The 57,671-nt window shown below is 52.6% G+C and carries 52 protein-coding genes and 1 tRNA gene (2 of these 53 cut by a window edge); 26 read left to right on the forward strand and 27 right to left on the reverse strand.

Annotation, left to right across the window (positions count from 1 at the left end; translation table 11 throughout):
- The 9 genes from ACO0LK_RS15020 to ACO0LK_RS15060 all read right to left on the reverse strand — a co-directional run.
- Nucleotides 1-44, reverse strand: partial view of a DUF969 domain-containing protein gene (locus ACO0LK_RS15020; RefSeq protein WP_422976583.1) — the start only. Its footprint begins 691 nt before the window's first position; 44 of the gene's 735 nt are visible here — the first part of the coding sequence; its start codon is at nt 42-44; the stop codon falls past the left edge of the window.
- A gap of 134 nt (nt 45-178) precedes the next feature.
- Complete coding sequence (gene pssA / locus ACO0LK_RS15025; RefSeq protein WP_422976356.1) at nt 179-1,528, reverse strand: CDP-diacylglycerol--serine O-phosphatidyltransferase; 1,350 nt, start codon at nt 1,526-1,528, stop codon at nt 179-181.
- Nucleotides 1,529-1,599: 71 nt separating this feature from the next.
- Nucleotides 1,600-2,625 carry a patatin-like phospholipase family protein gene (locus tag ACO0LK_RS15030; protein ID WP_422976360.1) on the reverse strand — a complete coding sequence of 342 codons (1,026 nt, stop codon included), beginning with the start codon at nt 2,623-2,625 and terminating at the stop codon, nt 1,600-1,602.
- 88 nt (nt 2,626-2,713) lie between these two features.
- Complete coding sequence (locus ACO0LK_RS15035) at nt 2,714-3,325, reverse strand: methyltransferase domain-containing protein (protein WP_422976362.1); 612 nt, start codon at nt 3,323-3,325, stop codon at nt 2,714-2,716.
- Nucleotides 3,326-3,338: 13 nt separating this feature from the next.
- On the reverse strand, nt 3,339-4,904 hold the full coding sequence (gene ubiB / locus ACO0LK_RS15040) for a ubiquinone biosynthesis regulatory protein kinase UbiB (RefSeq protein WP_422976364.1): 1,566 nt from the start codon (nt 4,902-4,904) through the stop codon (nt 3,339-3,341).
- Nucleotides 4,901-5,473, reverse strand: a complete 573-nt coding sequence (locus ACO0LK_RS15045; protein ID WP_422976585.1) for a ubiquinone biosynthesis accessory factor UbiJ — start codon at nt 5,471-5,473, stop codon at nt 4,901-4,903. Before ACO0LK_RS15045 ends, ubiB begins: the two co-directional genes overlap by 4 nt.
- Before the next feature lie 306 nt (nt 5,474-5,779).
- The gene (locus tag ACO0LK_RS15050) at nt 5,780-6,706 is read right to left on the reverse strand and encodes a Tim44 domain-containing protein (RefSeq protein WP_422976366.1); all 927 of its coding nucleotides are present in this window, start codon (nt 6,704-6,706) and stop codon (nt 5,780-5,782) included.
- A gap of 34 nt (nt 6,707-6,740) precedes the next feature.
- On the reverse strand, nt 6,741-7,475 hold the full coding sequence (gene ubiE / locus ACO0LK_RS15055; protein WP_422976368.1) for a bifunctional demethylmenaquinone methyltransferase/2-methoxy-6-polyprenyl-1,4-benzoquinol methylase UbiE: 735 nt from the start codon (nt 7,473-7,475) through the stop codon (nt 6,741-6,743).
- Nucleotides 7,476-7,629: 154 nt separating this feature from the next.
- Nucleotides 7,630-8,574, reverse strand: a complete 945-nt coding sequence (locus ACO0LK_RS15060) for a LysR family transcriptional regulator (RefSeq protein WP_422976370.1) — start codon at nt 8,572-8,574, stop codon at nt 7,630-7,632.
- Between the two features lie 106 nt (nt 8,575-8,680).
- On the opposite strand from ACO0LK_RS15060, the gene ACO0LK_RS15065 reads away from it, so the two are divergent.
- Together ACO0LK_RS15065 and ACO0LK_RS15070 are read left to right on the forward strand one after the other, a co-directional pair.
- Nucleotides 8,681-9,715 (forward strand): NADP-dependent oxidoreductase, encoded by a 1,035-nt coding sequence (locus ACO0LK_RS15065; RefSeq protein WP_422976372.1) that lies wholly within the window; start codon nt 8,681-8,683, stop codon nt 9,713-9,715.
- A gap of 4 nt (nt 9,716-9,719) precedes the next feature.
- Nucleotides 9,720-10,415 (forward strand): hypothetical protein, encoded by a 696-nt coding sequence (locus tag ACO0LK_RS15070; protein ID WP_422976374.1) that lies wholly within the window; start codon nt 9,720-9,722, stop codon nt 10,413-10,415.
- Nucleotides 10,416-11,151: 736 nt separating this feature from the next.
- Here ACO0LK_RS15070 and ACO0LK_RS15075 read toward each other — a convergent pair.
- From ACO0LK_RS15075 to ACO0LK_RS15100, 6 genes are all read right to left on the reverse strand, one after another.
- Complete coding sequence (locus ACO0LK_RS15075; protein WP_186950286.1) at nt 11,152-11,571, reverse strand: gamma-butyrobetaine hydroxylase-like domain-containing protein; 420 nt, start codon at nt 11,569-11,571, stop codon at nt 11,152-11,154.
- Nucleotides 11,568-11,996 carry an HIT family protein gene (locus ACO0LK_RS15080; protein WP_422976376.1) on the reverse strand — a complete coding sequence of 143 codons (429 nt, stop codon included), beginning with the start codon at nt 11,994-11,996 and terminating at the stop codon, nt 11,568-11,570. The genes ACO0LK_RS15075 and ACO0LK_RS15080 overlap by 4 nt, the downstream gene beginning before the upstream one ends.
- Nucleotides 11,996-15,970: a DUF3683 domain-containing protein gene (locus ACO0LK_RS15085; RefSeq protein ID WP_422976378.1), complete on the reverse strand. Its 3,975-nt coding sequence runs from the start codon at nt 15,968-15,970 to the stop codon at nt 11,996-11,998. Before ACO0LK_RS15085 ends, ACO0LK_RS15080 begins: the two co-directional genes overlap by 1 nt.
- Before the next feature lie 458 nt (nt 15,971-16,428).
- Nucleotides 16,429-17,730: an HAD family hydrolase gene (locus tag ACO0LK_RS15090; protein ID WP_422976380.1), complete on the reverse strand. Its 1,302-nt coding sequence runs from the start codon at nt 17,728-17,730 to the stop codon at nt 16,429-16,431.
- Between the two features lie 208 nt (nt 17,731-17,938).
- Nucleotides 17,939-18,805 (reverse strand): metallophosphoesterase, encoded by an 867-nt coding sequence (locus tag ACO0LK_RS15095; RefSeq protein WP_422976382.1) that lies wholly within the window; start codon nt 18,803-18,805, stop codon nt 17,939-17,941.
- 58 nt (nt 18,806-18,863) lie between these two features.
- A complete protein-coding gene (locus ACO0LK_RS15100) occupies nt 18,864-19,355 on the reverse strand; it encodes a YqaA family protein (RefSeq protein ID WP_422976384.1) in 492 nt (163 codons plus the stop codon).
- 113 nt (nt 19,356-19,468) lie between these two features.
- Here ACO0LK_RS15100 and ilvA point away from each other — a divergent pair, with 113 nt between their 5' ends.
- From ilvA to rapZ, 7 genes are all read left to right on the forward strand, one after another.
- Nucleotides 19,469-21,004, forward strand: coding sequence for a threonine ammonia-lyase, biosynthetic (gene ilvA / locus ACO0LK_RS15105; RefSeq protein WP_422976386.1), 1,536 nt, complete (start codon nt 19,469-19,471; stop codon nt 21,002-21,004).
- A 66-nt stretch (nt 21,005-21,070) separates the two neighbouring features.
- Nucleotides 21,071-21,916: an NADPH-dependent 7-cyano-7-deazaguanine reductase QueF gene (gene queF, locus ACO0LK_RS15110; RefSeq protein WP_422976388.1), complete on the forward strand. Its 846-nt coding sequence runs from the start codon at nt 21,071-21,073 to the stop codon at nt 21,914-21,916.
- 119 nt (nt 21,917-22,035) lie between these two features.
- Complete coding sequence (locus ACO0LK_RS15115) at nt 22,036-22,620, forward strand: hypothetical protein (RefSeq protein WP_422976390.1); 585 nt, start codon at nt 22,036-22,038, stop codon at nt 22,618-22,620.
- A 142-nt stretch (nt 22,621-22,762) separates the two neighbouring features.
- On the forward strand, nt 22,763-25,429 hold the full coding sequence (locus ACO0LK_RS15120) for an EAL domain-containing protein (protein ID WP_422976392.1): 2,667 nt from the start codon (nt 22,763-22,765) through the stop codon (nt 25,427-25,429).
- Nucleotides 25,430-25,532: 103 nt separating this feature from the next.
- On the forward strand, nt 25,533-26,006 hold the full coding sequence (locus ACO0LK_RS15125) for a PTS sugar transporter subunit IIA (protein WP_422976394.1): 474 nt from the start codon (nt 25,533-25,535) through the stop codon (nt 26,004-26,006).
- A gap of 91 nt (nt 26,007-26,097) precedes the next feature.
- On the forward strand, nt 26,098-27,039 hold the full coding sequence (gene hprK / locus ACO0LK_RS15130; RefSeq protein WP_422976587.1) for an HPr(Ser) kinase/phosphatase: 942 nt from the start codon (nt 26,098-26,100) through the stop codon (nt 27,037-27,039).
- Nucleotides 27,040-27,059: 20 nt separating this feature from the next.
- Nucleotides 27,060-27,923: an RNase adapter RapZ gene (gene rapZ / locus ACO0LK_RS15135; RefSeq protein WP_422976395.1), complete on the forward strand. Its 864-nt coding sequence runs from the start codon at nt 27,060-27,062 to the stop codon at nt 27,921-27,923.
- A 32-nt stretch (nt 27,924-27,955) separates the two neighbouring features.
- On the opposite strand, the gene ACO0LK_RS15140 is transcribed toward rapZ, so the two are convergent.
- The 7 genes from ACO0LK_RS15140 to ACO0LK_RS15170 all read right to left on the reverse strand — a co-directional run bounded on the left by ACO0LK_RS15140 (nt 27,956) and on the right by ACO0LK_RS15170 (nt 35,794).
- On the reverse strand, nt 27,956-29,119 hold the full coding sequence (locus ACO0LK_RS15140; RefSeq protein ID WP_422976397.1) for an ABC transporter permease: 1,164 nt from the start codon (nt 29,117-29,119) through the stop codon (nt 27,956-27,958).
- Entirely contained in the window at nt 29,119-29,949 is an 831-nt protein-coding gene (locus ACO0LK_RS15145; RefSeq protein ID WP_422976399.1) for an ATP-binding cassette domain-containing protein, read from the reverse strand. The genes ACO0LK_RS15140 and ACO0LK_RS15145 overlap by 1 nt, the downstream gene beginning before the upstream one ends.
- Nucleotides 29,946-31,457, reverse strand: coding sequence for an alpha/beta hydrolase (locus ACO0LK_RS15150; RefSeq protein ID WP_422976401.1), 1,512 nt, complete (start codon nt 31,455-31,457; stop codon nt 29,946-29,948). Before ACO0LK_RS15150 ends, ACO0LK_RS15145 begins: the two co-directional genes overlap by 4 nt.
- 85 nt (nt 31,458-31,542) lie before the next feature.
- Complete coding sequence (gene mutY / locus ACO0LK_RS15155) at nt 31,543-32,688, reverse strand: A/G-specific adenine glycosylase (protein ID WP_422976403.1); 1,146 nt, start codon at nt 32,686-32,688, stop codon at nt 31,543-31,545.
- 30 nt (nt 32,689-32,718) lie between these two features.
- On the reverse strand, nt 32,719-34,656 hold the full coding sequence (locus ACO0LK_RS15160; RefSeq protein WP_422976405.1) for a dynamin family protein: 1,938 nt from the start codon (nt 34,654-34,656) through the stop codon (nt 32,719-32,721).
- 102 nt (nt 34,657-34,758) lie between these two features.
- A complete protein-coding gene (gene mutM / locus ACO0LK_RS15165; protein WP_422976407.1) occupies nt 34,759-35,580 on the reverse strand; it encodes a bifunctional DNA-formamidopyrimidine glycosylase/DNA-(apurinic or apyrimidinic site) lyase in 822 nt (273 codons plus the stop codon).
- Nucleotides 35,564-35,794, reverse strand: a complete 231-nt coding sequence (locus ACO0LK_RS15170) for a hypothetical protein (RefSeq protein WP_186950318.1) — start codon at nt 35,792-35,794, stop codon at nt 35,564-35,566. The genes mutM and ACO0LK_RS15170 overlap by 17 nt, the downstream gene beginning before the upstream one ends.
- Between ACO0LK_RS15170 and ACO0LK_RS15175 the strand changes: the two genes are divergently transcribed.
- The 7 genes from ACO0LK_RS15175 (at nt 35,793) to ggt (ending at nt 42,989) form a co-directional block, all read left to right on the forward strand.
- Nucleotides 35,793-37,544 (forward strand): tetratricopeptide repeat protein, encoded by a 1,752-nt coding sequence (locus ACO0LK_RS15175; RefSeq protein WP_422976410.1) that lies wholly within the window; start codon nt 35,793-35,795, stop codon nt 37,542-37,544. The genes ACO0LK_RS15170 and ACO0LK_RS15175 overlap by 2 nt on opposite strands.
- Before the next feature lie 147 nt (nt 37,545-37,691).
- A complete protein-coding gene (gene lolB / locus ACO0LK_RS15180) occupies nt 37,692-38,333 on the forward strand; it encodes a lipoprotein insertase outer membrane protein LolB (RefSeq protein ID WP_422976412.1) in 642 nt (213 codons plus the stop codon).
- Complete coding sequence (gene ispE, locus ACO0LK_RS15185) at nt 38,330-39,220, forward strand: 4-(cytidine 5'-diphospho)-2-C-methyl-D-erythritol kinase (protein ID WP_422976414.1); 891 nt, start codon at nt 38,330-38,332, stop codon at nt 39,218-39,220. The genes lolB and ispE overlap by 4 nt, the downstream gene beginning before the upstream one ends.
- 32 nt (nt 39,221-39,252) lie before the next feature.
- Nucleotides 39,253-39,329, forward strand: a tRNA-Gln gene (locus ACO0LK_RS15190).
- A 120-nt stretch (nt 39,330-39,449) separates the two neighbouring features.
- A complete protein-coding gene (locus ACO0LK_RS15195) occupies nt 39,450-40,412 on the forward strand; it encodes a ribose-phosphate pyrophosphokinase (RefSeq protein WP_186950326.1) in 963 nt (320 codons plus the stop codon).
- 113 nt (nt 40,413-40,525) lie between these two features.
- Entirely contained in the window at nt 40,526-41,113 is a 588-nt protein-coding gene (locus ACO0LK_RS15200) for a 50S ribosomal protein L25/general stress protein Ctc (protein ID WP_186950328.1), read from the forward strand.
- A gap of 130 nt (nt 41,114-41,243) precedes the next feature.
- A complete protein-coding gene (ggt, locus tag ACO0LK_RS15205; protein WP_422976417.1) occupies nt 41,244-42,989 on the forward strand; it encodes a gamma-glutamyltransferase in 1,746 nt (581 codons plus the stop codon).
- A 19-nt stretch (nt 42,990-43,008) separates the two neighbouring features.
- On the opposite strand, the gene ACO0LK_RS15210 is transcribed toward ggt, so the two are convergent.
- Entirely contained in the window at nt 43,009-43,590 is a 582-nt protein-coding gene (locus tag ACO0LK_RS15210) for a 5-formyltetrahydrofolate cyclo-ligase (protein WP_422976419.1), read from the reverse strand.
- A 69-nt stretch (nt 43,591-43,659) separates the two neighbouring features.
- On the opposite strand from ACO0LK_RS15210, the gene ACO0LK_RS15215 reads away from it, so the two are divergent.
- From ACO0LK_RS15215 to ACO0LK_RS15230, 4 genes are all read left to right on the forward strand, one after another.
- Entirely contained in the window at nt 43,660-45,579 is a 1,920-nt protein-coding gene (locus ACO0LK_RS15215; protein ID WP_422976421.1) for a transglycosylase SLT domain-containing protein, read from the forward strand.
- 23 nt (nt 45,580-45,602) lie between these two features.
- Nucleotides 45,603-46,304 carry a glutathione S-transferase family protein gene (locus tag ACO0LK_RS15220; RefSeq protein ID WP_422976423.1) on the forward strand — a complete coding sequence of 234 codons (702 nt, stop codon included), beginning with the start codon at nt 45,603-45,605 and terminating at the stop codon, nt 46,302-46,304.
- Between the two features lie 21 nt (nt 46,305-46,325).
- Nucleotides 46,326-47,537: a multifunctional CCA addition/repair protein gene (locus ACO0LK_RS15225; protein WP_422976425.1), complete on the forward strand. Its 1,212-nt coding sequence runs from the start codon at nt 46,326-46,328 to the stop codon at nt 47,535-47,537.
- A 98-nt stretch (nt 47,538-47,635) separates the two neighbouring features.
- Entirely contained in the window at nt 47,636-48,322 is a 687-nt protein-coding gene (locus ACO0LK_RS15230; RefSeq protein WP_422976427.1) for a GNAT family N-acetyltransferase, read from the forward strand.
- A gap of 640 nt (nt 48,323-48,962) precedes the next feature.
- Here the strand turns inward: ACO0LK_RS15230 and ACO0LK_RS15235 are convergent.
- Nucleotides 48,963-49,466 carry an Lrp/AsnC family transcriptional regulator gene (locus ACO0LK_RS15235; RefSeq protein WP_422976429.1) on the reverse strand — a complete coding sequence of 168 codons (504 nt, stop codon included), beginning with the start codon at nt 49,464-49,466 and terminating at the stop codon, nt 48,963-48,965.
- 179 nt (nt 49,467-49,645) lie between these two features.
- Between ACO0LK_RS15235 and hppD the strand changes: the two genes are divergently transcribed.
- Both hppD and phhA read left to right on the forward strand, forming a co-directional pair.
- Nucleotides 49,646-50,758, forward strand: coding sequence for a 4-hydroxyphenylpyruvate dioxygenase (gene hppD / locus ACO0LK_RS15240; RefSeq protein ID WP_186950344.1), 1,113 nt, complete (start codon nt 49,646-49,648; stop codon nt 50,756-50,758).
- An 84-nt stretch (nt 50,759-50,842) separates the two neighbouring features.
- A complete protein-coding gene (gene phhA, locus ACO0LK_RS15245; RefSeq protein WP_422976431.1) occupies nt 50,843-51,730 on the forward strand; it encodes a phenylalanine 4-monooxygenase in 888 nt (295 codons plus the stop codon).
- A 55-nt stretch (nt 51,731-51,785) separates the two neighbouring features.
- Here phhA and ACO0LK_RS15250 read toward each other — a convergent pair whose 3' ends face one another.
- The gene (locus tag ACO0LK_RS15250; protein ID WP_422976433.1) at nt 51,786-52,337 is read right to left on the reverse strand and encodes a DUF2147 domain-containing protein; all 552 of its coding nucleotides are present in this window, start codon (nt 52,335-52,337) and stop codon (nt 51,786-51,788) included.
- A 257-nt stretch (nt 52,338-52,594) separates the two neighbouring features.
- On the opposite strand from ACO0LK_RS15250, the gene ACO0LK_RS15255 reads away from it, so the two are divergent.
- The 3 genes from ACO0LK_RS15255 to ACO0LK_RS15265 are packed head-to-tail and all read left to right on the forward strand — an operon-like array spanning nt 52,595 to nt 55,091.
- On the forward strand, nt 52,595-53,341 hold the full coding sequence (locus ACO0LK_RS15255; RefSeq protein ID WP_422976435.1) for a response regulator: 747 nt from the start codon (nt 52,595-52,597) through the stop codon (nt 53,339-53,341).
- Nucleotides 53,341-54,681, forward strand: a complete 1,341-nt coding sequence (locus ACO0LK_RS15260; protein ID WP_422976437.1) for an ATP-binding protein — start codon at nt 53,341-53,343, stop codon at nt 54,679-54,681. The genes ACO0LK_RS15255 and ACO0LK_RS15260 overlap by 1 nt, the downstream gene beginning before the upstream one ends.
- Before the next feature lie 41 nt (nt 54,682-54,722).
- The gene (locus tag ACO0LK_RS15265; RefSeq protein ID WP_422976439.1) at nt 54,723-55,091 is read left to right on the forward strand and encodes a hypothetical protein; all 369 of its coding nucleotides are present in this window, start codon (nt 54,723-54,725) and stop codon (nt 55,089-55,091) included.
- A 310-nt stretch (nt 55,092-55,401) separates the two neighbouring features.
- Here ACO0LK_RS15265 and ACO0LK_RS15270 read toward each other — a convergent pair whose 3' ends face one another.
- Both ACO0LK_RS15270 and ACO0LK_RS15275 read right to left on the reverse strand, forming a co-directional pair.
- Complete coding sequence (locus tag ACO0LK_RS15270) at nt 55,402-56,223, reverse strand: DUF2087 domain-containing protein (protein WP_422976441.1); 822 nt, start codon at nt 56,221-56,223, stop codon at nt 55,402-55,404.
- Nucleotides 56,224-56,574: 351 nt separating this feature from the next.
- On the reverse strand, nt 56,575-57,195 hold the full coding sequence (locus ACO0LK_RS15275) for a LysE family translocator (RefSeq protein WP_422976443.1): 621 nt from the start codon (nt 57,193-57,195) through the stop codon (nt 56,575-56,577).
- A gap of 123 nt (nt 57,196-57,318) precedes the next feature.
- Here ACO0LK_RS15275 and ACO0LK_RS15280 point away from each other — a divergent pair, with 123 nt between their 5' ends.
- Nucleotides 57,319-57,671: the 5' portion of a LysR substrate-binding domain-containing protein gene (locus tag ACO0LK_RS15280; protein ID WP_422976445.1), read on the forward strand. 544 nt of this gene lie beyond the right edge of the window; the window shows 353 of its 897 coding nt (coding positions 1-353); its start codon is at nt 57,319-57,321; the stop codon falls past the right edge of the window.

A 57,671-nucleotide genomic window follows, 5' to 3' on the forward strand; every position in this document is an offset into this window, starting at 1 on the left:
GCAAATCCCAGAACCACCACTGGTATGCCTATCAACGGCAACATCAGCGACGACAATAACGCCAGATCCATGCTTGCCCCTTTATGCAACTGATATGGAATATGCTTTTAGGACTTACGCAAAATTGTCCCAACAAGGCACTGCAACGCTTTGGGGCGGTTTTGCGTAAGTCCTGATTTTATAAGACCCGGTATGCCAGCCTGTCCAGACGAGTGCGGCTGAGACGACTTAGCAATTTACGTACCGGATCGGGATAGTCCGTCAACTTTTCCAGCTCGCGGTAATGCCGGATCTGGCTGGTGTTTTCCATGATGCTGTGCAGTTCCTGCTGTCTTTGTGCCAGCAACTGCAATTGCGGATCATGAATCAGCAAGGCATTTTCCAGGTCCAGACGAAACGCCCTGGGGTTCAGGTTATTGCCCGTCATCAGCGCATAATGCTGGTCTATCCACAAACCCTTGAGATGGAAACTGTTGTCGGCATCTTTCCACAAATGCAGTTGCAACTGCTGGCTGGCAATTTCGGCCTGATGGGCTTTGGCAAAGCGTCGCAGATTGACTTCATACAGATAAGGCAAGGCAGCAATCGCCTTGAAAGCTTGGTCAGGCGGGATGAAAAAATCATTGGCAGTTTTATCACCAACGATAATGCTGATACGCACACCACGTTTCAACGCACGATTGATTTCACGTGTCACCGCCAGCGGGAAATTGAAATATGGGGTACAGATGATGATCTGTTTGCTGCTGGCTGCCAGCAACTGACATATCACTTTATTAAGGGGATTATTTTTCCCAACACCTACCAGCGGGGTCACGCTCAATTGCTGCGGGCCAATTTCGGCATCAGCAACATGGCAGTCATAACGTGCTCGCTTCAGCTTTTCACGGAATTGCTTTATTTCGCGCCGTATGCCACGCGTTGCTGGAATCTCTGGCATATCCAATCTGTGCACTGCCGCTGATGACAGCAAATGCTCACGGATAAACTGCACCATACAGTTGGCCAATGTCCTGTTATGTATCAGCAGATAGCGGTCATGACGGTATTTATCCTGTTTGTGCAGGTAGACATTATTCAGGCTTGCGCCGCTATAGATGACTTCATCATCGATGACAAAGCCTTTCAGGTGCAGGACACCAAATAACTCTCTCGTCTGTACCGGGATACCGTACAGCGCCACCGCATAATGATTGGCCTTGCTGATAGTCTGGTACCAGGCCGCATTGCCACCACTTTTGCCGGCACCGATCAAACCTCTTTGCGCCCGGTGCCAGTCAACCAGCACGGCAATATCCAGCGCTGGCCGGGCGGCCTTGGCTGCATATAGCGCCTCCAAGATTTCCGCCCCGGCTTCATCATCTTGCAGATACAGGCTGCACAGATAAATCCTGTGTTTGGCACTGGCGATTTTTGCCAGCAATTCGCTACGGTATTCTGCCGCTGTATGCAGGGTACGTACAGATTCTGGCTGTAAAGGAATACCAGTCAGGTAAGTGAAATCAGAAGCGGATTTTAATAAGCGCATGGGTATCAATTGCTGCCAGTGAAAAACCTGATGATGGTAACACCAGGGCCTGCTAACAACAATTAAGGGGTTTAACGAAACAGATGCGCCATCCTGAAGGTAGAGCCTCGTCCCAGTTGTTCAAAGCTTTCTGCCAGCCATGCGTCAGCACGCAAGCGACCTTCTGCATGCAGGCTATGCAAGAAGGCCGGGCTCGCATTCATTTTGCTGTGAGAGCTCAACTGGCTCATCAGTTCTGGCGCGGCAATCATGTGCATGTTCAGGTGGCGCAAACGCCGTTCCAGTTTGCCCAGCGCCAGCCAGCCGCGTTCAGCCTGGCGCTTGGCCAGCATCAGACCCTGCAACTCGGTATGGAAGGTGGAACTGAAACCCATTTCTGTCAGGCGTTGCCAGATCTCTGAAGCCGATGTCGGTGTATGCGATTGCGCCTGCGCATGCAACAAAATAGCCACGATGTCGCGCGCCATGCATTGGTGCACCAGTGGAAACAGGGGTGGATTAGAAGTCAGACCACCATCCCAGTATGCTTCACCGTCAATTTCTACCGCCCGGTGCACCATGGGCAGGCAGGCCGATGCCAGCAGTACATCCAGGCTTAGCTGACGGTTACGGAACAGTTTCAGGCTACCGGTGCTGACCTGGGTTGTGGCGATAAACAGTTTGATGCCGTCCTGTCTGCGCAGTGCATCAAAATCGATCTGGGCGGCCAGAATATCGCGCAGGGGATTGATATCAAAGGGATTCAGTTGTGAAGGCGAAAAGAAGCGCGTCAACCCAAACAAATGCTTCATGCCGGCCGAGATATCGGATTGCGCGACAATATCCTGCATGAAGCCGTATTCTTCATAAGACCGGCTGAAAGGCGAACTGCTAGCCACACTTTCCCAGAAAGTTTTCAGGGCCTGTCTGGCACCTTCGCGCCCACCCTGCAAATAGCCGTGCGCCAGTACCACGGCATTCATGGCCCCGGCGCTGGCACCGCTAATGGCTTCTATGCTGATGCGTTCATCTTCCAGCAGGCGATCAAGCACACCCCAGGTCAAGGCACCATGTGAGCCGCCGCCTTGTAGCGCCAGTGAAACCAGTTTCTTTGTCAAAGTAACTCCCGTCAAGGTCGTAACATAGAACAAGATTAAAACAGCGAATTGACTACACTATGACGGATGAAGAAGTTGCCAGCAAGGTTTAAGAACGCCGACGCCAGATTTGCCAGCGTTCCCTGCCCTCAAAGACAGAAATCGAGTCACTGACTTCACTGTCTTCCAGTAATTCAAAAAACGGCTCCATCAATAGACGAAATTCACTGCTATTGATGGTGAAAGGTGGTCCCTTGGTCGATGCATTCTGTGCATCGTCATGAAAGAAATACCCTGCCAACAAGGCACCGGCCGGTAACAGTGCCGCCCAGCGCTTGACGATGTCGGGGCGCATTTCTGGCGGCAAGGCACAAAAGAAAGCGCGTTCATAAATCAGCCCCAACGGCTGCGCAGGCGTATAGCTAAAAAAATCAGCTTCGATGACATGCTTGCCCCACACACCTATGGCAGCCCTGGCGCTTTGTACGGCAGCAGGAGAAAAATCGATGGCGGTGACATCCCACCCGTTCTGGGCCAGATATGCTGCTTCATACCCGTTGCCACATCCTGGGATCAGGGTATGTAGCGGCTGCGGTGCAGCCTGCACGAACGCCTGTAGCGCGGCAGGTACGTTGCCCTTATCCCATGGGATGAAATTTTTTTCAAAACGTTCATCCCAGAAATCCGGATTACGTGGGTCGCGGGTCAGAAATGTCGCCATTCTAAAAAACTACTCAGCCACTGAAATAAAAATGCAATAACAGTTGCGCGACGATGATGCCGGAAAACAGGCATGCACCCAAATACACAATAATACGCAACATACGGTTGGTACGCCGCTGTTCGCTCAACAGCGCCATCAGCATATCGTCACTGCGGGAAGGTTCACCGGCACGCGTCAGGGCCTGATGGGCAAGACGTGGCAACTGCGGGAAGATATGGCTGTAACGCGGCGCCTCTGCCTTGAGCTTGTCCAGCAGGCCGCGCCAGCCTATCTGTTCGCTCATCCAGCGCTCCAGATACGGTTTCGCGGTTTTCCACAAATCCAGGTCCGGGTCCAGTTGACGCCCCAGGCCTTCGATATTCAACAGGGTTTTTTGCAACAGCACCAGTTGCGGCTGCACTTCTACATTGAAACGGCGTGAAGTCTGGAACAGGCGCAGCAAGACCTGACCGAAAGAAATATCTTTCAGGGGGCGGTCAAAGATGGGTTCACAACAGGCACGTACTGCTGCTTCCAGTTCATCGACACGGGTTTCTTTGGGGGCCCAGCCGGATTCGATATGGGCTTCTGCCACGCGCTTGTAATCACGCTGGAAGAAAGCCAAAAAGTTTTGCGACAGATAATCCTTATCGAAATCATTCAGGGTACCGACGATGCCAAAATCGAGCGCGATATACCGGCCCAGTGTGGCTGGCGCAGTCGATACCAGGATATTACCCGGATGCATATCGGCATGAAAAAACCCGTCCCGGAACACCTGGGTAAAAAAGATGGTCACACCATCACGCGACAGCTTTTGCAGATCAACACCGGCTTCGCGCAACTTGTCCAGTTGCGAAATCGGTATACCCTGCATACGCTCCATCACGATGACCGACGACGAGCAATAATCCCAGTACATCTCGGGTACCAGCAGCAAATCAGAATCTGCAAAATTGCGGCGCAACTGGCTGCCATTGGCCGCTTCGCGCATGAGGTCAAGCTCGTCATGCAGATACTTGTCAAATTCGGCCACGACTTCTTTGGCCTTCAGGCGTTTGCCGTCAGCCCACAGGGCTTCCAGCCAGCCGGCGGCAATCTGCATCAGGGCGACGTCATCATCAATGGCTTCTTTCATACCGGGACGCAGCACCTTGACGGCGACTTCGCGGCCATCCTTCAATGTCGCAAAATGCACCTGGGCGATGGATGCCGATGCCACCGGCACACGCTCGAAACTGGCAAACAGCTGGTCGGGATGTGAACCCAGGGATTTCTTGATTTGCGCTATCGCCAGATCCGGGTCGAAGGAAGGCACACGATCCTGCAAATGCGCCAATTCATCGGCAATATCCGGCGGCATGAGATCACGCCGGGTAGACAGCACCTGTCCAAACTTGACGAAGATGGGTCCGAGTTCTTCCAGTGCCTTGCGCAGGCGCTCACCACGCGGTGCCGACAGATCGCGCCAAAACAGCAAGAGGTCAATAAAACGAGCGGTACGCGGAACGGACAGGCCGGAAATCGCGATTTCATCAATGCCATATTTAATGGCAATACGAATAATCTTTGCCAGTCTGAGAAACTTCAATATCATCCGCGCATCCTTTCCAGTTTTTCGATGCGCTTGATCAGACGCTCGACATCATCCCGCGTCTTGCTGACTTCGGTACTCATACCCTGCACGGCAACAGGCCTGACCAGCATGGGGTTTTCTTCCAAAAAATATTCTGCCAGGTTTTCCTGGATTTTCTGATGGGTTTCCAGCGCCGTCTGGTGTATGGCTTTGGCCAGACCGACCATGCGCACGGCAGCGATATCACCAAACAGCTTGCTCAAATCTTCTTCTGCTTCCCAGCGTAAGTTCTGGCTCACGCTGGAAATGGTATTGGCAAACTCGGCATCGCCTTCTATGCGGACATAAGAAAATGCGCGTTCGCGGTTTTGTGCAATCAACGGCAAATCACTGAGCTTGATATGGATGGTGACCTGGGGCACAGCGTCTGCCCCGGCAGCTTCCAGCAAGCCATCGGCACCAACTTTCAGGCGCACCTGCATGGTCTGCAAGTCTATACAGGCGATATGGCCGGCATGCGGCAAAAGCTTGTCTCTGGCCCAGCTTTCCTGTGCCAGCAAATGATTGATAAAGGGGGCGATGGGGATCATGTTCAAATCAGGGCTGTCACAAAATAATCCTGCAATGGCATGGCTTGATTGACCAATCAGCTTACCAGCTAAGGTGCCAATGAAAAAGCCGTCCAGCAAATGCGGACGGCTTCCAGTTTAACAGCTTATCGCAGCGAGCATGGCTGCGCACCATCAAACTTACTTAACCTGCTTACGATCTGTAGCGAGCGAGCGTCAGCGGGAGTGAAGAGCAGCGCAAAAGGCGGAATGTACTCTAGTACATGAGCATTTTGAGCAGCACATGAGCCCCGATCACGTTCGCGCAGTAAGATCGTAAGCAGGTTCTTACATTTGTTGAATACCTGCCAGCACCCAACCACCCTGACCATTGACTGGTTTGGACAGATTCCACACTTCCGTAAAGGCTTCTGCCGGTGCAGTCTGAGATTCCTTGATCATGCCGGTAAACTTGATGCTGGCCAGATGATCTGCACCAACGGTCTCTACACCCAGCAAATCTGCATTCAGGGTCACGACATCAGTCACATTGGACGATGCACCACGCTCCTGAATCTGCAACTTCAGTTCAGCATACATTTCTGCCGTTGTGAATTCACGCAGGTCATTGATGTCGGCTTTGTCCCATGCGGCTTGCAAACGGATGAAATAGCCTTTTGCATTGCGCAGGAAGCCAGGTACATCAAAGTCGGCAGGCACAGTCCAGTTGGCATTCACGTCATTGGCATTCGTGTCAGCAGCAGGCGCAGCATTACCCTGGAAAGCCATAGGTTGCTGGCGTGAGCCGATTTCCGGTGTGCTATTCGATGGCATACCGGCATACGCAGTCTGGTTAAAACCAGGTGCTGCACCCTGACTATTCTTGTTACGGAACAGACGGATCACAAAGAAAATCGCAAAACCTATCAAGGCAAACGTCAGCAAACTACCCAGCATGCTGGCGACTGCACCACCCAGGCCAAAGTGCGACAAGGCTGCGCCCAGCAAGGCACCGCCGATAAGGCCACCGACTATGCCCTTCCATGGGGAAGCCGGTTTAGGCGGGATAGCCGCAGCCGGTGCTGCCGCAGGGGCAGCCGGTTTTGCCTGGTTAAAGTTGCCTGTATTCGCTGGCGGTGTGGTTGCCTGACGCGAAACATTATTCGACTGACGCCCGATAGAACCACCGCCACCCAGGCGTTTGGCTTCTGCGTCAGAGACGGTCATTGCCATCGTACTTGCTACGACCAGCATTGCGATCAGAAATTTTTTCATCATCCGACTCCTGTTGTTTCAAGTTTTATTTGCATCAAAGTTTGATGCCGGTGTGTAATGCGGCCACACCTGCCGTCAAATTAAAATACTGCACTCTGTCCAGTCCTGCCGTTTCCATCATCGTTTTCAGGGTTTCCTGATCCGGATGCATGCGTATCGATTCAGCCAGATACTTATAACTCTCGGCATCGCCGGCAATTTTTTGCCCCATCCACGGCAATACCTTGAATGAATACAGGTCATACGGTTTTTGCAAGATTTCCGGTACCTTGGAAAATTCCAGCACCAGCAATTTGCCACCCGGCTTCAGTACACGCTGCATTTCTGCCAGTGCCTGGTCCTTGTGGGTCATATTGCGCAAACCGAATGCCACGGTCACTCTGTCAAAGTAATTGTCCTGGAAAGGCAATTTTTCCGCGTCACATAGTAAAGTGGGGGTGATCAGGCCTTTATTCAAGAGACGGTCACGCCCTACCCTGAGCATGGATTCATTGATGTCGGTATGCCAGACCTCGCCAGTCTTGCCCGCCTGACGCACGAATTCCTTGGTCAGATCACCGGTACCACCAGCAATATCCAACACCCTGAAACCAGGGCGCACGCCGGCCTGCGCCACGGTGAATATTTTCCATACCCGGTGCAGACCAGCCGACATCATGTCATTCATGACATCGTATTTAGCCGCAACCGAATGAAATACCTCGGCAACCTTATGGACTTTCTGGTCTTCTTCTACGGTTTCATAACCAAAATGCGTGGTATTGCTCATATTCTTAGCCTTATCTTTACCAAAAGGGCCGGTTCATCGGTTTTTACCGTATTCATTTCTATACGGGAAATTTTCCTTCACCCTGCCAGTTTCGCTATGTAACGGATTGTAGCCTATTCACCGTCAAATTCACTGCGCAGCAAATAAAATCAATCTAATCACGCTGCACTTCCAAAGCACGCGCCAGTTCTGTTTGCCATTGCGCTGCGTTTTTTGCATTCCATACCAGGTGAACTTCTTCACTGCATTGAAAGCCGCAGTCACTGACATCCAGCCTGAGCAAGTCAGTATCTGCGCGGGCAAAATCCGGCAGATATGCCAGCGCCTGCCCCGACTTCACCATAGCCAGCAATAACTGCAAATCATCTATCCAATACCGTATTTTGCGCGGTAACTGGTCATCACGCCAGCCATCTGTCAAATTGCCACGCTGCTTGCCGCAAAATAAAGACCGGGAAGGGCTGACAAAATCATATTCAAGGACCTGCTGGCTACTTACCTGCAAATACTGATTGCCGTTATCCGGTGTATCAACGCCCGGCACAGCAAATTTTTGAACCACAAGTGGGTGCTGCAATCCAGCCAATAACTGCAAATGCAAGGCGCCCAAAGGCGTACTGACCCAATTTGCCGACCAATGGCCACCGCGCCCATGCAAAACCTCGCTGGTCACAAGAGCATTATTCACTTCACCCCGCTCAAGGGCTGCCAGGGCATCATCTTGATACATGCTGGCCAGATGTATTTCTGCTTCCGAGTAGTTTGCCATGGCCTGCCTGAACTGTTCTGCGTGGCGCCACAACAAAATGGCTGGCCCGGCAACACGACAACTGAAACTGGCTTGCTCACCACCGATGTCGGCCCTGGCCTGATCTGCCAGCGCCAGCATATTACGGGCAAATTCCAGCATGCGCTGACCGCCTGCGTTCAAGCTCAATAGCTTGGCAGAACGATCAAACAGCAAGGTATCCACATCAGCCTCCAGTCTGCGCAAGGCTTTGGATACGGCAGATGGTGTCAGATGCAGTTCCTGCGCAGCAGCGCCCAGTGAAGGTTGCCTGGCGACGCAGGCGAAGATTTTCAGGTCTGTCAGGTTCATTTCAAATTACATTTCCAAATTGGACATTAAAAGTGAATATATATTGCTTTACTGGACATTTTATCAGGTCTAGCATGATGCTACTTTCTTCTATCCCGCCTTCATCATGCCTATTTCTGAAAACCTGCTGCACCAGCAATGGATATACACCAGCCATCCAACTGGCATCGTCACTGACGCACATTACGAGTTACGCAGCCAAGCGCTTGAAACCGCACTCGATCGCGACGAAGTATTGATCGCCGCCCGTTACATCAGCGTCGACCCCTATATGCGTATCAATCAGTCATCCAAACCGACCTATAACCCGGAACCACATCCTCTCCATACCGTGCAGGCTGCCGGTGTGGTCGGCCAGGTGCTGGCATCGAATGCCGCCAGTCTCAAGGAAGGTGACTGGGTATTTGGCATGACAGGCTGGCAAAGCCATGCGCGCGTGCATGTCAGCGCCCTGACAAAAATCGACCCGGCTATCGCACCTGTCAGCACAGCGCTGGGCGTACTAGGCATGCCAGGCCGCACCGCCTGGTTTGGCCTGACTGAAGCAGGCAAACCACATGCAGGCGAAGTTGTCGTCGTATCCGGCGCAGCCGGGGCAGTTGGCTCGCTGGTGGTGCAATTCGCCAAACGTCATGGTGCCAAAGTATTGGGCATTGCCGGTGGTGCAGAAAAATGTGCGTGGCTGAAAGACAAACTCGGTGCCGACTGGGCACTTGATTACAAGACATTCAGCAATGACGAAACACTGAGCCAGGAAATCCTCAGACTGACAGGCGGCGTTGACGTATATTTCGACAATGTGGGCGGCATGGTCACCGATGCCATCATCCCCATCATCAAACGCCGCGCCCGCATCATCATCTGCGGCCAGATCAGCCAATACAATGGCGGCCTTGACGTACCAGAAATGGGCCCACGCCTGCTACAGCACATGCTTTACCAGCGCGCCACCATCCAGGGCATACTGGCCCGCGATTACCTGCACCGCATGGACGAAATGCTGTCCATCGTCGCGCCCTGGGTCAAGGCAGGTGAACTGGTATTTGAAGAAACCATCATCGACGGCTTTGAACAATTACCGAAGGCATTGAATTCATTATTCACAGGCGAGCATCGCGGCAAGTTGCTGGTGAAGGTATAAAGCAATGAGACGCCTGCTATCTTTATTCCTGCTCAGCTTTTGTTGCATCTTCAGCGCTCATGCCGAAAACAAACACGGCCCCACCTGGGGCGTACATGGCATGCTTTTGTTCGGCAACAACGAAGGCATGTATGTCTCGCACCTGCCCATGTTCCACGCGCCACATGATTACCAGGTCGTCTTGCAGATACGCTGCCTTGATCAACAGCTGGATGCAGCCATCAAAGCCAGACTGGAACAAAAACTGGTCTTGTGGACCATGGAACCAGAACAATTCGAGATCGCCAGACTGGCGGCAGACAGCAAGCTGCCGCTGAAACAGTTCAAGGCCAATGTCGTGCTTGGTCATTTTGAACAGGGTGGCAAGGTCGAGTACAAGGATGTGGCTGTCGTCGTAGAAAAGACGCTTATTTTCCGCCAGTTATCTCCGCAAATGCGTAACAACAATCAGGCTGTTTATCATCAGATAGGTAATGGCACACAGCGTTTCCTATTGAAAGAAATTGATAGCCGCCCTGACTTTGATCATGTGCTGGCGCTCAGTGTGCCTGCGAACGCGGCAATGTCGGATGTGGTTATGAAGAAGACGGGATCGCAGGCTGCGACTGATGCGGAGTTTTTGCAAGTCTTGCAGAGTAAGGTGGATAAACGCGCTGGAGTGAAAGGAACGATTTATCTTGATCGGGCGGATTTGGAGTAAGCGGACAAGTTGGATACGCGTCACCCATCAGTGCACATATTAGCGTCGGTTTTGCAGTTAGGGTTGCTTTTGAAGTTGCGGTTGCTTTTGACTTTTGCAGTTCCCATGTGTCGATGCCTTTGCTGCAAGGCAGAAAATGGAAAAAGAAGGATCGATGTTTGAGGTGTAGCAGGGGTTTCGTGGTGTATGCACCACGCCTGCGTAACGGCAATCGCTTGCAAGCGATTGTGCGCCCTGCAAGGGTAGCGAGTTTTCGATCCTTCCCATTTTTTGACTTGCAGCAAAGGGAACCCCCTTTAGGGGGCAGCGACGCCTGGGTCGCCTTTTTGGCCCATCTTTTTGGCGAAGCAAAAAGGTGGGTAGCCGCCGGTCTACCACCGGCCTGCAATCTTAAATAAGGTGTGCAGGTAACTGAAAACCGAACTCGAAAATATCGTTTCGTTTTTAAAAAATACGTTGACCGAAGGCAGAGTGTTGAGCTGGTGAAGCGTAGCCTAACGAGGCCCAACCCAACCTACAGACTGCTTAATCAACTCGGCAAATTCAATGGTGCGCAAGGCGCACCCTACAAAAATCATCCATGACGCCAAGTCTTACGATATGCCACGAACGTCACTAGAGCGCCAGTCCTCTGGATTCCTGCCTGCGCAGGAATGACGTTAATATGAAGGCGGTTTATCAAAAGATAGCCGTGCTGGTTTATATCTGTGAGCTGAAATCAGAGATAGGGGCTCACTCAATGCTTAGTCCCACAACTCCCCCCACCCTTCACCTGCATAGGCGCATCCCGCCCAGTCTCCCCGGCAAACCCTGCCGCCTGCAATTTCTCCAGATATTCCTGCCATACCTGAACCTGGTTTTCACCCAGCCAATACAGATAATCCCAGGTAAAAATCCCCGAACTATGCTGATCAGAAAAGATGGGCTTGATCGCGTAATTACCAACCGGCTCTATGCCAACCACACCAACATCGCGTTTGCCAGTCTGTAGCGTCTCCTGCCCCGGCCCATGACCACGTACTTCAGCCGATGGTGAAGACACGCGCAGTAATTCAAACGGCAAAGAAAATTCCTTGCCATCATCAAAAGCAACTTCAAGTACCCGCGATTGTGTGCGGGCGTTCAGCGAAGTTGGTTGTGGTTTGCCTATGCTCATGATGAAAAATTCGAAATAATGATTTGCCTCAACTGCGGCAATAACAGACGACGTGCGTCCAGTGCAGGCTGCTCACCCGCATCGCTGCGCGCAGCAGCCCAGATCGGGTTAGGGAAATGCGCATCATCGGTATAGCGCGGAATCAGATGCCAGTGCAGATGCGGCACCATATTGCCCAGGCTGGCGACATTCATCTTGTGCGGTTGCATGACTTCTCGCAGCGCAGCTTCTACCTTCCAGACTGCCTGCATGAAAACAGCTCTTTCCGACTCTGACAAATCCGTCATTTCCTTCACATGCGCATTCCAGATGACGCGACAAAAGCCGGGGTAGTTTGCATCATCCACCAGAATGACGCGTAACTGATCGGTGCTGACGAGGATATCGCCAGCACCGGCATCACATAATTCACAAGCAATGGTCATTACACCAGCACCCTTTCTATACCACCGTTATTGGCTTTGGCGACATATTCCGGCATCCAGTTTGGGCCCAGGATATGCTTGGCCATTTCGACGACGATATAGTCTGCGGTCGTGCCAGAATCTTCATCGTAACGCGTCAAGCCTTGCAGGCAGGCTGGGCAGGATGTCAGGATTTTGACGTCACCTGTAAAGCCATCAGCACGCAGTTTGTCTGCGCCCTTGTTCATTTCTTCTTCCTTGCGGAAGCGGATCTGGGTAGAGATATCGGGACGCGACACCGCCAGCGTACCGGCCTCACCACAGCAGCGATCATTCTTCTCTATCTTCACATCATCAACCGTGGTGATCAGTGCATTCACCGTTTTTAACGGGTCCTGCAATTTCATCGGCGTATGGCAAGGGTCGTGATACATATAGCGCGTGCCATTCACCGCGGCCAGCTTGACATCTTTTTCCAGCAGATATTCATGGATATCGATGATGCGGCAGCCAGGGAATATCTTGTCGAATTCATAGCCCTGTATCTGGTCATAACAGGTGCCGCAAGAAACCACCACGGTTTTGATATCCAGATAATTGAGCGTATTGGCCATGCGATGGAACAGCACGCGGTTATCGGTGATCATCTTCTCGGCCTTGTCGAACTGACCGGCACTACGTTGCGGGTAACCGCAGCACAAATAACCCGGAGGCAGTACGGTTTGTACGCCTACATTCCACAACATCGCCTGGGTTGCCAGGCCAACTTGTGAGAACAGCCTTTCTGAACCACAGCCAGGGAAATAGAACACGGCTTCAGTATCTGCTGTCGTCGTTTGCGGATTGCGGATGATGGGTACCATCTTGTCATCTTCAATATCCAGCAAGGCACGCGCAGTTTTCTTGGGCAGATTGCCCGGCATTTTCTTATTGATGAAGTGAATCACCTGCTCGCGTATGACAGGCTTGCCCAGGCTCGCCGGTGGTGCCTTGGTCTGCTTTTTGGCGAGCTTTTTCAATACCGTATTGCCCATGCGCTGTGCCGCCACACCCCAGCCAAAAATAACCTGACGCGCCGCCTTGATGGTGGCCGGGTCTTTGGCATTCAAAAAGAACATGGCCGATGCCGTGCCGGGGTTGAACGACTTTTTGTCCATCTTGCGCAAGAGATTGCGCATATTCATCGACACATCACCGAAGTCGATATCTACCGGACAGGGCGTTACGCATTTATGGCAGACCGTGCAGTGGTCGGCCACATCTTCAAATTCTTCCCAGTGCTTGATCGAGATACCACGGCGCGTCTGTTCTTCATACAAGAAGGCTTCCACCAGCAATGATGTGGCCAGGATCTTGTTACGCGGCGAATACAGCAAATTCGCACGTGGCACATGGGTTGCGCACACCGGCTTGCACTTGCCGCAACGCAGGCAGTCCTTGACGCTATTGGCGATCGCACCGATATCACTTTGCTGCATGATCAGCGACTCGTGCCCCATCAAACCAAACGAAGGCGTGTAAGCATTGCGCAGGTCGGCAGCAAAGTCTGGCAGGTTCAGCAACTTGCCCTTGTTGAAGCGGCCTTCAGGATCGATACGCAGCTTGTACGAACGGAAATCCTTGATTTCATCTTCAGTTAAAAATTCCAGCTTGGTGATACCGATGCCATGTTCGCCCGAGATAACCCCATTCAGCGAACGGGCCAGTACCATGATGCGGGCGACCGCATGATGCGCCACCTGCAGCATTTCATAATCATCAGAATTGACCGGCAAGTTGGTATGCACATTGCCATCACCCGCGTGCATGTGCAAGGCGACGAAAACGCGGCTGCGCAAGATTTTTTTGTGCACGGCCACGCATTCATCAAGTATCAGCTTGAAGGCACCACCATTGAAAATCTGGCGCAATTGCGCACGGATTTCTGTCTTCCACGATACCCTGATTGTTCTGTCCTGAACGATGGAAAACACGGTCGCATCTGGTTGAATCTTCAGTCTTTCATCAAGGACAAATTCGAGCTTGTCCAGGCCCAGGGCCAGCAGTTCTGCTTTCGCTGTGCTCAGGGGTTTGTCCAGATTATTCAGCAAATATGTCCAGCGTGCTTCTGCTTCCTGCAACAGAGCGTCAGCCTGGTTGACGCGGTCTTCCAGCAGTTCAGATGCAGGGATATCATCGCCAGCGGCATCTTCACTCTTGCCCAGCGGCAGATTACGCCTGGCGAAAAAGCCCTTCAAAGCAGCCAGCAGGGCCAGCTTGTTTTGTATCGATAATTCGATATTTATGCGCTCTATGCCATCGGTGTATTCACCCATGCGATTGAGCGGTATCACCACGTCTTCATTGATCTTGAAGGCATTGGTATGCTTGGAAATCGCTGCCGTCTTGGCACGATCCAGCCAGAATTTTTTGCGTGCTTCCGGGCTGACGGCCACAAAACCTTCACCAACGCGGGTATTGGCGATGCGTATGACTTCAGACGCGGCCTGGGCCACGGCGTTTTCATCATCGCCAACGATGTCGCCAAACAAGGCCATTTTGGGCAAGACACCGCGTTTGGATTTGGTCGTATAACCAACTGCGCGTAGATAACGCTCATCCAGATGTTCCAGGCCCGCCAGGATAGCGCCGCCCTTGCGGGTTTCGCTATCGAGATAATCCTTGATTTCAACGATACTCGGTATGGCATCACGTGCCTGGCCGAAGAATTCCAGGCAGACGGTGCGGGCAAATTTCGGCATCTTGTGCAGGATCCAGCGCGCCGACGTAATCAAACCATCGCAGCCTTCTTTTTGCACACCCGGCAAACCCGCCAAAAATTTATCGGTCACATCCTTGCCCAGACCTTCCTTGCGGAAGACGCGGCCCTTGATGTCGAGCTGCTCGGTCTTGAATGGCTGCTTTTCGCCCGGATGTGTCCATTCCAGCTTGAACTTGGCCATTTCCACATCATGGATTTTGCCCAAGTTATGCTCAAGGCGTGTGACTTCCAGCCAGTCACCATTCGGGTCCACCATGCGCCACGAAGCCAGGTTATCCAGCGCCGTACCCCACAATACCGCCTTCTTGCCACCTGCATTCATGGCGACATTGCCGCCTATGCACGAAGCTTCGGCAGATGTCGGGTCAACCGCAAACACAAAGCCTGCTTTTTCAGCCGCATCCGACACCCGTTTGGTAACCACACCGGCACCGGAATAAATCACCGCATAATCACGGTCCACACCGGGCAGGCGTGTCATTTCCACAGCACCCAGTTGTTCCAGTTTTTCGGTATTGATGACAGCCGACAAAGGCGTCAGCGGTATCGCACCACCGGTATAACCGGTGCCGCCGCCACGCGGGATGATGGTCAGACCCAGTTCGATACAGCTTTTGACCAGACCGGCCATTTCATCTTCGGTATCCGGCGTCAATACAACAAACGGATACTCGACACGCCAGTCAGTCGCGTCAGTCACATGCGATACCCGGCTCAGGCCATCGAACTTGATATTGTCTTTTGCGGTAAAACGCGCCAGCAGCCTGTTGGCTTTCTTGCGCAGATCATAGGTATCACGGAATTCTTTGGAAAAGGCAGCCACGGCCTTGCGTGCGCCCTGCACCAACATCTCTACGCTATTGCTGCGCTCGGCATCGGCATCATTGGCGGTGCTCAGGCGGCGTTTTTCAACTTCGGCCAGCCTGTGGTTCAAAGCATCTATCAGATCCTGGCGACGCTTTGGGTTATCCAGCATATCGTCTTGCAGATACGGGTTGCGACGTACTACCCAGATATCACCCAGCACTTCATACAGCATGCGTGCAGATCGCCCGGTCTGGCGTTTGCCGCGCAATTGATCCAGCAATTGCCATGCATCTTCACCCAGCAGGCGGATGACGATTTCGCGGTCAGAAAACGAGGTGTAGTTATAAGGAATTTCCCGCACGCGGGTAGGAGTGGCACCTTGGGGCGTGTCAGCAAGCAGGGCCTGGATTTGGGCTGGAGCGTTCATCAGTGACGTGGTTGGACGGATTTTTAAACATCCATTCTAACTTATTGCGATGCACCACGCTCCAACAGCCTTGAAGTTTATACGGTAATGAATGGTGTTTCTGGCAATTTTCCAAATGGAATTTGGTAAAAGCGCTCAGAAATAACGCAAAAGCGGCTATCTTTGCAAATTCATCACAATTGAGACCATGCAGAAGTCAGGTGAATAAATTTGATTTACATCGTTTGTCGTATTTTACACTTACCTGCAAGCCAGACTTGATCGTTTTTTACCAGAACTCATTCCATCAATACGTCAACAGGGATGAAATGAGTTCTACCTTCATTCTTGCACCAGATCATGACACGGCTCTGGCTTCTCCAAAGCCAGCAAGCAGAGCAAGAACCGCAAAAAGCATGGTGACGTTCTGCGACAGAACATCACCATCAAGCTACAATCAAACCATAATCAAACCACAATCAGCCCAGTAACGCCGGCGCAGTCTTGCCGTATTTCAATGTAGTTTCCACTGGCAACCAATTACCCGTCGATTCCTGGCGGCCTTGCAGCAAAAAGCGCGGGTGCGCTTCTTTGACGGCATCGGCAGCCGCCTTTGACAATTCACCGATCTTGCCTTTTTTAAGGCGGTTCACGACCAGGCCGATTTCTGTTTCTGTGAAATCGCGCAACATGTCGTAATCCCCATCGCTGTCACCAGCGACAAATACAGGGCCATAGCCTTTTTTGGCAACCAGTTCACGCTTGATGACAACAGATTTTCCTGGTCCCCAGTTCAAAGGCCAGTCTTTGCGGTAAGCATTTTTGTAGACATCGCCGTTTTGCTCAAGGCGCAGGCCCAGAACGTTTTCACGTTGTACGTGATAGCCATATTTTGGATTGGTCGCGAATACGGCAACCACATCTTCCAGCGAAGCGGTACTGACATACACGTCGAAACCGTTTTGGCGGAAAGTATCCATCAGTGTTGCCACTTCTGTACACAGGCGTATGCCATGAAAATGGGCGGTGGTGACAACTCCAGCTACGCCAGGCAGGGATGCCGGGCTGGTGTATTTGGTCTTGGTCAGGCTCATGCCCAAATTGGCATCATTCGATGCTTCTGCCAGGGCACTGACTTCGCTGACTGTCATATTGGCGAAGAAGTAGATGACCCATGGGTAACCGACATTCACGCCATGCGTGTCATTGACTGCTTCGTACAGGAGGTAGAGTTTGGCGCGAAAGTCCTGGAACTGTGCGGTTTCAGAGACTTCTTCCAGGCTGCGGCTACCCGCCATGCCTTTGTAGTTGCCATGCAGATAAGCGTAGTCACTGTCGAGGTCGGTGCAGATGCTTTCCAGGTCCAGTTGCTTGCCTGCGGCATTTTTGTAGTCCGCAGTAAAGTTACCAGCAGGTACATTTTGACGGATGATGGCAGAAAATTCTGCCGGGGTCAGCTTGAATGCCAGGTGATTAATCTGATACATCAGCAGCGCTTCTTCGCAGTCATTCATGATGCTGGTGTTATCCCAGTCAAACACGGCGTAAGGCTTGCGCTTGGCAGAATAGCTTTTGCTGGCACTGCCATGGCGCGTGATCAGGGACGCGACCAATTCACGGTTGCGTGGTGACCATTTTGCGGCATCCAGATATACATTGTTTGTTGGTGTAGCTGGTTTTGCCAGTGCTGGTGCGGCCAAGGTCGCAGTTGCTGCTGTGGCCACCAGGCCATGCAAAAATCCACGACGTGCTGGCCGGTTTGCTGATTTGCTATCTTGCATTTGATTTCCTTGTTATCGATATGCCTGAGCAAAAAGCTACGGCGGCCAGCCTGAAGGCTTTCAGGCAGACTAAAAGGCATATTTTTATTCTGTGAGGAAATCATGGTAAGCAGGAATTGTGACAAGCCTGTAAAACGGAAGCTTTTTTGGAAAAATCTATTAGAACTTATTTCATCAATAGGGATGAGTATATGTCAACACGCCCTAGCTACCGGGACGCTTGTTTGTCATAAATTGAATGTAAATGACATAAATGCACTTCAGATGGAGCAAACAGGCGTACCGGTAAATCACTCATGCCTATGCCACGGCTAGTCAGCAACTGGCGTTGATCAATCAAAGTGAACAAACCTTGGGCAAAGCGGCGTTCGCCCGAGCCGGGTGGCAAGACCAGGGGCATACCACCAGGCGTGGCAATCTGTCCGCCATGGGTATGGCCACAAAAAGCGATTTCAAAATCATGCTCGTCTATATGCTTGAGACCCAGCGGTGAATGCATGAGTAACAAGCGCACGTCCTGTGCCCCGGCAAAAGTGCTGTCAGCATCTGGCCTGCCAACCCCAGGTTCGTCCATACCACAGATGGAAATCTCAGCAAAAGGACCAGGCAAGCGCCGGTTTTGATTGACTAATACCTCAATACCGGCGTCTTGCAGGCAATTGACGATATGTACATCATCCAGCCACAAGTCATGATTGCCCATGACGGCAAACTTTGGGGTAAAGGGATTGAGCAAGCGCAAGGGCCCTGTCAAATGCCGCATATGTCTGGCATGCAGCGATACATAATCACCACCAAACAGGATCACATCCGGCTCAAAATCTGTAATGGCAGCAAATGCCTGTTCCAGCAAACGCACGTCCGTCAGCGGACCTGCATGCAAATCTGAAATAAAAGCCAGCTTACATGTGAAGCCCTGTGCCACAGGCAGGTAAAAATCACGCCTGTCCACATGTAAAACGCCCTGCAACTTCAGGGCATAGGCAATACGCGCAGCCCAGTTGTCCTGATAAAAAGCAGCTTCCAGCCGCTCACCTGCGCGCCGCCACCATGTGTAATAGTTACCACGTCCCATAGGTCTCGCGCATCGATCAGAGGATGTAAGTCAGAGGATGTAAATCAGACAATGTAAATCAAACGATGTAATTGGCAATGCTGCGCCAGAAACCGTCTGGCAGTTTCAGCAGCAGCCAGGTAATGAAGATGTAGCGCAGGCACTTGCCTATCGCCATATACATGACACTGGGCCAGAACGGCATTTTCAGCCAGCCGGCCAGGGTGCAGATGGGGTCGCCGATACCGGGCAGCCAGGACAGCAGCATGGTTTTTGGTCCAAAATGCTGTAACCAGCGATACCAGTAGCGTTCTTGTTCTTTTTCAAAAGCCTTCTTGGCGGCGTAACCCATGCCATAGTCAACCACGCCCCCCAGGGTATTGCCCACCGTTGCCACCAGAATCACCAGCCAGAAAATATCGGGATTGGCCTTGATAACGGCAAAAACCGCCGGTTCCGACCCCAGTGGCAATAAGGTTGCCGAGATAAAGCTGATCAAAAAAACCGATGTCAGGCCGATTTCAGGCAGGGCCAGGACGCTCAATAACCAGTGTATGCCTGCTTCTATCATCGTGGTTTGTCATGTCTGTAAAAGGCATCCATTATAATGGCGCCGGTAATTTCAATTAAGTAAGCATCAAATTAGGCATCAATCCGTCATTTTTAACCATAAATAAGACATCCATGAGCACCGATTATCTGAAGAAGATCCTGACAGCGCGCGTCTATGACGTCGCATTTGAAACCCCGCTGGAACTCGCATCCAGTCTGTCGGCACGCATGGATAACCGAATTTACTTCAAACGCGAAGACATGCAGAGCGTGTTCAGCTTCAAGTTGCGTGGTGCTTACAACAAAATTGCCCATCTCACCCCGACACAACTGAAGCGCGGTGTCATCTGCGCTTCTGCCGGCAACCATGCACAGGGCGTGGCCCTGAGTGCCAGCAAAAAAGGTTGCAAGGCTGTCATCGTCATGCCAACTACGACGCCACCGGTAAAAATTGATGCCGTGCGCACCCATGGTGGTGATCTGGTTGAAATCGTGCTGTTTGGTGATTCGTACACTGATGCCTATGGCCACGCACTGGAACTGGAGAAAAAACGCAAACTGACCTTTGTCCACCCCTTTGATGATCCGGACGTGATTGCCGGCCAGGGCACCGTGGGCATGGAGATTTTGCGTCAACACGCCGAACCCATCCATGCGATTTTTGTTGCCATCGGCGGCGGTGGCTTGATCTCCGGCGTGGCCGCTTACGTCAAGGCGGTACGGCCTGACATCAAGATCATCGGTGTGCAGACTACTGATTCTGATGCCATGGCACGCAGCCTGAAGGCTGGCAAGCGCATTACCCTGAATGATGTTGGACTGTTTTCAGATGGCACGGCCGTCAAACTGGTCGGTGAAGAAACCTTCCGCCTGGCCAAAATGTATGTGGATGAAGTCATTACCGTCGATACCGACGCCGTCTGCGCCGCCATCAAGGATGTATTCCAGGATACCCGCAGTATTCTGGAACCCGCCGGTGCGCTGGCTGTGGCCGGTTGCAAGGCTTATATAGAACGTGCCAAGGCCGACAAAAAGCCGCTGAAGAACGAAGCCCTGATCACCATCGCCTGTGGTGCCAACATGAACTTTGACCGCCTGCGCTTTGTCGCCGAGCGCGCCGAGGTCGGTGAAGCACGCGAAGCGGTATTCGCAGTGACCATCCCGGAAGAGCGCGGCAGCTTCCGCCGTTTCTGTGAACTGGTGGGTGCACGCAATGTGACGGAATTCAATTACCGCATCAGTGATGAAAAAGCCGCTCATATTTTTGTCGGCATACAAGTACACGACAAACAGGAATCTGGCAAAATTGCCAAGAATTTCGATAAACACGGCTTTCCGACATTGGACCTGACCCATGACGAATTGGCAAAATTGCATATTCGCCATCTGGTGGGCGGCAAAAGCAGTCTGGCAAAAGATGAATTGCTGTACCGCTTTGAATTCCCGGAACGTCCGGGCGCGCTGATGCGCTTTTTGAACAGCATGGCGCCGAACTGGAACATCAGTTTGTTCCACTATCGTAACCACGGTGCCGATTACGGCAGAACTTTAGTTGGTTTACAGGTTCCAAAGAAGGAAATGAAAGCATTTCGTGAATTTTTGGCAACATTGGGTTACCGCTACTGGGATGAAAGCAAGAATCCCGTTTATCAATTATTTTTAGGCTAATTATTTTTTAGGCTAATGAGGTTTGATTTAGCCTGAACAAGCAATAGCAACAACGAGCAAGACACTATGACAGATTCCATACCAGGCACGCCTGAACATTCTTTACTGGGCAAGCCCGCGACTTACAAGTCCGACTATGATGCCAGCCTGCTGTTCCCGATTTCCCGCAGTGGAAAAAGGGAAGAAATCGGGCTGACCGGCAGCCTGCCGTTTTTTGGCGTGGATATCTGGAATGCCTATGAAGTGTCATGGCTGAACCTGCGCGGCAAACCACAAGTGGCGATAGCCGCCATCACGGTACCGGCGGATTCACCCAATATTATCGAATCCAAGTCTTTCAAGCTCTACCTGAATTCGTTCAACCAGACCCGTCTGGCAGGCACCGATGCCCTGGTCAGCCTGTTGCAGGCTGACCTGTCCGCCGGCTTTGGTGCAGCGGTACAAGTCAAAGTGACGACACCGGATCAGTTTGAAAAACTGGCCATGCATGAACTGCAAGGGCATTTGCTGGACAGGCTGGATATTGAAGTCGACAGCTATACCCCGAACCCGGCACTGCTGAACGCCAATTTTGATGATGCGCCGGTAGAAGAAACCCTGATCTCGCATCTGTTGAAGTCCAACTGCCTGGTCACCGGCCAACCAGACTGGGGCAGTGTGCAAATCCATTATGTCGGCCCACAAATCGATCAGGAAAAACTGTTGCAATACCTGATAGGTTTTCGCGACCACAATGAATTTCATGAACAGTGTGTAGAACGCATCTTTGTCGACATCCTGCGTCAATGCAAGCCACAAAAACTGTCTGTCTACGCGCGCTACACGCGACGTGGCGGTCTGGACATCAACCCCTGGCGCAGTAATTTCAGTTCCGGCCAGGGCCCGGATAATCGCCGTAATGCACGCCAATAATGCACGCCAGTAATGCACGCCAATAAGCACACAAATAAGCACGCCAGTAAGTCAGCTACCGGCAATGGTTTTGCCAGGCTGGTGTGCACTTTTATTCATCACCATTTCAATATCTATTTATGCTGAAGTTCAAAAAAATTTCCCTGCGCGCTGCGCTATGCTTTTCCGGCCTGTTAGCCTGCCTGTCGTCTCAGGCACAAACCAGTAGTCAGGATGACATGGGCTGGTGGGACAGCTCCAAAGCCAAGGCCAACAAGATCCTTGATGAAGGCGGGCTGCAACTGATGGTGGCCGGCTACACCCACCATGGCCGTGGCACCTATACCGCTGCCAGGATCGCCGAATTAAATGAGCGTACCTGGGGTATGGGCTTTTCCAAAGCCATACGTGACAAGCTTGATAATGAAGAATTCCTGTATGGCATGGCCATTTCAGATTCCCATTACCGTCCACAGTTGATGGCTGGTTATGCCTATCAGTGGATGAAACCCCTGGGTGACAAAGTCGAAGTAGGTGGCGGTTGGACCGGCTTGCTGATCAGCCGTACTGATTACTTCAGCAGCTTCCCCTTCCCTGTCATCTTGCCGGTCGCGTCCATAGGCACCCGCAGCAGTAAACTGATGGCAACCTATGTGCCACGTTTTTCCAAGAACAAGGGCAATGGTGACGTCCTGTTCCTGTTTGCGCGCTTTGACCTGAATTGAGCAGACCATTGAGTGGATGCGGGAAGACATCATCAGACTGATCGTTTGATATATTTTTAATATGCTAGCTAATTGCCATCATTGTCCTCGACAGTTGCTTGATGTAAAGTAGTCAGACTTATTACCCATTAAGATTGTTGTCGTGATATCACCGATACCGTTTTCCACCAGTAGCATGCGCGAGCATATCGTCAGTGATGACTGGCATATGGCATTGCTGGAAAACAATCCGGATGCGATGTATGTCCTGATAGATGACAATCTGGTGTATGCCAACCCCGCCGGTACGGAACTGATGCGGGCAGCAGACCAGCAACAATTGATAGGATTGAAGCCGGAAGCCTTCCTGCATGGCCAGCACCATGAAGGTGCCAGGACCATCTTGCAAAAGTTGCGTAAAGAAGGCGCGCAAAGCAAGCATGTCTGCCAGTGCATACGGCTGGACGGCCAGTTGCTGGACATAGAAGTGCGTGGCACCCAGTTCAGCTTCAACCAGCAGACGGCCATCTTGCTGACAGCACGTGAAATCAATACCCGCCACGGTACCACCGTCACCGCCTTGCAGGTGCCAGACCAGGTACGCTATAAATCCAGCCGCGTGCACGAAGCCCTGCATCACGAGAAAGAAATTCTCGAGATGATCGCGCTCGACAAGCCGCTGGCCGATATCCTGGAAGATGTCTGTGACCGCATGGAAAGGCTGCTCGACAACGGTGCCCTGTGTGCGATTACCCTGTATGACAGCAGCAGCCAGCAATTGAGCCTGGGGGCCGGGCCTTCGCTGCCAGACGGTTTTACTGCACTGCTAAGTAACCTGCCTGTCAATACCAGTTCAGGTTCGGCATCGGCAGCGATTTTTTATGAGCGCACTACCATCGTCCAGGACATCGCGGTCAGCCCCTTGTGGAAAAACCTGCGCGAACCGGCGCTGCGTTACGGCTTGCGTTCTTGCTGGTCGTTGCCGATCACCACCGCCTTCAACAGCCTGCTTGGCACCATTGATGTGTATCACCAGATGGTGCATAGCCCGAATGAAGACGAACGCGCCATGATCATGGATGCCTGCGATCTCATCGGCCTGGCGATCGACAAAAAGAATATGGAACAAAGCCTGGAGGAAAGCGAAGAACGCTATCGCTCCGTGGTAACCAACCTCAGCGAAGGCATCATGGTGATAGGCCCGCACGGCCAGATCCTGACCTGCAATCCCAGTGCCCAGCGCATCCTGAAGATAGAGGACATCAACACCGTAGGCCGGCGCCATCGCTACTTCCGCAATATCCTGGGTGACGAAGGTCAGTCGATACGCATGGGTGATGACCCGGCATCCGTAGTTTTTCGCAGCAGAACCCCTATCCTGAACCTGTCCATGGGGGTGGAGCTGCGTGATGGCTCTGTAGTCTGGTTATTGGTCAATGTGCTGCCTATCAACAAGAAAAGCAGTGCCTCGGTATCGGCAGTACTGATTTCATTCACCGACACCACCGAAGTCCGCGAAACGCAAAAGCAGTTGAATTTCATGGCCTCGTTTGACGCCTTGACAGGTTTACCCAACCGCCACCAGTTAAACCAGCGCCTGGTCAAGGCCCTGTCGAGCGCCAAGCGCACGCAACACCGGCTGGCCCTGCTCTTCCTTGATCTGGACCGCTTCAAGAACGTCAACGACACCGCCGGTCATGCTGCTGGGGACACCCTGTTGCGCGATGTATCATCGCGCCTGAGCTCATGCATACGCGCCAGCGATATGCTGGCCCGTCTGGGTGGTGATGAATTCGTGATTGTGGCGGAAGCCTTTGAAGATGCCACACAGCTCAAGGACCTGGCCGAACGCGTACTGGCCCGCATGCGCGATCCTTTCGTCATTGAAGGCAACGAATACCATCTCGGTACCTCGATAGGCATCGCCGTTTATCCGCACGATGGTGAAGATGGCCCGACGCTGATGCGCTGTGCCGATTCGGCGATGTACCATGCAAAAGAATCCGGACGCAACAATTACCAGTTCTTCACCACCGAACTGAATGTACGTGCCCAGCACCGCTATGCGCTGGAAACCAATCTGCGTCGTGCCCTGACAGAAAATGAATTCCTGGTGTATTACCAGCCCAAGATATCCCTCAGCACGTCACGCATCGTCGGTGCGGAAGCCCTGATGCGCTGGCAGATGCCGGATGTGGGCCTGGTACCGCCGAATGAATTTATCCCCATCTCTGAAGAAATCGGACTGATCCTGCCATTGGGTCGCTGGATATTGCGCCAGGCCTGCCTGCAGACGCAGTTATGGCGGCAACAGTATTCGCCTGACCTGGTCATCAGCGTGAATATCTCGCCCAAGCAGTTTCAGGACCCCGGCCTGCCCAAATATATAGAACAGGTTTTACAGGAAGTCGGTTTGCCGCCTACCGCCCTGCAACTGGAAATTACCGAAGGTCTGCTGATGGGGGATATTGATCTGCTGTTGCCGGTCTTTGACGCCATCAAGAAGCTGGGCATCAGTATTTCACTTGATGATTTCGGCACAGGCTTTTCTTCTTTATCCTATTTACAACGTTTCCCTATCGACAACCTGAAGATAGACCGCTCCTTCATTCGTGACATCCCTGACAACCAGGATTCGGTCATCCTCACCCATGCCATTATCGCCATGGCAAATGCACTGGGCATGAGTGTCACAGCGGAAGGTGTGGAAAAAGCGGACCAGATGTTCTTCCTGGCTGACTCTGGTTGCCAGGAAATGCAGGGCTTTTATTTCAGTCAACCCTTGCCTGTCGATAAATTCGAAAAATTGCTAAGTGACAATGTTCGGTAAAAGTGTTCGTCAAGTTTTACGCATAGCAGCCAAAAGAAGCCTATAATTTGTCAAAACCCAACTTTGTGCACTGCACCATTCTGCTGTAAACCGATCTTGCACCATGACGAATATTGCAAAAATCCTGCCTCTCAACAACGTACTTCTGGATTTGGAAGTCTCCAGCAAAAAAAGAGCATTTGAACAGGCCGGGCTGTTATTTGAAAACAATTGCAGCATAGCGCGCTCCGTTGTTTCCGATAATCTGTTTGCCCGTGAACGCCTGGGCTCCACTGGATTGGGGCATGGTGTGGCAATTCCTCATGGTCGTATCAAGGGCTTGAAAGCCCCGATCGCTGCGCTGGTCAGGCTGAAAGAAGCCATCCCGTTTGAATCGCCCGACAGCCAGCCCGTCAGCCTGCTGATCTTCCTGCTGATGCCGGACAATGTCACCCAGCAGCATCTTGAAATTCTGTCCGAAGTGGCGGAAATGCTGTCCAATGAAAGTTTCCGTGATACGCTCAATACGGAAGTCAGTGCTGCTGCCATCTATGAAAGTATCATGGCATGGCGGCCTGATTTGCCAGAAGCGCCCTGATTTCACCTACAAGTGACCACGGCAAGTCCGTTTGGCCGGCCAGTTTGGTCATGCTTTTGCTGAAATCCTGACACCGACAGCCCATATCGCCATGCCATCACTGACAGAATTAACCGTACAAAAAATCTACGACGACAATCGTGACACCATGCAGCTGGGCTGGTTTGCCGGCTTTTCTGGTGCCGACAAGCAGATTACCGGCGACGCCGCTTCATCCGCGGATCAAGTCGGGCATTTGAATCTCATCCATCCGGGCCGGATTCAAGTACTGGGCCATCAGGAATTATCGTATTACAACCGCCTGTCGAATGCCTCACGCAACAACCTGATGCGTGAACTGGTCGCAGGTGCGCCGCCAGCACTGATCGTCGCCCAGGGGCTGGATTCACCGCCAGCCTTTCTGACGACTTGCGACGACAATAATATCCCCCTGTTTTCCACCCCTTACCCATCCGCCCAGGTCATTGATTACCTGCGCGTTTATCTGTCCAAAAAACTGGCGCAGCGCATCACCATGCATGGCGTGTTCATGGATGTGCTGGGGGTAGGTGTGCTGATCACCGGTGAATCTGGTCTGGGTAAAAGCGAGCTGGGTCTGGAATTGATTTCACGCAGCCATGGGCTGGTAGCCGATGATGCCGTCGAATTTTCGCGCATCGCCCCCAACATGATAGAAGGCCGTTGCCACGAGCTGTTGCAAAACCTGCTGGAAGTGCGCGGCCTGGGCCTGCTGGATATCAAAACCATTTTTGGTGAAACCGCAGTACGCCGCAAGATGCGCCTGAAACTGATCGTGCATCTGGTCCGCCGCAGTACGCTGGAAGAAAATTACGAACGCCTGCCCATCGACTCACAAACCGAAGAAGTACTGGGTTTACCAATCAGGAAAGTAGTCATCCCGGTTGCCGCCGGTCGCAATATTGCGGTCTTGCTGGAAGCGGCGGTACGCAATACCATCTTGCAATTACGTGGTATAAATACTCTGGAAGATTTCATGGAACGTCAGCGACGTGCCATGGAAAACGGTGACTGAATATCCACTAAGTACACTCTATGGAAATCCTGCTTATCTCCGGCATATCCGGCTCGGGCAAATCAGTCGCCCTGAATGTGGTAGAAGATGCCGGTTTTTATTGTGTCGACAACCTGCCGCCCAGCCTGCTGGCCGATCTGGTCACCACCCTGACGCGGGAAGGCATACCTTCCGCCGCTGTCGCCATCGATACCCGCAGCGCCCATTTGCTGACCAACCTGCCGCAAGCCATACAAACCCTGCGCGATCAGGGGCATGATGTCAAAGTCCTGTTCCTGACGGCCAGTACTGAATCACTGGTGGCCCGCTTTTCAGAAACCCGTCGCAGCCATCCCCTGTCACATCGTCTTGGCCTTGACAAGGAACCTGGCGACAGGCTCAGTCTTACTGAATGCATACAGGAAGAACGCGAGATACTCTCAGGCATACAAGTGGTCGCCCACGTCATCGACACCAGCGACCTGTCTGCCAACAAACTGCGCGCCTGGGTCAAGGATGTCATACAGGTAGGCCATACACCGCTGACGCTGATGTTTGAATCCTTTGCCTTCAAGATCGGCGTGCCACTGGATGCTGATTTTGTTTTCGATGTCAGGATGCTGCCCAATCCGCATTATGACCCCCACCTGCGCCCTTTGACTGGCCGCGATGAACCGGTGATCCAGTACCTGAAAGAGCAAGCCATGGTGCACGAGATGTTTGCCGACATCAGCCAGTTCATCGCCAAATGGCTACCCGCCTTCAAGCGCGATAACCGCAGCTACCTGACCGTTGCCATAGGCTGCACCGGTGGCCAGCACCGGTCCGTGTATATGGTGGAAAAACTGGCCGCACACTTCAAGGCGCAAGAACAGGTTCTGGTCAGACACAGACGTCTGACTTAAACCTGCACCATGCCATAGTCAAAGCCAAAGCCTCAGTGCATCACCACCCTGCGCATTTTTTGTGAGATATAAGCCAGGCTGAACAGACTCATCAGCGCACATACCAGGAAAGCGATACCGACCGCCAGCGGGCTTAAAGTTTCGCCCTTCAACACCTGGTTCATCATCTGGTTTTGCGCCAGTACCGGCACCCACTGGAACCATGCAGGTTCCCTGCCCGGGAACAGGATGGGCACCAGGGAAACGAAGGGGATGAACATCGTCACCAGTTGGTTGCGTACCTGGGCTTCCTTGTAGCTTTTACAGTCCAGCGAAACGGCAATCTGTATCGCTGCCATGCTCGCGGCCAGTGGCAACAGCACAAACAGAAAGCCCATGGCATCTTTGAAATTGAACTGAAATTCAGCCCGCAGGGTTTCATTGTGGATCAGCCATTGCGATGGAAAGAAGCTGAAGATGGTCAGCACCACCACCCCCATGCCAACGATGGCGACCGCCCCCCATTTGCCTATCGTCAGTTGCCAGCCATTGACGGGGTTCATCATCAATGGTTCCAGCGAACCACGTTCGCGCTCACCGGCAGTGGTATCAATCGCTGCATACATGCCACCCAGCACAATCGCCATCAAGACCATCATGGGCAACATGGTGGTCACCGTGGCCTTGCGTTCGTCCGGTTTTTTCAAATGCCGTTCACGGACATCGATACGCTGCAATAATTCGATAGAAACCCCACGCATCAGCAGACCCATGGTAGCAGTCTCTTGCGCATAGGCATCCAGCAGGCGGCGCAAGGGGCGCACGCCAAATTCGGCTGGACGGTTCGAGGTGTCATAGGCAATTTCCACTGTGGCTTTATCGCCTGCGGCCAGCTTGTCATCAAAATCATCCGGGATCAGCAATACCGGCTGATCGAGTTCCTTGCTTTGTGATTTCGCTTCGTAGTCAGGCGGCGCAGTTTTCAGCTTGTAACCCTGGCGGGCAATAAAGTTTTCCAGCCCGCGTGCATGTTCAATACCGATGACCATGACAGAACGTTTTTCTTCCTGCGATTCAACCTGCGACAAAACCACAGAAAAAATCAGCAACATCAACGGCACACCAAGCAGGGAACTGATGAGTGCCACCAGCAAGGTGCGGCGGTCCCGCAGGGCGTCACGCAGCTCCTTGCGCAAAATAGCTAAGCTCGCTCTCATCAATTTACTCCTGACTGAGATGGTTGAGGATGCAGGAACGCCAGTTTGACGAATGCATCTTCAAAATTATTTTCGCCGGATTGCTGTAGCAATTCTTCTACCGTGCCATGGGCCACATCCTTGCCCTGCGCAACAATCACTACCTGGTCACACAGGCGTTCGACTTCCTGCATGATGTGGGTAGAAAAGATGATGCATTTGCCACCGCCTTCGGACGAACGCAGGAAGCGTAAAAACTCTCTCAGGGCCCGCGTCGCCACCACGTCCAGGCCATTGGTCGGTTCATCCAGGATAATGTTTTTCGGGTCATGCACCAGTGCCCGCGCCAGCGCGGTTTTCATGCGTTCGCCCTGGCTGAAGCCATCGGTACGCCTGTCCAGCAGAGCCTGCATGTCCAGCCAGTGCGCCAGTTGCTGCGTGCGCTGTTCGGCCAGACCTGCGTCCATACCATGCAACAGGCCGTAGTAGAGGATATTTTCCCTGGCAGTCAGGCGCGGGTACAGGCCACGCGCATCAGACAGCACCCCCATCTGCGATTGGGTGGATGATGTACCGGCCTTGACAGCAGTACCATCGACCATGATCTCACCCTTGTCGGCCTGCAACAGGGCTGCGATCATGCGCAGGCTGGTGGTCTTGCCGGCACCATTCGCCCCCAGCAGACCGGTGATGCAGGCATCATTTGCAGTAAAGCTGACGCCATCAACAGCCCGTACCACTTCGCTGGATTTTTTCATCAGGCCCAGGCTGCGCGCGACATTGGTCAGGGCGCTGCCGGATGATTTGCCCATGCGCACAAATTCCTTGTGGAGGTCTTTGACAATAATCATGGTTTGGGCTCCTCTTTCAGCTTCTCCCTGGGCCCGGCCTTGTCAGCGTTTTTGTCTGCGGCCTTGTCTGCGGCTTTATCGGTCTTTGCCACTACGGGTGCCTGCCATGCCAGCGCCCTTGGTATCTGGCGCACACATTTGGTGTCCACCTTGAGGGCCTCATCCTCTTCCTTGGCATTCAGGAAGCGATGCACGACATCCCGCACACAACCCTGTGCCAGCAAACCATGGCCGGCATTCTCTATCTGCACATGGCGTGCTTTTGCACCCAGTGCTTTGGCAACGGCTTCGCCATGTCTGGTCGGTGTCACCGGATCAAGGCCACCACTGAACAGCAAGACCGGCGATGCACTCAAGGGGATGGTAAAGAACGCAGCAGGAATGTCGGCACGTGGCCATTTTTTACAAGTCTGGGTATACATCTCTGCCATCAGCTTTTCAAAGTCATCATTCGCAGGCAAGCTACCTCCCTGTGCAAACGCTTCACCACACCAGACAGAAAAATGCATGCCGTAGGCAATACCACCCGGCCCCGGCAGGCTGGTGGCGCCGCTCATGGTAATCAGAGGTGCATAGTTACCCTGTTCGGCCTGTGTCAATGCATACGGCAAGGCCGACAGCGAAGTCGGGCTGTACAGTGTCTTGTGCACCAGACCCAGCAAACCATCACGTGTCATCTCGAACTTAAGTGGTGTGCCCAGACGCGGATGTGGCATGCTGACTTTTTGCGGCTGGCTGGCCAACAGTTTTTTCCAACGCTGTGCCAGATCGGGGTAACTGGCATTGCAGGCTGCTTCTTTCACGCAATCTCTGAACAGGGCATCGAGGGCCTTTTGCGCGTCGGAACTGGCCAGGCGCATATCGGGCGGTACCACACCATCCAGTACCACGCGACGCACTGATTGTGGAAACTGACGCAGGTATTCCAGACCTGCACGTGTACCATACGACGCGCCGACCAGGTTGATACGGCCATAGCCTTGTCGCTGGCGCACTGCTTCCAGATCCTGCACGGCAATGCTGGTACTGAAATACTGCAAGTCGCCATAAGGCAGGGCCTGCAACTGGCGCAGGCAATCATCGGTGAGTTTGACTTTTTGCTCGGGCGACAAGACTTCATCTGCTTTTTCCAACGCCGGGCATTCCAGCGGCGCGCTGCGGCCGGTACCACGCTGATCAACAAACACCAGGTCACGGCGGCGGTTCATGCGGGCCAGCAAACCATTCGCCCAACTGGCGACATTGATGGCACTCTGCCCCGGCCCGCCAGCGAGCAGGAACACCGCATCCTGCAATTTATTCCTGTCCTGGGAAGGAATGACAACATAATGAATGTCTATCTTTTTGCCACCCGGCTCTGCCGGGTCCAGTGGTCTTTGTATCTGACCACATTGCACTTCCTGCGGAAAATCCGGCAGGCGGCAAGGTTTGGTCACAGCGGCATGGGCGGCCACTGAAGTACACAGGGCAAACCCGGACAAAAGTCTGAGTATCAAACGTTTCGACAAAGCAGTCTCCTGACTAATTTTGATTTCTACGCATGTACACAGATGCAGGTACATGGCATCAGCATCTGCTGATTTTATACACTAATTATTCGCCATCCGTAGCAATCGCATCGAAAGCCAAACTGCCTTGCGTGCCAAGTGACATCAACAGATTTTTTATAGGGGCGGGCAAAGCCAGTTGCCCGGCATCATGCAGGTTTTGCCAGCTATGATCATCTTCTGAAATCATCGCATGGCGTTCAGACAATTGCACCTGCACCGGCAGAATCTGTAATTTGAAATGGGTGAACGCATGGCTGACCACAGGCAACACCCGGATGCTGGCGATCACGCCAAAGCGGCCAACCTTTTGCTTCAGTTCGGCCATTTGCGCATCGACAGAAATCATGGCATCGCCATATTCCTGCATGCCTGCCAGTTCCGGCAAAGACAGCAGGCCACCCCAGATGCCAGTTGGCGGGCGGCGTTCCAGCAATACCTGCTGACCATCCTGTACCACCAGCATGATGGCCTGTTTTTCTTTCTGGGCTTTTTTGGGCTTGCGTTCAGGCAGTTCCGCTGTCCTGCCTAGTGCATACGCCTGGCAGCGATCCTGGAACGGGCATTGCGGGCATTTGGGGCTGCTGCGGACACACAATGTCGCTCCCATGTCCATCAAACCCTGGGTATAGGCTTCAATGCCTTGCGCCGGCAATAAGGTCTGTGCCAATTTCCACATCTGGTCTTCTACCGGCTTGCTGCCAGGGTAACCATCAATGGCAAAGACGCGGGCCAGCACGCGCTTGACATTACCGTCAAGAATTGCCGCTACCGTACCATATGAAAATGCAGTAATGGCAGCTGCTGTGGAACGGCCTATGCCAGGCAATTCCTGCAACAGTGCGGAATCAGCGGGGAATTGTCCCTGGTATTTTTCCACCACCTGTTTTGCACACTGGTGCAGATTGCGCGCACGGGTGTAATAGCCGAGGCCGCTCCAGTGCTCCATGACTTCTTCCACCGGGGCGGCAGCAAGCGCAAACACTGTAGGGAATGAGCTCAGGAAACGCTGGTAATAAGGAATGACCGCAGTGACCTGGGTCTGCTGCAACATGATTTCAGACAGCCAGACGCGATATGCTTCACGGCTCTGCTGCCACGGCAGGCCGTGCCGGCCATGCTGCTTTTGCCATGCGATCAGTCGGGAAGAAAAATCGGGGTCAGGTGCAACAGGATGGCTTTCTGTCGCCATCCTGTTTGCTGATACAGTAGACTTCATCTATCAGGCAGCGACCCTGAGTGCACTCAGCTCTGCGGTCAGTGCATTTTTGAGACTTGTTTCGAGTTCAGTCAATGAACTCTTTTGCGCATCGATGTCTGCCTGCATGGTCTCAAAAGACTTGATCTTGTCTTCCAGACTGTCAGTCGCCACATGTATTCTTTGTATCGACTGCATGCGGTTTTTCAACTGGCTCTTGTGTTCACGGATCTGTGCTTCCAGCGGTGCCATGACGACTTTCTGCCAGGCTTCGACATCGCGATTGGCCTGCAAAAAGCTTTGCTTGACCCTGGCAGCGACCGAATCAAAGAATTTATGCATGAGCACGACTTGCGGCGTGGTCAGCATGGTCGCGGTACTGAACTGTTTCTGATACACAGCTTCAATCGCTTCGACTTCCTTGATGTATTTGTCGAGCGAGAATGGCATCGGTGCAGACAATGCCAGACCATGCTCGGTTGAAAATTTGCGGTACATGATAGTCATCATTTCCGAAATTTCATCGGTCTTCTTGTTCGAAGTCAGCAGGTTCAGTTTGACCTGGGCAAAGAAATGCTTGACTGAATCACGCAGGCCAATAGAGAACTTGCTCTTTTCCATGGCTTCACGCGATTTGCGTATTTCTTCACGCAAAATGTCCATACCAAGACTGGTATAGACCTCGGTAGACAGGCGAGTGAATACCGAACGTGTCCCCTGCATGCGCAAGAGGCTGGCGTCGAATTCTTTTTTCTCGGCATCGATACGCTTCATCATGTGTTCAATGACGTTCATATTCTTGCCGCGCAGACTCTTCAGTTCCATCATCTGTTCGACCACGCTACGGCTGCGGGCAGAAATAATGGCCTGCTGACCACTGGTGATTTCATTCACTTCAGACGTCAGTTGGGCACGGATGATGTTTTGCTTGGCTGGTATCAATTCCTTGGACAGTGCATATTCCAGTGTCGGCAGGCGGCTGCGGGCCAGCAAAGGCGCATCCTTGTTGATCTTGGCGACCAGACCTTTTTGCGCAGAAATCGGGAATACCTGCTTCTCGTCTATGGACAGGGTATGCGCAACGGTGCTGATCTGGCGCACGATCTGTGCTTCCACTTCTTCCGGTGTGCGCAACTCGTCCCACATGCTGTCTATCTTGTTGAGTACGACCATGCGACCAGGGCCATTGCCGATATGATTGCGCCAGACATCAATATCGCTCTTGGTCACGCCGGTATCGGCGGCCAGGATAAACAATACGGCATGCGCATTCGGGATCAGGTTCAGCGTCAGCTCAGGTTCGGTACCGATGGCATTCAGACCAGGGGTATCGACGATGATCAGACCTTCTTTCAGCAGCGGATGCGGGAAATTGATAATGGCATGGCGCCATTGGGAAATTTCAACCAGGCCGTCTTCATCCACTTCCAGCGCGGCATCAGGATCGTTTTCATCAAACAAGCCATAATATTTTGCCAATTCTATGCTGACTTTTTTGGTCTGGCTCACCTGTTTGAAGGCTTCCAGCATGCCATCACCAGAATTGATATTCAGAGGCAGCACGGTCCAAACATGGCTTTGGCCCTTGTATTCGCTGGTGGACTGGGCTTCAGCCCGGGTTTCTATAGGCAGCAGGCGTATGCAGGGCGGTATCGTATCGTCATACAATAACTCGGTCGGACACATGGTGGTACGACCGGCGGATGATGGCAAAATACGCTGACCGTAGTCGGCAAAGAAAATCGCATTGATCAACTCTGACTTGCCGCGTGAAAATTCTGCAACAAAAGCGATGGACAGCTTGTCGTCAACCAGTCTTTCCATCAATCGGGCAATACGCTGGTCACTGGCGGCATCGGCCATATCCGATCCATGTATCCACGTACGATACTGCTCCAGCGCTTTCACCACTCCTTTGCGCCAGTCGCTGTACTCCTGGAATTTCTGAACCAGATTGCTCATGTTCCCCTCAGTTAACTTTTTTAATTTTCCAAGTATATATGGAAGCTCTGAAAAAATACGCGTAAATTGAATTTTGACTACATTTCAGACCGTTTGACGGGCTTATTTCTGACATTTTGCGCAATAAAAGCTGCTGCGCTGCCCCTGACGTATCTGTCTGATGGTCTGGCCACAGATTTTGCAGGCCTCTCCAGTTCTATCATAGACGAAATAAGACTGTTGGAAATAGCCGCTCTGGCCATCCACGCCCAAAAAGTCTTTCAAGGTGCTACCACCCTGCGCGATGGCGGCGGCCAGGGTCTCCCGGATAGCATCAGCCAGCAAAGTATAGCGCGCCAGACTAATGCGTTTGGCCGAGGTTTTAGGGTTGATACCCGCCTTGAACAGGCTTTCTGATGCATAAATATTACCAACACCCACCACAATATCGCCCGCCAGCAGCACCTGCTTGACCGGCGCGCTGCGCTGACGTGTCTCGCGATATAGCAATTCCGGGCTGAAACCAGGCTCCAGTGGCTCTACGCCCAATTGCCGCAAGAGCAGATGCTCATCAATGCCACCATCAGCCGCTGCATGCCAGAGTACCGCACCAAAACGGCGCGGATCGGTCATGCGCAAGGCCATGTCACCAATGACAATATCAATATGATCATGTTTGGCTGGCGGCACATCTTTTTGCAAGACCCGCAAATGTCCCGACATGCCAAGGTGAATCAATACGCAGCCGTGCTGAAAATGCAATAAAAGATATTTACCACGCCTGCCTGTGGCCAGAATGCGCTGGCCAGTCAGCAATGCAGGCAGATCTGGCGGGAAAGGCCAGCGCAAACCTTCTCTGCGGAGGATGACCTGACTGACGGTTTTACCGGTCAGGTGAGGCGCGACGCCGCGTCTGGTAACTTCTACTTCAGGTAATTCTGGCATGGGCGGGAACTTTTACCATTACAATTTGACACAGTGTAATAACATGGCTGAACCCACAGCTTTTCAGCTTCAGCGTAAAATCAATCATCTTTTCTGTTAAATCCGGGCTCGTTTTGAAAACATTTCCAGCATTACTTCCTACTTCTATTGTATCCGTTCTGCGGCCGGCATCATGGCTATTGAGTGCGGCACTGGTCACGGGATGCGCGTCCATGGGCCAGCAGGGCACAGATCCCGCCGGCGATGCCAAGCACGCCAACGACGCCGCACAGGCTGCCCTGTCAGCAGAAAAAACCCTGAACGGGGTGACGGCTGATGTCTCGCTGCCTGAAGACAAATTACCCGAAGTAGCACTGTCTGAAGAATTATTTTACAAGATCATCACCGCTGAAATCGCCTATCAGCGAGGCAGTTGGCAAGGTGCATATGTGACGCTGTATTCGGTTGCCCAGCAAACCCGTGATCCGCGTGTCGCCCGTCGTGCAGCAGAAATCGCCCTCAGCGCCAAGCAGGCAGGCGAGGCGCTGGCGGCCATACGTCTGTGGCGTGAATTCGCGCCAAATTCTAATGAAGCCACCCAGTATTACCTGGGCTTTATGGTGATGAATAACAATCTGGCTGAAATCCAGAGCGTGTTTACAGAAAAACTGAAAACTGCCGACCCCAAAATGCACGGCATACTGATGTTGCAGGCCCAGCGCCTGCTGTCCCGTGCACGTGACAAGAACGCGGCCTTTGACGTACTGGAAGAAATTCTCTCGCCGTACAAGAACAGTCCGGATGCCCATCTGGCACTGGCCCAGGGCGCTTATACCAAAGGTGACAACAAGCGTGCCGTGAGCGAAGCGCAAATGGTGCTGGACACCAAGACTGATTCGCAACTGGCTATTCTGACCATCGCCCAGGCGTCATCACAACAGGATGCAGCCAAGGCCATGACGGCCTTTTTGCAAAAAAATCCGACCGCGCGTGATGTCCGCCTGGCCTATGCCAGCATCCTGATCGATCTCAAGCAACTGGATAAAGCCACCAAAGAATTCGAGCAAATCGCACGTGATAGGCCGGATGACAACAACGCCACTTATACGTTGGGCGTGTTGTTCATGGAAAGAAACCAGCCTGCCGAGGCAGAAAAATATTTCGTCCAGTATCTGAAAACCCTGGAAGCCAAACCAGGTGAAGAACGTGACCCGACCAATGCCCTGGTCAATCTGGCGCGTATCGCCGGTGAGCGCAAGGACTATAAGGCTGCGCAGGACTGGTTGTCCCAGGTGGAATCGTTTGATGGCCGCAATACCGCCTGGTTCAATGTCCAGATGCGACGCGCCTTCCTGTACGCCAAAGAAGGCAAGCTGGACGAAGCAAGGCAGTTTTTGCGTACCGTAAAAGCCTCGAATGAGGCGGAACAGACCCAACTGGTACAAACCGAAGCACAACTGCTCAAGGACGCTGGCCAGCCCGATCAGGCCAAAGCCATTTTGCAAGAAGGTATACAGCAACAGCCCAATAATCCTGACCTGCTGTACGATTTTGCCATGCTGGCTGAAGCGCAAAAAGACATCAGCGCCATGGAAACTTCACTGCGCAAGGTGATAGAGCTCGCACCCAACAGCCAGCATGCCTACAATGCGCTCGGCTATTCATTTGCCGACCGCAATATCCGCCTGGATGAAGCATCGACGCTGATAGAAAAAGCCAACCAGTTGGCACCGGATGATCCATTTATTCTGGACAGCCTGGGCTGGGTCAAGTTCCGTCTGGCAAAATACGATGAGGCTGAACTGGCATTGCGTCGCGCCTATGAATTGCGGCCTGATGCCGAAATCGCCGTACATCTGGGCGAATTGCTGTGGACCATGGGACAGAAAGATGATGCAAAAAAAATCTGGCGCGACGCCCAGAAAAAAGACCCGGAAAATCAGACCCTGAAAACCACGCTGGACAGACTGAAGGTCAAACCCTGAGCCCGGCATTCCGCGCTTAGCTGACTTGGCTTGATTGATTATTCAGACTGATTTTGCCCGGCACGCGACACGCATATGCCATGTATGCTTGCGCCGGGCACATTAACCACGTCTGCGCCCTGGCGCAACGACCATACACGGACAACGATGCATAACAAGACACGCTTGCCCCAGCATATTGCAGCCTGTGCCTGCCTGCTGCTCAGCAGCGCCTGTACCAGCCTGCCACAGCCATCGTCGACGACTAACAGTCCGGCCACGGTACCGCTAACCACCCAGCAAACAACTGCCAGCACTGCCCGCACCTACCAGCAACAGATACAGATCAGCGGCAGAATCACCGTGCTGTACCAGCAAGCTGACAAGCCACAAAGCATGCCTGGCAGTTTTGAGTGGGAACAAGACAAGGACGGCATACGTATTACCCTGATATCTCCTTTGGGGCAAACCATGGCCAGAATCACTCAGACAGCGCAAGGTGCCCGGCTGGAACAGGATGGCAAGGAAACCCGTCAGGCTGCCGATCTCGACCTGTTACTGCAAGATACCCTGGGCTGGTCCCTGCCAGTAGCCGGTCTGCGTGACTGGTTGCAAGGCTTCGTGGCAAAAGATGGCAAAACCGCCATGCCATTGCAAGCCCAGGACCAGACTATTGACGCCCAGGGCTGGAAATTGCGGTATGCGACCTGGCATGAGCAACCCAGCTTTCCAAAACGTATCGATTTGCAAAGATATACCAGCCAGGCTGGCGACATCTCCATCCGTATCGTCATCGACCAATGGAAATGATACGCACACTGAAGCAGTGCCCTGCCCCCGCCAAACTGAACCTGTTCCTGCATGTGACGGGCCGCCGGCCAGATGGTTACCATCTGCTACAGACTGCCTTTCAACTGATAGACCGCTGCGATTATCTGGATGTGGAAGTGCGTGACGATGGATTTATCCACCGCTGCAATGACATACCCGGCGTGCCTGCCGACAGCGATTTGATTGTAAGGGCAGCCAGATTATTGCAGGCGCATGGCAGCTGTAGTCTGGGAGCGAACCTGACCCTGCACAAGCAACTACCCATGGGCGGCGGCCTGGGTGGCGGTTCTTCAGACGCGGCAACCACCTTGCTGGCACTGAATCATTTATGGAATACCGGCCTGACAAGAGCAGAACTCATGGCACTGGGCTTGCAACTGGGTGCCGATGTACCCTTCTTTTTGTTTGGCGAAAACGCCTTCGCTGAGGGAGTGGGTGAAGAATTGCAGGCTTTAAACACCGCTGAAGACTGGTTTGTGGTGCTGGAGCCCGGCGTACAAGTCCCCACACCAGCGATTTTTTCGGCAAAGGAGTTGACAAGAGACACAAAGCCCGTCAGAATAGCGGACTTTTCCAGTGATGCAAAAATTCATTGGAAAAACGATCTGCAAACAGTTGCATGCGCATTGTTTCCGCAAGTTGATGCAGCCATACAATGGCTCTCACAATACGGACATGCAAAGATGACAGGATCAGGGGCTTGCGTTTTTTGTGCCTTTGCCGACGAAACGGCAGCAGACACGGTATTAAAGCAAGTGCCAGATCGCTGGACATCATGGAAAGCAAAAGCACTGAGTCGCCACCCGATGGCGCAGAAATTGGGATCGAAAAACATTTGGCTTGAAGCTGGTTTGACGCTAAAATAGCGGCGAACTTGGAAACAGGCAAACGGTTGTGTAGGGGAGTCGCCAAGCTGGTTAAGGCACCGGATTTTGATTCCGGCATGCGAAGGTTCGAATCCTTCTTCCCCTGCCATTAAATTAAAGCCGCCGCATAGATTGTGCGGCGGCTTTTTCAGTTTTATCAGCGGCTAGTTTTGTATAAAACCCATGCAAAATAAGCCAGACCCACAATCTCAGCCGATAGGTCCCAGCCATGGCAAATGCGCGCGCAAATGACAACATGATGGTTTTCACTGGCAACGCCAATCCTGCACTGGCTGCCGGTGTTGCCAAGCAACTCGGCATCCCCCTCGGCAAGGCAGACGTTTCCAAATTCTCTGACGGCGAAGTAATGGTCGAGATCAATGAAAACGTGCGCGGCAAAGATGTTTTCGTTTTGCAATCCACTTGCGCGCCAACCAATGACAACCTGATGGAAATCATGTTGATGGTTGATGCACTGAAACGTGCTTCCGCTGGTCGTATCACTGCTGCTATCCCGTATTTTGGTTATGCCCGCCAGGATCGCCGCCCACGCTCTGCGCGTGTTGCGATTTCTGCCAAAGTGGTTGCCAATATGCTGGAAGAAGCCGGTGTAGACCGCGTGTTGATCATGGACTTGCATGCCGATCAGATCCAGGGTTTCTTTGATATCCCTGTCGACAATATTTACGCTTCGCCAATTCTGCTGGGTGATCTGGTCGCCAAGAATTACGAAGACCTGCTGGTCGTTTCCCCTGACGTGGGTGGCGTGGTACGCGCCCGTGCTTTGGCAAAACGTCTGGGTTGTGATCTGGCCATCATTGACAAACGCCGTCCAAAAGCGAATGTCTCTGAAGTCATGAACATTATTGGTGAAGTCGAAGGCCGCAATTGCGTGATCATGGATGACATGGTTGACACTGCCGGCACCCTGACCAAAGCAGCTGAAGTATTGAAAGAACGTGGCGCCAAGAAAGTATTGGCTTACTGTACCCACCCTGTCCTGTCTGGCCCTGCGATACAACGTATTTCGCAATCGCCGCTGGATGAACTGGTAGTGACAGACACCATTCCACTGACGGAAGCAGCCCGTGCCTGCCCGAAGATTCGTCAATTGTCTTGTGACAGCCTGCTGGCCGAAACTTTCCGCCGCATTACCAAGGGCGAATCGGTCATCTCCCTGTTCACGGACTAAAATTTTTCCGGCACTGCCATCTTCTTGATGACAGTGCTTTTTTCTGGGCCCCTGGTCGCGGGGGTTCAATACCGCAAAACAAGTAAATGTTTTGCATTTTTTGGAGTAACACCATGAAAGTAATCGCATTTGCACGCAAAGAACAGGGGACCGGAGCGAGCCGCCGCCTGCGCAATGCTGGCCAAACACCTGGCATCATCTACGGCGGTACAGAAGCACCGGTCGCCATCACTCTGGATCACAATGCGCTGTACCATGCATTGAAAAAAGAAGCATTCCACTCTTCCATTCTGGACCTGGAAGTGGATGGCAAATCAGAAAAAGTATTGTTGCGCGACTTCCAGGTCCACGCATACAAACAACTGGTTTTGCACGCTGATTTCCAACGCGTAGATCCTAACCAGAAAATCCACGTTAAAGTGCCTCTGCACTTCATCAACGCTGACGTTTCCCCAGCAGTTAAACTGTCCGCAGCGGTCATCAGCCACGTTGCTGTTGAACTGGACATCTCCTGCCTGCCAGCAGAACTGCCAGAGTTCGTTGAAGTTGACCTGTCCAAACTGGAAGCTGGTCAATCCATCCACGTATCTCAACTGACATTGCCAAAAGGCGTGACAGCTGTTGTACACGGTGGTGACGCAACTGTTGCTATCGCTGTTATCCCAGCTGGCGCAACTTCTGCAGAAGCTGAAGCAAAATAATTTGCATTTTGCAAGTTAGTCGAAAGCCGCCTTCGGGCGGCTTTTTTATTTTCTGCGAGCGGGATACTTTGCCCCATCTTCATGTCAGAATCAGTTATATCGTTTTAATCCGAATTACGGAGTTCTACGCATGCCATCATCCTCCTGCCGCAAGCTATACCTGAGTCTATTCATCCCCTTGTGTTTCAGTCTGGTCAGCCCAGTCAGTCAGGCACAGTTGGCAGCGGGCATCAAATACGACACCAGCTACCCCATCATCAGCCCGGTATATGCAAAACAGGGCATGGTGGCGACTGAGCAGGCGCTGGCCAGCCAGGTTGGCCTGGACATACTCAAGCGCGGCGGTAATGCTGTTGATGCCGCAGTGGCAGTTGGTTTTGCCCTGGCCGTAGTCCTGCCGAACGCAGGTAACATCGGCGGTGGTGGTTTCATGGTCATCCATGACAGCAAATCAGGCAAGGATATTGCCCTCGATTTTCGTGAGCTGGCACCAGAAAAAGCCACGCGTGACATGTACCTGGATGCGAATGGTAAAGTCATTTCCGGCAAATCCCTGTTTAGTCATCTGGCAGTCGGCGTACCTGGTACGGTAGCAGGCATGGATCTGGCCTTGCGCAAATATGGCAGTATGAAGTGGAAGGATGTCATCGCCCCGGCGATACGCCTGGCCGAACAGGGCTTTGATATCAGCCCGCATCTGGCAGAGCTTATCGATTCGGGCAAAAACCAGTTGGGTAAATGGCCAGCCAGCCGCGCTATCTTCTTCAAGGATGGCAAACCCATACAGGCCGGTGAGCGCTTGCTACAAAAAGACCTGGCACAGTCCCTGCACCTGATTGCCGAGCAGGGTCCATCGGCTTTTTATGAAGGTGCGATCGCCAAAAAGATCGTCGCTGAAATGCAGCAACATGATGGCCTGATATCTGCCAGTGACATGAAAAACTACAAGGCCGTGGAACGCATCCCGGTACGTGGCAATTATCGTGGCTATGAAGTCGTGTCGATGCCGCCACCAAGTTCGGGTGGTGTACACATCATACAGATGCTGAACATGCTGGAACATTTCCCCCTGAAAGAACAGGGCGCCAACAGCGCCCAGACTTTGCATCAGCTCAGTGAGGTGATGAAACTGGCCTATGCCGACCGTTCCGAATTTCTGGGTGACCCGGATTATTACAAAGTACCGACCAAAGGCCTGACTTCGCGCGCCTATGCCGATGAGCTGGTGAAGAAAATACAACCAGACCGTGCCACACCCTCTGCCGATATCAAGCCCGGCAAACCCCTGCCCTATGAAAGCGACCAGACCACGCATTACAGCGTTGCTGACCAATTCGGCAATGTGGTCGCCACCACCTATACCCTGAACCTGAACTTTGGCAGCGGCATTGTCGCCACTGGCACCGGCATCGTGCTGAACAATGAAATGGATGATTTTTCGGTCAAGGCCGGCGTACCGAATGCCTTTGGCCTGCTGGGTGGTGATGCGAACGCGGTACAGAGCTGGAAGCGTCCTTTGAGCTCGATGTCACCCACTATCGTACTGAAGGATGGCAAACCCTTCCTGGTGACAGGCAGCCCAGGTGGCAGCCGCATCATCACCACGACGCTGCAAACGATATTGAATGTCATCGACCATGACATGAATGTCGCGGAAGCCACGATTTCACCGCGCATCCATCAGCAATGGATGCCAGACCAGCTACGCTATGAAAAAGGGATCAGCATCGATACCCTGCGCCTGCTGGAACAAAAAGGCCAGGTGCTGCGACCAGCGGCTACCCTGGGCAAGACACAGACCATACAAGTCTTTGCACAGGGATTTGCTGGCTATTCGGACCCGCGCAATCCGGATGGCAGTGCGGTCGGATTTTAAACGCTTCAGATTGCCAGGCTCAGGCTTCAGTGATGATGATATCCATAGGGATATCATGCGTGTCAGCAGCAAAGTCCGCCTCCGTGCATTGATAGGCGATACCTATGGTGAGCGGGCGCGGTGTTTTTTCCAGGGTGCGGTCATAGTAACCGCCACCATACCCCAGGCGGTACCTGCCCGCATTAAAGCCTACGCAGGGTATCAATAGCGCTGCCGGCTGTATCCACTGCGTACGCTGGGCTGGCACCGGTATGCCGTATTCATCGGCCAGCATGGTATCGCCCGGTTGCCAGCTTAAAAACTGTAAAGGCTGCTGCCGGACAAGCACCAGTGGTAGTGCCAGTTGCACACCGGCATCTGACAAGGCGGCATACGTGGCCTGTAAATCAGGCTCACCCCGTATCGGCCAGTACACCGCCAGGCTCGTGATCTGTTGCTGCCTGCAATATTGCAGCAACTTTTCGCCCAGTTGCCTGTCCCATTGTTGCCTGACATTCATTGCGATATTCCGGCGTTTTTGCAGTAAACTTTTCCGCAAGTCCTGACGACTGAATGCTGCTTCTGTGTACATCGGATGTGCGCTGGCCTTGGGCTGTGTCATACTGTCAGAAATGTAATCAAATACTGTCTAAAGATGTCTGTGAAAAAAAGTTTAGCTGGACTTGGCCTGATGATCTTAGCAGGTTTCGGCGCATCCAATGTCGCCAGCGCCGCTGCGGCAAAAAAAGGCCTGATCAATGATGATGACCGCTTCATGGCCTTGCGCGACGCCGCCTTCCATGATGATAGCGGCAATGCTGAACAGCATGCAGCGGCACTCAAGAATTATGAAATCCCCTCTTATATTGATTATTATCGCCTGCGTGCCCGCCTGGTGAAAACCACGAATGCCGAATTTCGTGATTTTCTGAGCAAATATGAAGGCAGCGCCATCGCCGACCGCCTGCGCAATGACTGGCTGTTGTTGCTGGGAAAACGTGGCGAATGGGAAACATTCGATCAACAATACCCCCTGTTCGTCGTAGCAGATGACAATCAGTTGCGCTGCTATGCGGTGCTGTCAAAGGCACTTAAGCAGCAAAAAGTCGCCAGCGACGCACGCAATTTGCTGAATTCGCCACGCGACTATGGTGAAGGCTGTTACACCCTGGTGTCTTACCTCGCGGGCAATGGACAATTCAGCAATAACGATTTGTGGGCACAAGTCCGCATGGCTGGCGAAAACGGTGCACTGCCACTGGCACAGCGCCTGGGCAAATTGCTCAACGTGCCGGAAAAACAGATGGCTGATGCCATCGACAAGCCTGCTGCCGTCACCAAAAAAGCACCGGAAGCTGGTCGCACCGCACATGAACTCTACCTGATCGCCCTCGGTCGCCTGGCCAAGACTGATCATGAACAGGCCGCCAGCATACTCAGCCGCTATGCCAGCCAGTTCAGCGACATAGAAAAATCCACAGGCTGGGCCCAAATTGCCCTGCAAGCAGCACTGAAACTGGAACCGGATGCACTGGGTTACTGGCAACGTGCTGATACCGCCCCATTGTCGCAGGAAGCCTATCAATGGCGGGTACGTACCGCCCTGCGCGAAGGTGACTGGAAGCTGGTCAAAACCGGCATCACCAGCATGCCGCCAGCCTTGAAGGCTGACCCTGCCTGGGTGTACTGGTATGGCCGCGCCCTGAAAAGCGAAGGCAAGAGTGAAGAAGCACGGGCACAATTTGCCAGTATCGCCGAGCAACTGCATTTCTATGGTCAACTGGCGCTGGAAGAACTGGGGCAGAAAATTGGTGTGCCAGTCACCGTCAAACCGGTGACGCCAGAAGAACTGGCACCAATGGAGAAAAATCCCAACCTGCAAAGAGCCCTGAAGTTCTATGCCATGAACCTGCGCTTTGAAGGCACGCGTGAATGGAACTGGGAATTGCGCAAGATGAGCGAACGTCAGCATCTGGCCGCTGCCGAACTGGCACGCCAGAACAATTTGCTGGACCGCATGGTGAACACCTCTGACCGCACCAAGGGTGAACTCGATTTCAGCCAGCGCTACCCTACCCCTTTCAATGAAAGCATGTACAAAACCACGCAGGCACTGGGCCTGGACATGGCCTGGGTATATGGCCTGATACGTCAGGAATCACGCTTCATCATGAATGCCAAATCGCATGTGGGAGCATCTGGCCTGATGCAGTTGATGCCGGCTACCGCACGCTATGTCGCCAAGAAAATTGGCCTGGGCAAATTTGTACCGGAACAGGTCAATGATGTGGATACCAATATTGCCCTGGGTACCAACTATCTCAATATGGTACTGACCGACCTTGGTGGTTCACAGGCGCTGGCATCGGCCGCCTACAATGCCGGTCCTGGACGCCCCAGGGCCTGGCGTGCAAAACTGAGTCGTCCGGTAGAAGGTGCCATTTTTGCAGAAAGCATTCCCTTCAACGAAACCCGTGGTTACGTGAAGAATGTGCTGTCGAATGCCACCTACTATGCAGCCCTTTTCGAGAAAAAACCCCAGTCCCTGAAGAGCCGTCTGGGCGTAGTGGTACCGAAGGGAATGACTGCTGGTGATCCAGACCTTCCTTAATATTTTTTTAAATACAAATACTCATGCAAGATACTGAAATGCAGCCCGCACTGGCAGCCATGCTGGGCCAGGAACGCGCTGGCTTGCGACTGATCATAGGCAACAAAAATTACTCATCCTGGTCCATGCGTCCCTGGGTGGCGATGAAGGCATTTGGCATTCCTTTTGAAGAAATACGCATCGTACTGCAACAACCGGATACCACCACCCGCATCGCCGAATATTCTGCCGCTGGCCGCGTGCCGGTCTTGCTGGCAGGCGATATTACTGTCTGGGATTCACTGGCAATTTGCGAATACCTGGCCGAGCAGTTTTCCATACTCAACCTGTGGCCAGAAGATGTGGCAGCACGCGCAACAGCACGCAGCATCTGCGCCGAAATGCATTCCGGCTTCTCATCCCTGCGCTCAGACATGCCTATGGATATCCGTGCTTCGCTGCCTGGCAAGGGCCGCACCATAGGCTCACAAGCCGATATTGGCCGCATCAGCGAAATCTGGGAAGACTGCCTGTCCCTGTACGGCGCACATGAATTCCTGTTTGGTGATTTTTCCATCGCCGATGCCTTCTATGCACCGGTAGTCATGCGTTTTCGCACCTATGGCGTATCGCTGGCCCCTGCCCTGCAAGCGTATACCGAGCGCGTACTGGCTCATCCGGCTGTTGCCCAATGGGTCAGGGAAGCCTTGCTGGAAACCGAAGGGCTAGCCAGCGATGATGACTGAACACCAGACTGACGTAGCAGCATGAAGACGTATATTGTCGGTGGTGCCGTACGTGATAGCCTGCTGGGTTTGCCTGTGCAGGACCGCGATTTTGTGGTGGTGGGCGCTTCACCTGAAGACATGCTGGCAAAAGGCTATCTGCCGGTAGGCAAAGACTTCCCAGTATTTTTGCATCCGCAGACCCATGACGAATATGCACTGGCACGTACCGAGCGCAAGACTGCTGCCGGATACAAGGGCTTTGTATTTCATACCGACGCTGATGTCACGCTGGAAGAAGACCTGATACGCCGCGACCTGACCATCAATGCCATGGCACAGGATGACGCTGGCAATATCATCGACCCATATGGTGGTCTGCGCGATTTACATGACAGGGTATTCCGCCATGTATCAATGGCATTTTGCGAAGACCCTGTGCGTATCTTGCGGCTGGCCCGTTTTGCCGCCCGCTTTGCCATACCGCCACAGGATTTCACTGTTGCAGAAGAAACCACCGCACTCATGCAAGGCATGGTAGCGGCCGGCGAAGTCGATGCCCTGGTGGCCGAAAGGGTTTGGCAAGAACTGTCACGCGGCTTGATGGAAGCACGGCCCTCACGCATGTTTGCCGTACTGCGCAGTTGCGGTGCCCTGCAAAGATTATTGCCTGAATTGAATGCCCTTTTTGAACCAGGTACCGCCAATGAACGCGGCCAGCAACTGATGCAGATACTGGATGCCACAGCCAGCCACGCCAGCCACAAGCAAGCACTAAGCACACGTTTTGCCATACTGCTGCATGACCTGGCAATAGTGCCTGCGGGCAGCGACATACTGTCAGTTGAAAAACTGCGGGTAAAGCTGGCAGATGGCATTTGCCAGCGCCTCAAAGTACCGGCAGATTGCCGCGACATGGCCGTCATGCTGGCGCGTGAACATTTACACATCAAAGACGCCGCATCCCTGTCCGCCGCAGATACCGTTGATTTGCTGACGCGTTGTGATGCCCTGCGCAAGCCAGAACGTTTTCTTGAGATGCTGAATGCCTGTGCCTGCCTGTTTCTTGAAGAGTTGGCAACAGATGCCGTCTTCGCTCCGCAGTTACAGTTAAGCCAGGCCCTCGATATCGTGTTGAAAGTGAATGGCGGTGAGATTGCCAGCCTGTATGCAGCCCAACCACAGCAAATTCCGATTGCCATACGCGCAGGCAGAATAAACGCGCTGGAAGCCGCATCAAACGCGCAACAATAGAAGTTTTACTCTCAAAACCGGCGCTTATCTGGAATAATCAGGCGAGATCATCTACAATGCATTGTGCAGTGCACAAAAGCTACCCATAAGGAGCTGCCATGAATGCGTCAGATATGTTTCCTGAAGATCCAAAACACTTGCTAAACGCTGCTAACAAACCATCGAAATCGACTGTTTTCGTCAAGGAATTGTCGGAAAAAGACAGACATCGCATCCTGCGTCATTTTCTTGGCCTCGAAGAAAGCGACCGCCTGCTGCGCTTCGGCACCTATCTACCCGATGTCATGATAGAAAAATATGTAGAAGGCATCGATTTTTCACGCGACAAGGTGTTTGGCGTCATCAGCCACCATTTCCGCATCGTCGGCGTCGGTCATCTGGCATATGCACCGCGCTCTGACAAGGATGAAGTCACAGACAAGGACAAGGTCGCCGAATTTGGCGTGTCCGTGTCCAAAATCGCACGTGGTAAAGGCATAGGTTCAAAACTGTTTGAACGCGGCGCCATCCACTGCCGCAATGACGATGTCGATACCCTGTACATGCACTGCCTGTCATCCAATCAGACGATGATACACATCGCCAAAAAAGCCGGCATGGAAATCCATCGCGAATACGGCGAAGCCGACGCCTACCTGAAAATCCTGCCCGCCGACGCCGTCAGCGTCCTCAAGGAAGCCATGCAGGAACAGGTCGCCGCCATTGACTACACCATCAAAGCCAATACCCGCGCCGCCGCCAAATGGCTCAGCAATCTGCCGGGGATGAAGGATAGTTCGAAGTAGATTTGCCAGGGCGTCTCACCGCAGAGGCACAAAGAAAAGCAGGAGAAAAAGCAAAGTCTGGTTTTCTTCCTGCTGTTCTCTATGGCTCAATCATTAATCAATCCAGCAATAAGAAACTTGGCTAAAGGCCGCATTGACGTTGCTTTTGACTTTGGTGTTGCTTTTGAATTTCTCAGTTCCGATGTGTCGATGCCTTTGATGCGAGGCAGAAAATGGAAAAAGAAGGGCCGATGTTTGAGCGTAGCGAGTTGCGGACCTTCCCATTTTTTGACTTGCAGCAAAGGGAACCCCGAAGGGGCAAGACGCCTCGGTCGCCTTTTTGGCATCCCTTTTTGGCGAAGCAAAAAGGGATGTAGCCGCCGGTCTACCACCGGCCTGCAATCGCAGATGACGTATGCAGGCACTTAAAAAATCTACCTAATCACAATACACGGATTTAAATCACTGCATAGAATGTTGCGAACGCCACTAGACTCCTGCCTGCGCAGGAGTGACGATTTTGAGGTTCATTGTTTTAACTACGCGCTAGTTTGCATGCGCTACAAATCGCTAAGCAATAAACGATAAGCGATAAGGCTACGGATATCACATCCACATTGCCAAATAACAAGCACAATGCCATCCATCGCTCAAACCTTCATCACCCACCCACCACTACCGGCAAAGCCGTCGTATCCTTAATCTGCTGCAAGGCAAAACTAGACTTTACATCCAGCACAGCAGGATGACGCAATAGCGTCTCCATCATGAAACGCGAAAAATGGTTCATGTCTTCCACATGCACCCGCAACAAATAATCCATTTCCCCCGTCATCGCATAACAGGCCACCACCTCAGGCCATTGCCCTACCGAGGCCGAGAAGTCATCGCGTGGCGAGCGTGACGCGCCCTTGCCCGGTGCATCACTGTGCTTTTCCAGCCGCACGTTGACATAAGCCAGCAAACCCAGGCCTATCTTGGCCGGTTCCAGCAAGGCCACATACTTGCGTATGACACCGCTGTCTTCCAGCCGCTTGATGCGACGCAGACAGGGAGAAGGTGACAGATTGACGCGCTCGGCCACTTCCTGATTGGTCAGCCTGCCATCTGCCTGCAAAATTGCCAGGATTTTGCGGTCTATCTTGTCCAGTTCAACCTCAAGCATAATTTGCCTCACATCCAATAAATTAAGCAATATTATTGCTCAAATTGCGAAGTCTTTGGGGTATTTGGCAATTATATGGCGCGTTTAGCGGACTATACTGAGAGCTTGCGCTACATCAAAGCCTGCCTTGAAAGCAGTCAGATGCAGCAGACACTGATGATGACATTGAGGAGACAGGCATGACTTTCCAAACTTGGGAAAACCCTATGGGTACCGATGGCTTTGAGTTTATCGAGTACGCAGCACCCGATCCTAAAGGGCTCGGCGACTTGTTCGTTACCATGGGTTTCACTGCGATTGCCAAACACCGCACCAAGGATGTGACACTGTACCGTCAAGGTGACGTGAATTTCATCATCAATGCAGAACCTGATTCTTTCGCGCAAAAATTTGCCCGCAAGCATGGTCCTTCCGTCTGTGCTTTCGCTTTTCGCGTCAAGGATGCCAATGCCGCCTACAAACGTGCGCTGGATCTGGGTGCCTGGGGCTTCGACAATAAAACCGGTCCTATGGAATTGAACATCCCCGCCATCAAGGGTATAGGCGACGCGCTGGTGTATTTCGTTGACCGCTGGCATGGCAAAGATGGTGCAGAACCTGGTGCCATCGGCAATATCAGCATCTATGACGCTGACTTCGTGGCTATCCCTGGCGTGGAATCCAACCCGGTCGGCAAAGGTCTGACTTATATCGACCATCTGACCCATAATGTACATCGCGGTCGCATGAAAGAATGGGCAGATTTTTATGAAACCCTGTTCAACTTCCGCGAAATCCGTTACTTCGATATCGCCGGCAAACACACCGGCCTGAAATCCAAGGCTATGACTTCACCTTGCGGCAAAATCCGCATCCCCATCAACGAATCGTCGGATGACAAATCCCAGATCGCTGAATACCTGGACCTGTACCACGGCGAAGGCGTGCAGCATATCGCCATGGGCACAGACAATATTTATGACACCGTGGGCGGCATGAAAGCCAATGGCGTTGTGTTCCAGGACACCATAGAAACTTACTACGACCTGGTTGACCGTCGCCTGCCAGGCCATGGTGAAAACCTGGAAGAATTACGCAAGCTGCGCATACTCGTCGATGGCAAGAGCACAGAAACATCACGTGAATTGCTGTTGCAGATTTTCACGACAACGGTCATCGGCCCCATCTTCTTTGAAATCATCCAGCGCAAGGGCGACCAGGGTTTTGGTGAGGGTAACTTCCGCGCCCTGTTTGAATCGATAGAACTGGATCAGATTCGTCGTGGCGTCATCAAAGACGAAACAACTGCCTGATTTTTCACATACAGTGAATGGAAACATGAGGAGATAGAAAGAGGCTGGACATCATCACGATGCCGGCCTTTTTCTCTGGAAAATATGGACACTATCGATACTACCGTCAGCAATGACGATTTCCTGGCCACCGTTGCCGAAAAATCCAACGGTGCAGCCCTGCGCGGTGATTATGAAAAAGCTGACGAACACTATGTCGTCGAGCAGGACTGGGCTGCTTATACAGAAGAACAACACGCCCTGTGGCGCAAACTGTATCAGCGCCAGATGGAACTGTTGCCTGGCCGTGCCTGTGATGAATTCATCGCAGCCCTGCACAAGATGGATGCGGCTGATGGCATACCCAGGTTTGAACGCACGTCGGAGGAATTGTTTGCCGCCACCGGCTGGCGCATCGTCGCCGTACCTGGCCTGATCCCGGAGCTGACTTTCTTTGAACACCTGGCCAACCGCCGCTTCCCCATCACCGTGTGGTTGCGCAAGCCGGAAGAATTCAACTACATCGTTGAGCCTGATGTATTCCACGATTATTTCGGCCACGTACCGATGCTGTTCAATCCGATTTTTGCCGATTATATGCAGCTGTACGGTAAAGGCGGCTTGAAGGCGATGAAACTCGGCGGCCTCGATTATCTGGCGCGGCTGTACTGGTACACGGTGGAATTTGGCCTGATCAGGACCGACCAGGGTTTGCGCATCTACGGTGCCGGTATCCTGTCGTCTGGTGGCGAAGTTGAATATTGCCTGAAGCCCGGAACCACTTCACGCCATATCCATCTCGACATAGAACGCTGCCTGCAAACCCTGTACAAGATAGACAGCTATCAGGAAACCTATTTTGTCATTGACGATTTCCAGCAATTATTTGATGGTACGGCACCAGACTTCACGCCGTATTATGAGAGGCTGAAACAACGCGATGCCTTGCCAGCCAATACCTTGTTGCCGGGCGAAGTCGAATTACTGCCGTAAGTCTGCATTGAGATTGAAAACTGAAATGGGAGCATCAAAAGTGATGCTCCCATTTTTATTTTTGCGCAGTGACGGTATTTGATACGCGCGTCCATACCTGGCTACGGCCATTTTCTGGCTTGTCCTTGTATGCTGTGACTTCCAGCTCAGTCGGGCTCAGCATGCGCATCTGGCACGCATAGGTCTGGCCATCGGCGCGATTGAAAATCGTGCCTGACCAGGTGGCGACCCCGATCGGCGTAAAGCCCTCCATAATGGTCTTACCCAATACCGGTATCGCGGATACAGGTGTTGCGGTACTGCCCATCGCAGTCATGTTGCTCACATTCGCAGCATCGTTGACCTTGCTGACTTTGCCGCACACAGACTGACCACAATTGCCGATTTGTACTTCCAGGCTACCGCTCTGGGTCAGCCAGGTACCAGCGACTGTGTCTGGCATATTTGCTTGGCCATTTGCCAGGTTATTGGCAAGCTTGCTGGCCTGAATTTCGGCTTCCACAGGTGCCAGGTAGTAATCAGACAAACCAGCCTGCTGCGCCTGGGCAGACCAGGCACTCATCAATACGGTGGCAAAAGTAGTGATAACGATCATTTGCTTTTTCATGTCAGTTCTCCTTGGGTTGTCGGGGTGATGAATTCATCACGGCAAGGTCATTAGACAGTCGCAAGGTATCTGGCAGATGTCAGGAAATGCCTTATTTGAATCAGACTATGTGTCAACAGCACTCAGATACACTGGGATACAAAAGATTTTGTCTCTGCCGCTATTTAAGCTATAAAGCACTATGGAATGAATCATAAAAAATTCGCATCAAGAATGTGTATCAACAATGCGCAACCAGTCCCCAACCAGCCCAGCACATGGAAAATACAGAATCCCCGGATCACATCCTCATCGTTGATGATGATGCAGAAATACGCGAACTGACTGCCCTGTACCTGCGCAAGAATGGCAACAAGGTCAGCACGGCTGCGGGCGGCAAGCAAATGCGCGCCTTACTCGAAGGCAGTGCCATCGACCTCATCGTACTCGATATCATGATGCCGGGTGAGGATGGTTTGAGCCTGTGCCGCGAATTGCGCTCTGGCCCGCACAAAGTTATTCCCCTGTTTTTTCTGACTGCACGTGCAGAAGAAACTGACCGCATAGTCGGCCTGGAAATGGGTGCCGACGATTACCTGACCAAACCTTTCGCTGCCCGGGAATTGTTGGCCCGCATCAAGGCAGTCTTGCGCCGCACACGCATGCTTCCGCCTAAATTACGCGAACAAAAACCACCTGCCGTGCTGAATTTTGGTGACTGGCAACTCGATACCCTGGCACGCCATCTGCTTGATAAAGACGGCGTCATGGTCACACTCAGCGGTGCTGAATATCGCTTGCTGCAAGTCTTTGTCGAACACCCGCAACGCGTACTGAATCGTGACCAGTTGCTAAACCTGACCCAGGGTCGTGACGCTGATCTATTCGAGCGTTCCATTGATTTGCTGGTCAGCCGCCTGCGCCAGCATTTGCGTGATGATGCGCGCGAGCCGCGCTATATCAAAACCGTGCGCAGCGAAGGCTATGTATTTTGTGCACAGGTCACGGCACCCGGGGAGATCTGATGCATATCATGGAAAGCCCGCACTGGCCGCATACCCTGTTTGGCCGCCTGTGCCTGATTTTACTCAGTGCCCTGCTGATGGCCTATGCACTCTCGTTTGCCTCGTCGCAATGGGACAAGATGCAGGTCAGGAAAAATCATATGGTCTATTCGGTAGGCAAGGATGTCGCCAATGCGATTTCCTTTCTTGATCGTCTGCCGGTCAGCGAACGTCAGTCATGGCTGGACAAACTGGCCCGCAATAATTACGTATATACATTGCAGGCCGCCCCCGCTGATGCCACGGACAGCATAGACCTGGACATTGCCAATGAAGCGATAGAAGCCATAAAAAACAACCTCGAACATCCGGCAAAGATCAGGATCAGCATACGCACTGAAAGCGATAAGAAAATCCTGCAATTGCATCTGGCCCTGAGTGACGGCGCACCGATCACCGTCCGCCTGACTGCAACACCTTACACCATACAATGGAGTATGTTTTCACTGCTCTGCGTACAGCTTGCCATCCTCATGCTGGCAGCCTGGCTGGCAGTCAGGACCGCGACACGCCCCCTGGCCATGCTGGCTGAAGCAGCCGATGCCATGGTAAAACCAGGTGCCAGGCCACAGTTCCCTGCCCGTGCCCCGCGCGAAGTATTCCGTGCCGCAACCGCATTCCAGAATATGCAAGAACGCATAGACACTTATCTGGCAGAACGCATGCAAATCCTGGCCTCCATCACCCACGACCTGCAAACCCCCATCACCCGCCTGCGCCTGCGCGCCGAACTCATGGACGACGACAGCCAGCGCGATAAAATACAAGCTGACCTGCAAGCCATGCAAAAACTGGTAGAGCAGGGCCTGGCCTATGCCAAGGTACAAAATCAGTTACAAACCGATCAGGAAGCAAGCAGCAAAATCAATCTTGATGCCCTTACAGGCAGCCTGGTACAAGACTATTGCGACACCGGCCAGCAGGTCAGCCTGCGTGGCAACAGCAGCCAGACCCTTCAAACCCGCCCCCTGGCCCTGTCCCGCCTGCTCGGCAACCTCATCGACAATGCACTGAAGTTTGGCAAGGAAGTGGAAGTTATTATGGGCAGCAAGCAGCAGCATGCCGTCATCACCATACAGGACAGAGGCCCCGGCATCCCCGAAGAGCAATGGGACGCCGTGATGCAACCCTTCGTACGACTCGAATCCTCCCGCAACCGTGAGACTGGTGGTGCAGGCCTTGGTCTCGCTATCGTGGCCCAACTGGCGCTGCAACTGCATGCCGAAATACAGTTTGCCAATCGTGAGGGCGGTGGCTTGGCGGTGAGTGTCAGATTGCCTTTGCAGGCTGGGGTAGATTAAATCGCCTGAACGATTGACTGAAAAAATATGAGATGCGGTCGGTGACGTTGCTGTTGCTGTTGCTGTTGCTGTTGCTGTTGCTGTTGCTGTTGCTGTTGCTGTTGCTGTTGCTGTTGCTGTTGCTGTTGTTGCTGCTGTTGTTGCTGCTGTTGCCTTTGACCTTAATCCGCTGGGGACGTAGCAATTTGTGCGTTACAGAAAATGGATCAGAAAGCTTCGTGTTTGAGCGAAGCGAGTTTCGAAGCTTTCCCATTTTTTGTGATGCACAAATTGTGCTGAAGCGCAGCGTAAGCACCCGAAGGGCAAGTCTGCGGTCGCCTTTCTTTGATTCCGTTCTTTGGCGAAGCAAAGAAAGGAATTCGGCCGCCGGGCCGAGACCCGGCTTGTGTCTACGGAGAGCAATCGTTTAATCAAAGTACGGCAGACAACGAACGCCACTGGAGCGCCAGCCCGGTAGCCTCCAGCCTACGCTGGAGCGACGATATGATGATTTCTGTTGATCGACCGAGACCCGGCTTGAGTCTGCGAAGGGCAAGCGTTTTAATTAACGTACGGCAGATAACGAACGCCACTGGAGCGCCAGCCCGGTAGCCTCCAGCCTACGCTGGAGCGACGATATGATGATTGCCGTTAATTGACCGAAACCCGGCTTGTGCCTACGCAGAGGAATCACTTCACACACAACACAAGTCCATCTGCATCAAAATACCAACATGCCCATCACACCCTCCAATACTCCCCATCCGCCCTCTCCATCAAACCATTCATAATAAACTCCCGCCGCAAGGTCGCAAAGTCAGAATGAAACTGCAACAAAAAGCTATTGATATCAGCTTCCACATACCGCCGCTCAAACTGTAATTGTCCGACCAGCCAGCGCAAGATCACCAGGCGTTTTTTGCGCTGCTCAGGAATACTCACCAGACGCCCGTCCCTGACGAAGGACTTCATCACCCGTTCAGCCTCAACTTCGGTGGACTGCAAATCCAGCATGATCTGAGAAGCATCCCAGTTCGCCTTGAAACGCTCGGTGCGGCTGGCTTGCAGGCGTTGCTGAGCCAGGTTCAACCAGCTTGCGCTGCCATATCCCAAAACCAGATCACGCCCGATAGCACTCCAGAATTCAGGCGACGCACTGACGCCCATCGCCTGCAAATAATCGCTGGTGACGATCAGGTATTGACGCCGGTAAGGCAGTAAATAATCCGTCTCATGGGCATGCAATTGGGCCTGCGCTTCAGCGTAACTGGCATACCAGTGATTGAAGAAAGAAGTGACTTCGGCGCCATGCCAGAAGTCGCCCATATCGTCACCAGGTTTAGCCTCGCCACCAAGGACGAGGCGGGCATGTTCCCAGTTCTGGAAACCCGCATCTGCCGCCGCCAGATTCATGCAGTGTTTGAGTTGCCAGCTATCGGGGATTTCCCAGTTGCGCTGACGGCTTAAAATCAGCGCACGTTTGCTGGCTGCTGTATTACGTGTTTCCAGCAGTTTTTGCAACAACCGGGCGCGGGTTTTGATTTCTGTAGTAAGTGCGTTCATGCTGCGGCTCCAGTCATTATGGACTGTTGCGCGATGAACAAGGATGGATAGTACGACGATAACATGATGAACTCCAGTTCGCTTATCGACGACCCGCTGACGTCAAACGAAACATGGCAATTATCACATTAATCTGGATGTGAATATTTAGAGGCTGTTTCAAAATTAAGATGGCTAGGCGCCATCGCCGAAGACAGTACTTTAGTACGGCAAGGCGATGCAACAACGCCAGGTTAATTTTGAAACAGCCTCTAAGGGTGAGAGCCTCTTGTGCGGGCAGGCGCCCCTTAGCACCTGTGTCACAATTGTAGGCGCGCCTTCAAATTTCGTCAACTGATAGCAAATGAGTCATTACGAATGCAAGGCAGGCAAACTGGCCAGCGACACACCCAAAACGATTAATACAGCACCAATGAAACGATTCAATATCACCTGCTGCCTGAGCATGCCTGCACGCAGGCGATGATCCGAGAAAAACAGGGCAACCAGACTGAACCAGATCCAGTGCGCAAAGGACATGAACAAGCCATAGCCAAATTGCGCCAGCAGGCTGGTGTCAAGCTGTACGACCTGGGTGTAAGTACTCAGGACAAATAAAGTGGTTTTTGGGTTGAAGGCATTGGTCATGAAACCTGCACGCAAAGCAGCGAGATTATTCAATGACTGCCCTGCATCAACTTCTGTACTGACGACGGCACGCGCAAAAAAAGTCTGGTAACCGATATAGATCAGATAAACCGCACCGATGATCTTGATGGCGAAATACAGGCTCGGGGATTTGGCTATCAGCAAGCCCACACCCAGCATGGTGTACATGACATGCACTTGCACACCCAGCGCTATACCACTGGCAACCAGCAAACCTGCACGTCGGCCATACAGGTAACTGTTTCTGGTGACCATGGCAAAGTCAGCACCAGGGCTGATGACGGCCAGGATGGTGATGATGGCAACGGCAATAAGTTCTGTCATGTTTTCTCTCAGGAGTAAAATTTATATTCGTGACTGTCTTTCACGCATAGATGTATTCTCAAGTCAGACATTAATTATTAAAATCGATTTATACTCAGACATATCATTGAGAAAAACTCACATATGAGCTATCACCTGCCATCCCTGAATGCGATACGCGTGTTTGAAGTAGCGGCTCGTCATTTGAGCCTGGTCAGGGCTGCGGAAGAATTGCATGTGACCCACGGTGCAGTCAGCCGGCAGATCAAGCAACTGGAAGAAAATTTGGGCATAGACTTGTTCGAACGCCGCAACCGTGCCATCTTCTTAACGCCAGCCGGCCTCAGCCTGCAAGGCACCTGCACAGACATCATGCGGCAACTGGAAGCAGGCTTGCGCCAGCTCAGACAGGCCGATGATCAACCGCTGGTCGTCTCTTGTGAACCGACGATAGCCATGCGCTGGTTGATCCCGCGCTTGGGTAAATTCAGGCAACT

Origin of the sequence: Undibacterium sp. Ji49W (genome assembly GCF_049340205.1) — a bacterium.
Taxonomy (GTDB): domain Bacteria; phylum Pseudomonadota; class Gammaproteobacteria; order Burkholderiales; family Burkholderiaceae_D; genus Undibacterium.

Excerpts from the sequence above, each read along its gene's own strand:
- pssA (WP_422976356.1), bottom strand. The coding sequence starts at position 1,528 with ATGCGCTTATTAAAATCCGCTTCTGATTTCACTTACCTGACTGGTATT.
- ACO0LK_RS15035 (WP_422976362.1), bottom strand. The coding sequence starts at position 3,325 with ATGGCGACATTTCTGACCCGCGACCCACGTAATCCGGATTTCTGGGAT.
- ubiB (WP_422976364.1), bottom strand. The coding sequence starts at position 4,904 with ATGATATTGAAGTTTCTCAGACTGGCAAAGATTATTCGTATTGCCATT.
- ACO0LK_RS15045 (WP_422976585.1), bottom strand. The coding sequence starts at position 5,473 with ATGATCCCCATCGCCCCCTTTATCAATCATTTGCTGGCACAGGAAAGC.
- ACO0LK_RS15050 (WP_422976366.1), bottom strand. The coding sequence starts at position 6,706 with ATGAAAAAATTTCTGATCGCAATGCTGGTCGTAGCAAGTACGATGGCA.
- ubiE (WP_422976368.1), bottom strand. The coding sequence starts at position 7,475 with ATGAGCAATACCACGCATTTTGGTTATGAAACCGTAGAAGAAGACCAG.
- ACO0LK_RS15060 (WP_422976370.1), bottom strand. The coding sequence starts at position 8,574 with ATGAACCTGACAGACCTGAAAATCTTCGCCTGCGTCGCCAGGCAACCT.
- ACO0LK_RS15065 (WP_422976372.1), top strand. The coding sequence starts at position 8,681 with ATGCCTATTTCTGAAAACCTGCTGCACCAGCAATGGATATACACCAGC.
- ACO0LK_RS15070 (WP_422976374.1), top strand. The coding sequence starts at position 9,720 with ATGAGACGCCTGCTATCTTTATTCCTGCTCAGCTTTTGTTGCATCTTC.
- ACO0LK_RS15075 (WP_186950286.1), bottom strand. The coding sequence starts at position 11,571 with ATGAGCATAGGCAAACCACAACCAACTTCGCTGAACGCCCGCACACAA.
- ACO0LK_RS15080 (WP_422976376.1), bottom strand. The coding sequence starts at position 11,996 with ATGACCATTGCTTGTGAATTATGTGATGCCGGTGCTGGCGATATCCTC.
- ACO0LK_RS15085 (WP_422976378.1), bottom strand. The coding sequence starts at position 15,970 with ATGAACGCTCCAGCCCAAATCCAGGCCCTGCTTGCTGACACGCCCCAA.
- ACO0LK_RS15090 (WP_422976380.1), bottom strand. The coding sequence starts at position 17,730 with ATGCAAGATAGCAAATCAGCAAACCGGCCAGCACGTCGTGGATTTTTG.
- ACO0LK_RS15095 (WP_422976382.1), bottom strand. The coding sequence starts at position 18,805 with ATGGGACGTGGTAACTATTACACATGGTGGCGGCGCGCAGGTGAGCGG.
- ACO0LK_RS15100 (WP_422976384.1), bottom strand. The coding sequence starts at position 19,355 with ATGATAGAAGCAGGCATACACTGGTTATTGAGCGTCCTGGCCCTGCCT.
- ilvA (WP_422976386.1), top strand. The coding sequence starts at position 19,469 with ATGAGCACCGATTATCTGAAGAAGATCCTGACAGCGCGCGTCTATGAC.
- queF (WP_422976388.1), top strand. The coding sequence starts at position 21,071 with ATGACAGATTCCATACCAGGCACGCCTGAACATTCTTTACTGGGCAAG.
- ACO0LK_RS15115 (WP_422976390.1), top strand. The coding sequence starts at position 22,036 with ATGCTGAAGTTCAAAAAAATTTCCCTGCGCGCTGCGCTATGCTTTTCC.
- ACO0LK_RS15125 (WP_422976394.1), top strand. The coding sequence starts at position 25,533 with ATGACGAATATTGCAAAAATCCTGCCTCTCAACAACGTACTTCTGGAT.
- hprK (WP_422976587.1), top strand. The coding sequence starts at position 26,098 with ATGCCATCACTGACAGAATTAACCGTACAAAAAATCTACGACGACAAT.
- rapZ (WP_422976395.1), top strand. The coding sequence starts at position 27,060 with ATGGAAATCCTGCTTATCTCCGGCATATCCGGCTCGGGCAAATCAGTC.
- ACO0LK_RS15140 (WP_422976397.1), bottom strand. The coding sequence starts at position 29,119 with ATGAGAGCGAGCTTAGCTATTTTGCGCAAGGAGCTGCGTGACGCCCTG.
- ACO0LK_RS15145 (WP_422976399.1), bottom strand. The coding sequence starts at position 29,949 with ATGATTATTGTCAAAGACCTCCACAAGGAATTTGTGCGCATGGGCAAA.
- mutY (WP_422976403.1), bottom strand. The coding sequence starts at position 32,688 with ATGGCGACAGAAAGCCATCCTGTTGCACCTGACCCCGATTTTTCTTCC.
- ACO0LK_RS15160 (WP_422976405.1), bottom strand. The coding sequence starts at position 34,656 with ATGAGCAATCTGGTTCAGAAATTCCAGGAGTACAGCGACTGGCGCAAA.
- mutM (WP_422976407.1), bottom strand. The coding sequence starts at position 35,580 with ATGCCAGAATTACCTGAAGTAGAAGTTACCAGACGCGGCGTCGCGCCT.
- ACO0LK_RS15175 (WP_422976410.1), top strand. The coding sequence starts at position 35,793 with ATGGGCCAGCAGGGCACAGATCCCGCCGGCGATGCCAAGCACGCCAAC.
- ACO0LK_RS15170 (WP_186950318.1), bottom strand. The coding sequence starts at position 35,794 with ATGGACGCGCATCCCGTGACCAGTGCCGCACTCAATAGCCATGATGCC.
- lolB (WP_422976412.1), top strand. The coding sequence starts at position 37,692 with ATGCATAACAAGACACGCTTGCCCCAGCATATTGCAGCCTGTGCCTGC.
- ispE (WP_422976414.1), top strand. The coding sequence starts at position 38,330 with ATGATACGCACACTGAAGCAGTGCCCTGCCCCCGCCAAACTGAACCTG.
- ACO0LK_RS15195 (WP_186950326.1), top strand. The coding sequence starts at position 39,450 with ATGGCAAATGCGCGCGCAAATGACAACATGATGGTTTTCACTGGCAAC.
- ACO0LK_RS15200 (WP_186950328.1), top strand. The coding sequence starts at position 40,526 with ATGAAAGTAATCGCATTTGCACGCAAAGAACAGGGGACCGGAGCGAGC.
- ggt (WP_422976417.1), top strand. The coding sequence starts at position 41,244 with ATGCCATCATCCTCCTGCCGCAAGCTATACCTGAGTCTATTCATCCCC.
- ACO0LK_RS15210 (WP_422976419.1), bottom strand. The coding sequence starts at position 43,590 with ATGACACAGCCCAAGGCCAGCGCACATCCGATGTACACAGAAGCAGCA.
- ACO0LK_RS15215 (WP_422976421.1), top strand. The coding sequence starts at position 43,660 with ATGATCTTAGCAGGTTTCGGCGCATCCAATGTCGCCAGCGCCGCTGCG.
- ACO0LK_RS15220 (WP_422976423.1), top strand. The coding sequence starts at position 45,603 with ATGCAAGATACTGAAATGCAGCCCGCACTGGCAGCCATGCTGGGCCAG.
- ACO0LK_RS15225 (WP_422976425.1), top strand. The coding sequence starts at position 46,326 with ATGAAGACGTATATTGTCGGTGGTGCCGTACGTGATAGCCTGCTGGGT.
- ACO0LK_RS15230 (WP_422976427.1), top strand. The coding sequence starts at position 47,636 with ATGAATGCGTCAGATATGTTTCCTGAAGATCCAAAACACTTGCTAAAC.
- ACO0LK_RS15235 (WP_422976429.1), bottom strand. The coding sequence starts at position 49,466 with ATGCTTGAGGTTGAACTGGACAAGATAGACCGCAAAATCCTGGCAATT.
- hppD (WP_186950344.1), top strand. The coding sequence starts at position 49,646 with ATGACTTTCCAAACTTGGGAAAACCCTATGGGTACCGATGGCTTTGAG.
- phhA (WP_422976431.1), top strand. The coding sequence starts at position 50,843 with ATGGACACTATCGATACTACCGTCAGCAATGACGATTTCCTGGCCACC.
- ACO0LK_RS15250 (WP_422976433.1), bottom strand. The coding sequence starts at position 52,337 with ATGAAAAAGCAAATGATCGTTATCACTACTTTTGCCACCGTATTGATG.
- ACO0LK_RS15255 (WP_422976435.1), top strand. The coding sequence starts at position 52,595 with ATGGAAAATACAGAATCCCCGGATCACATCCTCATCGTTGATGATGAT.
- ACO0LK_RS15260 (WP_422976437.1), top strand. The coding sequence starts at position 53,341 with ATGCATATCATGGAAAGCCCGCACTGGCCGCATACCCTGTTTGGCCGC.
- ACO0LK_RS15270 (WP_422976441.1), bottom strand. The coding sequence starts at position 56,223 with ATGAACGCACTTACTACAGAAATCAAAACCCGCGCCCGGTTGTTGCAA.
- ACO0LK_RS15275 (WP_422976443.1), bottom strand. The coding sequence starts at position 57,195 with ATGACAGAACTTATTGCCGTTGCCATCATCACCATCCTGGCCGTCATC.